This window comes from Emticicia fontis (assembly GCF_054779675.1).
Window position 1 is genome coordinate 173,014 of the sequence record NZ_BAAGXU010000051.1, and the last position, 57,671, is coordinate 230,684.

Annotated in this window: 53 protein-coding genes (2 of these 53 only partly in view); 20 read left to right on the forward strand and 33 right to left on the reverse strand. The window is 39.9% G+C overall.

Going from position 1 to position 57,671, the window contains the following annotated elements; translation table 11 throughout:
* Positions 1–1,570, forward strand: partial view of a sensor histidine kinase gene (locus ACYVFA_RS21745; protein ID WP_460473973.1) — the 3' portion only. It extends 266 nt beyond the left edge of the window; only the last 1,570 of its 1,836 coding nucleotides appear in the window; the start codon falls outside the window, past its left edge; its stop codon occupies positions 1,568–1,570.
* Positions 1,571–1,610: 40 nt separating this feature from the next.
* Positions 1,611–2,273 carry a transcriptional regulator gene (locus ACYVFA_RS21750; RefSeq protein ID WP_460473974.1) on the forward strand — a complete coding sequence of 221 codons (663 nt, stop codon included), beginning with the start codon at positions 1,611–1,613 and terminating at the stop codon, positions 2,271–2,273.
* A gap of 86 nt (positions 2,274–2,359) precedes the next feature.
* Here the strand turns inward: ACYVFA_RS21750 and ACYVFA_RS21755 are convergent, their stop codons facing one another.
* A complete protein-coding gene (locus ACYVFA_RS21755; RefSeq protein WP_460473975.1) occupies positions 2,360–3,676 on the reverse strand; it encodes a Gfo/Idh/MocA family oxidoreductase in 1,317 nt (438 codons plus the stop codon).
* Positions 3,677–3,850: 174 nt separating this feature from the next.
* On the opposite strand from ACYVFA_RS21755, the gene ACYVFA_RS21760 reads away from it, so the two are divergent.
* The 4 genes from ACYVFA_RS21760 to ACYVFA_RS21775 all read left to right on the forward strand — a co-directional run bounded on the left by ACYVFA_RS21760 (position 3,851) and on the right by ACYVFA_RS21775 (position 6,763).
* On the forward strand, positions 3,851–4,996 hold the full coding sequence (locus ACYVFA_RS21760) for a redoxin family protein (protein ID WP_460473976.1): 1,146 nt from the start codon (positions 3,851–3,853) through the stop codon (positions 4,994–4,996).
* Between the two features lie 71 nt (positions 4,997–5,067).
* Complete coding sequence (locus ACYVFA_RS21765) at positions 5,068–5,478, forward strand: response regulator transcription factor (RefSeq protein ID WP_460473977.1); 411 nt, start codon at positions 5,068–5,070, stop codon at positions 5,476–5,478.
* A gap of 113 nt (positions 5,479–5,591) precedes the next feature.
* Positions 5,592–6,119, forward strand: a complete 528-nt coding sequence (locus ACYVFA_RS21770) for a DUF4199 domain-containing protein (protein ID WP_460473978.1) — start codon at positions 5,592–5,594, stop codon at positions 6,117–6,119.
* Positions 6,120–6,193: 74 nt separating this feature from the next.
* Positions 6,194–6,763, forward strand: a complete 570-nt coding sequence (locus ACYVFA_RS21775) for a dihydrofolate reductase family protein (protein ID WP_460473979.1) — start codon at positions 6,194–6,196, stop codon at positions 6,761–6,763.
* A 74-nt stretch (positions 6,764–6,837) separates the two neighbouring features.
* On the opposite strand, the gene ACYVFA_RS21780 is transcribed toward ACYVFA_RS21775, so the two are convergent.
* From ACYVFA_RS21780 to ACYVFA_RS21805, 6 genes are all read right to left on the reverse strand, one after another.
* On the reverse strand, positions 6,838–7,815 hold the full coding sequence (locus tag ACYVFA_RS21780; protein ID WP_460473980.1) for a formylglycine-generating enzyme family protein: 978 nt from the start codon (positions 7,813–7,815) through the stop codon (positions 6,838–6,840).
* Between the two features lie 64 nt (positions 7,816–7,879).
* The gene (locus tag ACYVFA_RS21785; protein ID WP_460473981.1) at positions 7,880–10,339 is read right to left on the reverse strand and encodes a bifunctional UDP-N-acetylmuramoyl-tripeptide:D-alanyl-D-alanine ligase/alanine racemase; all 2,460 of its coding nucleotides are present in this window, start codon (positions 10,337–10,339) and stop codon (positions 7,880–7,882) included.
* A 39-nt stretch (positions 10,340–10,378) separates the two neighbouring features.
* Positions 10,379–10,816, reverse strand: coding sequence for a hypothetical protein (locus ACYVFA_RS21790; RefSeq protein ID WP_460473982.1), 438 nt, complete (start codon positions 10,814–10,816; stop codon positions 10,379–10,381).
* A 93-nt stretch (positions 10,817–10,909) separates the two neighbouring features.
* Positions 10,910–11,365, reverse strand: coding sequence for a pantetheine-phosphate adenylyltransferase (gene coaD, locus ACYVFA_RS21795; protein ID WP_460473983.1), 456 nt, complete (start codon positions 11,363–11,365; stop codon positions 10,910–10,912).
* 44 nt (positions 11,366–11,409) lie between these two features.
* Entirely contained in the window at positions 11,410–12,288 is an 879-nt protein-coding gene (locus ACYVFA_RS21800) for a DUF3822 family protein (protein ID WP_460473984.1), read from the reverse strand.
* A gap of 74 nt (positions 12,289–12,362) precedes the next feature.
* Positions 12,363–12,803, reverse strand: coding sequence for an NUDIX hydrolase (locus tag ACYVFA_RS21805; protein ID WP_460473985.1), 441 nt, complete (start codon positions 12,801–12,803; stop codon positions 12,363–12,365).
* An 18-nt stretch (positions 12,804–12,821) separates the two neighbouring features.
* Here ACYVFA_RS21805 and ACYVFA_RS21810 point away from each other — a divergent pair, with 18 nt between their 5' ends.
* Together ACYVFA_RS21810 and ligA are read left to right on the forward strand one after the other, a co-directional pair.
* A complete protein-coding gene (locus ACYVFA_RS21810; RefSeq protein WP_460473986.1) occupies positions 12,822–13,148 on the forward strand; it encodes a hypothetical protein in 327 nt (108 codons plus the stop codon).
* An 828-nt stretch (positions 13,149–13,976) separates the two neighbouring features.
* Positions 13,977–16,055 carry an NAD-dependent DNA ligase LigA gene (gene ligA / locus ACYVFA_RS21815; RefSeq protein ID WP_460473987.1) on the forward strand — a complete coding sequence of 693 codons (2,079 nt, stop codon included), beginning with the start codon at positions 13,977–13,979 and terminating at the stop codon, positions 16,053–16,055.
* Here the strand turns inward: ligA and ACYVFA_RS21820 are convergent.
* The 4 genes from ACYVFA_RS21820 to ACYVFA_RS21835 form a co-directional block, all read right to left on the reverse strand.
* Positions 16,052–16,966 (reverse strand): arginase family protein, encoded by a 915-nt coding sequence (locus ACYVFA_RS21820; protein WP_460473988.1) that lies wholly within the window; start codon positions 16,964–16,966, stop codon positions 16,052–16,054. The two genes, ligA and ACYVFA_RS21820, sit on opposite strands and share 4 nt — an antisense overlap.
* 28 nt (positions 16,967–16,994) lie before the next feature.
* Positions 16,995–17,948 (reverse strand): nitrilase family protein, encoded by a 954-nt coding sequence (locus tag ACYVFA_RS21825; protein WP_460473989.1) that lies wholly within the window; start codon positions 17,946–17,948, stop codon positions 16,995–16,997.
* Positions 17,949–17,953: 5 nt separating this feature from the next.
* The gene (locus tag ACYVFA_RS21830) at positions 17,954–18,823 is read right to left on the reverse strand and encodes a pirin family protein (protein ID WP_460473990.1); all 870 of its coding nucleotides are present in this window, start codon (positions 18,821–18,823) and stop codon (positions 17,954–17,956) included.
* A gap of 181 nt (positions 18,824–19,004) precedes the next feature.
* Positions 19,005–20,927, reverse strand: coding sequence for a M1 family metallopeptidase (locus ACYVFA_RS21835; protein WP_460473991.1), 1,923 nt, complete (start codon positions 20,925–20,927; stop codon positions 19,005–19,007).
* A 283-nt stretch (positions 20,928–21,210) separates the two neighbouring features.
* On the opposite strand from ACYVFA_RS21835, the gene ACYVFA_RS21840 reads away from it, so the two are divergent.
* The 4 genes from ACYVFA_RS21840 to ACYVFA_RS21855 all read left to right on the forward strand — a co-directional run bounded on the left by ACYVFA_RS21840 (position 21,211) and on the right by ACYVFA_RS21855 (position 24,011).
* Positions 21,211–21,846 carry a polysaccharide deacetylase family protein gene (locus tag ACYVFA_RS21840; protein ID WP_460473992.1) on the forward strand — a complete coding sequence of 212 codons (636 nt, stop codon included), beginning with the start codon at positions 21,211–21,213 and terminating at the stop codon, positions 21,844–21,846.
* 70 nt (positions 21,847–21,916) lie between these two features.
* Positions 21,917–22,456 carry a hypothetical protein gene (locus tag ACYVFA_RS21845; protein WP_460473993.1) on the forward strand — a complete coding sequence of 180 codons (540 nt, stop codon included), beginning with the start codon at positions 21,917–21,919 and terminating at the stop codon, positions 22,454–22,456.
* A gap of 4 nt (positions 22,457–22,460) precedes the next feature.
* On the forward strand, positions 22,461–23,471 hold the full coding sequence (locus tag ACYVFA_RS21850; protein WP_460473994.1) for a glycosyltransferase family protein: 1,011 nt from the start codon (positions 22,461–22,463) through the stop codon (positions 23,469–23,471).
* A gap of 129 nt (positions 23,472–23,600) precedes the next feature.
* Positions 23,601–24,011, forward strand: coding sequence for a globin domain-containing protein (locus tag ACYVFA_RS21855; protein WP_460473995.1), 411 nt, complete (start codon positions 23,601–23,603; stop codon positions 24,009–24,011).
* On the opposite strand, the gene corA is transcribed toward ACYVFA_RS21855, so the two are convergent.
* From corA to dusB, 7 genes are all read right to left on the reverse strand, one after another.
* Positions 24,008–25,090 carry a magnesium and cobalt transport protein CorA gene (corA, locus tag ACYVFA_RS21860; RefSeq protein ID WP_460473996.1) on the reverse strand — a complete coding sequence of 361 codons (1,083 nt, stop codon included), beginning with the start codon at positions 25,088–25,090 and terminating at the stop codon, positions 24,008–24,010. The two genes, ACYVFA_RS21855 and corA, sit on opposite strands and share 4 nt — an antisense overlap.
* 2 nt (positions 25,091–25,092) lie before the next feature.
* Complete coding sequence (locus ACYVFA_RS21865; RefSeq protein WP_460473997.1) at positions 25,093–26,514, reverse strand: ATP-dependent DNA helicase; 1,422 nt, start codon at positions 26,512–26,514, stop codon at positions 25,093–25,095.
* A gap of 140 nt (positions 26,515–26,654) precedes the next feature.
* Positions 26,655–27,215 carry a ribosome-recycling factor gene (gene frr, locus ACYVFA_RS21870; RefSeq protein ID WP_460473998.1) on the reverse strand — a complete coding sequence of 187 codons (561 nt, stop codon included), beginning with the start codon at positions 27,213–27,215 and terminating at the stop codon, positions 26,655–26,657.
* A 169-nt stretch (positions 27,216–27,384) separates the two neighbouring features.
* Positions 27,385–28,101 carry a uridine monophosphate kinase gene (gene pyrH / locus ACYVFA_RS21875; protein WP_460473999.1) on the reverse strand — a complete coding sequence of 239 codons (717 nt, stop codon included), beginning with the start codon at positions 28,099–28,101 and terminating at the stop codon, positions 27,385–27,387.
* Positions 28,102–28,188: 87 nt separating this feature from the next.
* The gene (locus ACYVFA_RS21880) at positions 28,189–28,689 is read right to left on the reverse strand and encodes an acyl-CoA carboxylase biotin carboxyl carrier protein subunit (protein WP_460474000.1); all 501 of its coding nucleotides are present in this window, start codon (positions 28,687–28,689) and stop codon (positions 28,189–28,191) included.
* A gap of 12 nt (positions 28,690–28,701) precedes the next feature.
* Positions 28,702–29,595: a DMT family transporter gene (locus ACYVFA_RS21885; RefSeq protein WP_460474001.1), complete on the reverse strand. Its 894-nt coding sequence runs from the start codon at positions 29,593–29,595 to the stop codon at positions 28,702–28,704.
* Positions 29,596–29,613: 18 nt separating this feature from the next.
* Entirely contained in the window at positions 29,614–30,642 is a 1,029-nt protein-coding gene (gene dusB / locus ACYVFA_RS21890; RefSeq protein ID WP_460474002.1) for a tRNA dihydrouridine synthase DusB, read from the reverse strand.
* 101 nt (positions 30,643–30,743) lie between these two features.
* On the opposite strand from dusB, the gene ACYVFA_RS21895 reads away from it, so the two are divergent.
* The 5 genes from ACYVFA_RS21895 (at position 30,744) to tsaB (ending at position 35,694) form a co-directional block, all read left to right on the forward strand.
* Entirely contained in the window at positions 30,744–31,691 is a 948-nt protein-coding gene (locus ACYVFA_RS21895) for a lysostaphin resistance A-like protein (protein WP_460474003.1), read from the forward strand.
* A 165-nt stretch (positions 31,692–31,856) separates the two neighbouring features.
* Positions 31,857–32,786: a hypothetical protein gene (locus ACYVFA_RS21900; protein WP_460474004.1), complete on the forward strand. Its 930-nt coding sequence runs from the start codon at positions 31,857–31,859 to the stop codon at positions 32,784–32,786.
* 293 nt (positions 32,787–33,079) lie between these two features.
* On the forward strand, positions 33,080–33,229 hold the full coding sequence (locus tag ACYVFA_RS21905; protein ID WP_460474005.1) for a hypothetical protein: 150 nt from the start codon (positions 33,080–33,082) through the stop codon (positions 33,227–33,229).
* A 436-nt stretch (positions 33,230–33,665) separates the two neighbouring features.
* Positions 33,666–34,913: an ABC transporter permease gene (locus ACYVFA_RS21910; RefSeq protein WP_460474006.1), complete on the forward strand. Its 1,248-nt coding sequence runs from the start codon at positions 33,666–33,668 to the stop codon at positions 34,911–34,913.
* A gap of 73 nt (positions 34,914–34,986) precedes the next feature.
* Positions 34,987–35,694, forward strand: coding sequence for a tRNA threonylcarbamoyladenosine biosynthesis protein TsaB (gene tsaB, locus ACYVFA_RS21915; RefSeq protein WP_460474007.1), 708 nt, complete (start codon positions 34,987–34,989; stop codon positions 35,692–35,694).
* Between the two features lie 180 nt (positions 35,695–35,874).
* On the opposite strand, the gene ACYVFA_RS21920 is transcribed toward tsaB, so the two are convergent.
* Both ACYVFA_RS21920 and ACYVFA_RS21925 read right to left on the reverse strand, forming a co-directional pair.
* Positions 35,875–37,527 carry a S41 family peptidase gene (locus ACYVFA_RS21920; RefSeq protein WP_460474008.1) on the reverse strand — a complete coding sequence of 551 codons (1,653 nt, stop codon included), beginning with the start codon at positions 37,525–37,527 and terminating at the stop codon, positions 35,875–35,877.
* Positions 37,528–37,638: 111 nt separating this feature from the next.
* Entirely contained in the window at positions 37,639–38,154 is a 516-nt protein-coding gene (locus ACYVFA_RS21925; protein WP_460474009.1) for a phosphoglycerate mutase family protein, read from the reverse strand.
* A gap of 226 nt (positions 38,155–38,380) precedes the next feature.
* On the opposite strand from ACYVFA_RS21925, the gene gyrB reads away from it, so the two are divergent.
* On the forward strand, positions 38,381–40,354 hold the full coding sequence (gene gyrB / locus ACYVFA_RS21930; protein ID WP_460474010.1) for a DNA topoisomerase (ATP-hydrolyzing) subunit B: 1,974 nt from the start codon (positions 38,381–38,383) through the stop codon (positions 40,352–40,354).
* Between the two features lie 262 nt (positions 40,355–40,616).
* On the forward strand, positions 40,617–41,120 hold the full coding sequence (locus ACYVFA_RS21935) for a Riean_0653 family protein (protein ID WP_460474011.1): 504 nt from the start codon (positions 40,617–40,619) through the stop codon (positions 41,118–41,120).
* 74 nt (positions 41,121–41,194) lie between these two features.
* Here ACYVFA_RS21935 and galK read toward each other — a convergent pair whose 3' ends face one another.
* The 13 genes from galK to ACYVFA_RS22000 form a co-directional block, all read right to left on the reverse strand.
* On the reverse strand, positions 41,195–42,349 hold the full coding sequence (galK, locus tag ACYVFA_RS21940) for a galactokinase (RefSeq protein ID WP_460474012.1): 1,155 nt from the start codon (positions 42,347–42,349) through the stop codon (positions 41,195–41,197).
* Entirely contained in the window at positions 42,350–44,674 is a 2,325-nt protein-coding gene (gene ppk1 / locus ACYVFA_RS21945) for a polyphosphate kinase (RefSeq protein ID WP_460474013.1), read from the reverse strand.
* A gap of 70 nt (positions 44,675–44,744) precedes the next feature.
* On the reverse strand, positions 44,745–45,176 hold the full coding sequence (locus tag ACYVFA_RS21950) for a LytR/AlgR family response regulator transcription factor (RefSeq protein ID WP_460474014.1): 432 nt from the start codon (positions 45,174–45,176) through the stop codon (positions 44,745–44,747).
* 93 nt (positions 45,177–45,269) lie between these two features.
* Positions 45,270–45,959: a hypothetical protein gene (locus ACYVFA_RS21955; RefSeq protein ID WP_460474015.1), complete on the reverse strand. Its 690-nt coding sequence runs from the start codon at positions 45,957–45,959 to the stop codon at positions 45,270–45,272.
* A 5-nt stretch (positions 45,960–45,964) separates the two neighbouring features.
* A complete protein-coding gene (locus tag ACYVFA_RS21960) occupies positions 45,965–46,405 on the reverse strand; it encodes a hypothetical protein (protein ID WP_460474016.1) in 441 nt (146 codons plus the stop codon).
* 97 nt (positions 46,406–46,502) lie between these two features.
* Entirely contained in the window at positions 46,503–47,138 is a 636-nt protein-coding gene (locus tag ACYVFA_RS21965) for a response regulator transcription factor (protein ID WP_460474017.1), read from the reverse strand.
* 121 nt (positions 47,139–47,259) lie between these two features.
* Positions 47,260–48,333 carry a sensor histidine kinase gene (locus ACYVFA_RS21970; RefSeq protein ID WP_460474018.1) on the reverse strand — a complete coding sequence of 358 codons (1,074 nt, stop codon included), beginning with the start codon at positions 48,331–48,333 and terminating at the stop codon, positions 47,260–47,262.
* A gap of 149 nt (positions 48,334–48,482) precedes the next feature.
* Positions 48,483–50,084, reverse strand: coding sequence for a 2-oxoglutarate dehydrogenase complex dihydrolipoyllysine-residue succinyltransferase (gene odhB / locus ACYVFA_RS21975; protein ID WP_460474019.1), 1,602 nt, complete (start codon positions 50,082–50,084; stop codon positions 48,483–48,485).
* 69 nt (positions 50,085–50,153) lie between these two features.
* Entirely contained in the window at positions 50,154–52,967 is a 2,814-nt protein-coding gene (locus tag ACYVFA_RS21980; protein WP_460474020.1) for a 2-oxoglutarate dehydrogenase family protein, read from the reverse strand.
* A gap of 322 nt (positions 52,968–53,289) precedes the next feature.
* A complete protein-coding gene (locus ACYVFA_RS21985; RefSeq protein ID WP_460474021.1) occupies positions 53,290–54,192 on the reverse strand; it encodes a PorP/SprF family type IX secretion system membrane protein in 903 nt (300 codons plus the stop codon).
* A 52-nt stretch (positions 54,193–54,244) separates the two neighbouring features.
* On the reverse strand, positions 54,245–55,165 hold the full coding sequence (gene rbsK / locus ACYVFA_RS21990) for a ribokinase (RefSeq protein WP_460474022.1): 921 nt from the start codon (positions 55,163–55,165) through the stop codon (positions 54,245–54,247).
* 31 nt (positions 55,166–55,196) lie between these two features.
* Positions 55,197–56,192 (reverse strand): GRP family sugar transporter, encoded by a 996-nt coding sequence (locus tag ACYVFA_RS21995; protein WP_460474023.1) that lies wholly within the window; start codon positions 56,190–56,192, stop codon positions 55,197–55,199.
* A 39-nt stretch (positions 56,193–56,231) separates the two neighbouring features.
* Positions 56,232–57,215 (reverse strand): nucleoside hydrolase, encoded by a 984-nt coding sequence (locus tag ACYVFA_RS22000; RefSeq protein WP_460474024.1) that lies wholly within the window; start codon positions 57,213–57,215, stop codon positions 56,232–56,234.
* Positions 57,216–57,372: 157 nt separating this feature from the next.
* Here ACYVFA_RS22000 and ACYVFA_RS22005 point away from each other — a divergent pair, with 157 nt between their 5' ends.
* Positions 57,373–57,671: the start of a hypothetical protein gene (locus ACYVFA_RS22005; RefSeq protein WP_460474025.1), read on the forward strand. The gene runs 2,563 nt beyond the window's last position; the window shows 299 of its 2,862 coding nt (coding positions 1–299); it begins with the start codon at positions 57,373–57,375; its stop codon lies beyond the right edge, outside the window.

Consider the following 57,671-nt stretch of genomic DNA (forward strand, 5'->3'; position numbering starts at 1 on the left):
TTCTTTCTACCGACAAGATTATACCCTCATAAAATCACTCGCATGGCAAACTCCATTCCCTGAAAGGCTTTATCCTCACCGAAATTTCATTCTTCCTATTTTATTAAAGCCTCATAGCGATACGCTGATTTACGCCCGATTGTATAAGAAAACAATGCTTATTAAAGGAGAGGCAAGCGTAAAGAATGAAGAAACATTTTTCTCAAACCGTATTTTTGATACTAGTTATTATAGCTTCTTTACAGGTATTGTAGCCATAGTTTTTATATTTTCGATGGCTATATTCTTCACAAACAAAGACTGGGTTTATCTCTATTATGCCCTATATATTTTGTTTGGACTAGGTTTTACACTTACAGGTGTAGGTTTCTTTCTTCCCATTTATCAGCAAGGCTTTGGTTTCGTTTCAGGATCAGAGCTTCGAAATTGGATGCTTTTTTTCTCTTTAGTATTTCTTTTACTATTCATCAGAAACTATGTAATGGGCGGGCATACATTAAACAGAAGAAATCTTATCATCTGGCGAATAGCACTTGGACTTTTGGCTGCTCTGATTTTCCAAAGGATAGCATTGATTTATTTTCAGCAGACCACAGGTGAATCACCTTATATCTTATTAGTGGTTATGATATGCTGTTTTTTATTGACCATTGTGCTTTCTTTTTACTTTGTGGTATATAGCTACTTCAATAGTATAAATGCTTCACTGGCCAAAAATTACCTGATAGGCATTACCCCTTTCTTTGTTTTTGGGGTTCTCTCCTACTCCCGAACCTTTGAATTTATAGAGCATAGCTGGCTCCTCGAGCAGGAAGTACAGGTGGCTTGTGTAGTGTTTGATATGGTTGTGTTAATGTTTGGTTTGGGACTTCGGTACAGACAATTACGGGAGGAAAAGGAAAAGCAGGCTCGTCTGGCACTTGAAAACAAACTCACCCTACAATACGAAAAAGAACGCATCAGTCGTGATCTTCATGATAGTGTGGGTTCTCAATTGACCATCGTTGCTACCAGCCTTGATGCTGCTACTTATCTGGCTCACAAACAGAAACTTGAACCTGAGAAACTGGAAAAAATCAATGAAAACGTGCGTGAAGCAGTACAGAATCTGCGTGATACTATCTGGGCAACACATCAGTCTACTATCAGCTTGGATAATTTTGATAAACGCCTACGCAATTATATACTAAAAGCCATTGAAGATAAACTGGAAGTATCTATTCATTTTTCTCTCTGCAATCCTGATATTATCATTAGTTCTATGCAGGCCATTAATCTTTTCAGGGTAATTCAGGAAGCTATTCAGAATATATTGAAACATTCACAGGCTACGCAAATCAATATCAACTGTGAGCAAAGTGAAGAGAAAATAAGCCTAAGTATTCAGGATAATGGAGTAGGTATGGAAGAAAACAGAACCCAAAGTACAGAATCTTATGGAATACAGAATATGCGGAATCGGACAAAGGAGATTAATGGTGAATTGATGATTGAGTCATTAACTGGCAAAGGCACTACAATCCATATTGAACTACCCATTTATAGGGCAAATGCCGTATTGAATGAGTGATAAATTAGGCAGATATTTGTAAAGAATATTATTCGCATATATGAGTGTAATCAGCGTAGGTCTTGTAGACGACAACCCCGTTTTATTGAGCAATATCAGTCAGAACCTTTCAGTTTTTGAAGAATTGCGTATTGAGTTTACCGCAGTAAATGGGTTGGATGCTTTAGAAAAACTCACCAACCACAGCCCAGATATTATCCTGATGGATATTGAAATGCCTCAGATGAATGGCATAGAAGCTACGCGAGAAATAAAGAGGAGGAATCCGTCACAAAAAATTATGATGTTAACGGTACTTGACCGCGAAGATAAAATCTTTGAAGCCATCAAAGCTGGAGCATCGGGCTATTTATTGAAAGATGAAAAACCTACCAGAATTCTGAAAAGCATAGAAGAATTAATGGATGGAGGCGCACCTATGTCGCCCATTATCGCTGCCAAAACGCTAGAAATACTTCGTAAAGAACCTATTGCGGAAGAAAAAATCACCCCTTACCTATCGCCGGAATCATTCAATTTAACAAAACGCGAAATAGAAATTCTGGAGAAAATAGCCAATGGGTTAAGCTACACCCAAATCGCCGACCAACTATTTATTTCTGCCAAAACCACCCGTAAGCATACTGAAAATATCTATCAGAAACTACACGTACATTCTAAGCTAGAGGCAGTGCAACTGGCTCAGAAGAATAAATGGATATAATCAGAATGGGCATAAAACAATAAATCGGTACCAGATTGCTCTGATACCGATTTACAGACTATGCTCAACTATTATAATCTATGAGATTAAACAGCTTTGGTTTTACCCGGCATCGGGATCTGGTACCAGCCATCTTTATCAGGTAAAGTTTTTGGCAATGTATCCCAGGTGTATTTGTCTGGCATTATGTTGATTTCAGAGTTCAAGGCATCTTCCCATTTCACACGTTTACCCGAATAACTTGCCATACGGCCCATAATAGATGTCAAGGTGCTATGTGCCCCTCTTTCAGCATCATTGATAGGTTTGTTGTTTACGATGCAATCAAACAATACATCATGCTCAACTTGGTAAGGGTTTTTATCACCTTCACCTTTGTGTCTCCAGATGCTATTACCTTTCAAATCGAATATTTTACCTTCGGTAGCACGGCCTTTCGTACCAACCAAGTGTTCTGATACGTCAGAAACTGTGCCCGGTTGGTGACGGCAATAGCTTGAAAGTACCATACCATCAGCATATTTGAATTCTACTGCATGGTGGTCATAGATTTCACCGAATTTTTTATCAGTTCTTACCTGACGTCCACCCATGGCAACTGCTTCTACCGGAGCACCGCCTTTAAACCAGTTGATAACGTCGATATTATGAATGTGTTGTTCGTTGATATGGTCGCCGCAAAGCCAGTTGAAATAGTACCAGTTACGCATTTGGTATTCCATTTCAGTTTGTCCTGCCTGACGTTCGTTTACCCAAACACCATCGTTATTCCAGTAACAACGAGCTGCAACGATATCACCGATTACACCTTCATCGATAACTTTTTTATAAGTTTCAAGATATGATTTTTGATAGTGGCGTTGTAAACCAACTACTACTTTCAAATTTTTCTTTTTAGATTCTTCAGCAGCAGCTAATACACGACGGATACCCGGAGCATCTGTAGCTACTGGTTTTTCCATAAATACGTGTTTTCCTTGACGAACTGCTTCTTCAAAATGGATTGGACGGAAGCCCGGAGGGGTTGTCAGGATTACAACGTCAGCTAGAGCGATTGCTTGTTTGTAGCCATCGAAACCAACGAATTTACGGTCTTCAGAAACATCAACACGGCCTTTTACACCTTTGCCATTTTCTTTTTCAGTAGTAAGATTTTTGTAACAAGAGTCAACTCTGTCGCGGAAAGCGTCAGCCATGGCTACTAATTTTACATTTTCTTTCACAGAAAGCGCTTGCATAGCAGCACCTGTGCCACGGCCACCACAACCAATCAAAGCAACTTTGATGGTATCGTCAACAGATGAATTAGCGGCAGATTGAAAAGGTAGGCTTGTTACCGATAGACCACCTGCTACGACCGCAGAAGCCTTTACAAAATCTCGGCGAGAAAAGTTTGAGTTCATGTATTTGTGAGGTTATACGAGTTGAAATATTTAAGAAAACAAATTTAGGGCATTTCTCGAAATTATAACCATTTTTTAATAGAAAAAGTGAATATCTCCCTCTCAATAATTTTGAAAACCACCTAAATTATCGGTAATTTTGGTTATCAATTCTACCTATCTACTATTACATCTATGAAAACATTTATTGCCATCTTACTGGTATTTACCAGTGCTGTGTCTTTTGCACAGACTAAATTTGTACCCAAACCACAGGTCGTTCCCAGCCAACCTACCCCTACTTTAGCCATAGGTTCAAAGGCGCCTGATTTTAAATTACCGTCTACTACCGGTAAGTACTATTCGTTAAAAGATTTCGCTTCTGCCAAAGTATTAGTCATTGTTTTTACCTGCACCCACTGCCCTACCGCACAAGCTTACGAAGACCGCATAAAAGCAATTGTGACAGATTATAAGAGTAAAGGTGTTTCGGTAGTGGCAATAATGCCGAACAGTCCACCGTCTGTCGTATTTGAAGAACTAGGCTATACTGATTTGAATGATGATTATGAGAATATGGTCATCAGAGCCAAAGATAAAGGCTTTAATTTCCCTTATTTATATGACGGCGATACCGAAAGCACTTCTATCAAATATGGTCCGGTTGCTACACCCCATGCCTTTGTATTCGATAGCCAGAGAATATTGAAATATAATGGCAGACTAGACAATATTGAAAAACCAGGACAAGCCAATGCCGAAGATTTAAGAGCAGCCATTGATGCAACTTTGGCAGGCAAAGAAGTAACTACTCCAACAACCAAGACTTTTGGCTGCTCGATAAAATGGGGTTGGCATACTGAATACAAAGATAAAGTTCTAAAGAATTGGGAATCGAAACCTGTGACTCTTGAAGAACTGAATACAGAAGGCGTGAAAAAACTGGTAAGTAATGATTCGGATAAATTGCGTCTGATAAATGTATGGGCTACCTGGTGTGGTCCTTGTATATTAGAATACCCTGATTTTCTGGAATTGCAACGCATGTATGGTGCCCGTGATTTTGAATTTGTATCATTATCAGCTGATAAAATGGACAAGAAAAATAAAGCGCTCAAATTTCTGCAAAGTAAACATTCAGGCGTAAAGAACTACATTTTCAGTGAGAGCGACATCTATAAACTCATAGAAGCCATAGACCCTAAATGGAATGGCGCATTGCCTTATACCCTATTAGTTGAACCGGGTGGGAAGATAGTTTATTCCCTACAAGGCAGTATAGAGAATCTAAAACTGAAAAAAACAATTGTTGAACACCCTAAAATCGGAAGATATTTTTGATGCCCAATTTCCTGATAAGACACAAACATGTAATTCTATACGGTATTTCTCTGGCTATTCTCATGTTTATAATGAGATGGCTTGAGTTACGTTTCATTGTTTTCAATCATGCTCTTGAAATGTATATTGGCGCCATTGCCTTGATTTTTACTGGCTTGGGTATATGGCTTGCGCTTAAATTAACCAGACCCAAAGTACAGATTCAGGTAGTAGAGCAGATAGTAGAAAAAGTTTATCCCGTTGAAAACAGTGATGCATTTAAATTGGACGAAGTAACGCTTAATGAATTAGGATTAAGCAAAAGAGAGTTGGAAGTATTAGAATTAATGGCCACAGGTTTGAGTAATCAGGAAATTGCAGCACAGTTATTTGTGTCGCTTAATACCATCAAAACGCATAGTTCAAAGGTTTTTGAGAAACTGGATGTGAAGCGTAGAACACAGGCAGTTGAAAAAGCCAAAAGACTGAGCCTGATACCATAAAGCGACTCACCCTTTCGTATGAAATTTGTTACTTTATTGTAAAATCACCCGAAAGTATGAGTAAAAATTGAGTAGAAGATTCCAGTTTTGTGCCATAAACTAATCAAAATCTCATGCAAAGAATCGTTCTTATTTGTGGGCTAATAGCCGGGGTTATTATCTCCACGTTCATGGTTTGTTCTATTGGCTATTGCTACTCTTCTGGCAATTTTGATGGCAGTATAGTAATTGGCTATGCCGCCATGCTTCTGGCATTTTCGCTCGTTTTTGTGGGTATTAAAACTTATCGCGACAAGTACAGTAACGGAAGTATTTCTTTCGGAAAGGCTTTCAAAGTCGGTCTCTTTATTACACTCATTGCCTCTACCATGTATGTGGTTGTCTGGATGGTTGATTACTATTTCTTTGTGCCTGATTTTATGGCGAAGTATTCTACCCATGTAATACAGGAAGCAAAAGACAGTGGCGCAAGTGCAGCGGAGATTCAGGAGAAAATCGACATGGTAGAAAAATCTGTTAAATTCTATAAAACTCCCATAGGTGTTATGTTAATGACCTATATGGAGATTTTACCTGTTGGATTAGTCGTAACATTGATAAGTGCTTTGATATTGAAGCGGAAGGATGTAGCGTTGGCGTAGATAATAGTGAATGAAGAATTAGTGATTAGTGTAGAGAGCAGAAATAAATCATATACAACAAAAATAGTAATTCTATGAGAAAAATCATTTCATTTATGCACATATCGCTTGACGGTTTTGTGGCAGGTCCGAACGGAGAACTCAACTGGGCTAAAGTTGATGAAGAATTGTTTGATCATGTTGGTAAGCGAATAAGCCAAAGCGATTCTGCCTTATATGGGCGAGTAACTTATGAAATGATGGAAGGCTACTGGCCAACCGCAGGAGACGAACCAGATGCGAGCAAGCACGATATTGACCATTCAAAATGGTATAACAAAGCGCACAAAATCGTTTTATCAAAAACACTGAACGAATCGGATTTGACTAATACAACCGTTATTAATGAGAACCTTGCAGACAAAATCAATGAAATAAAGCAACAACCCGGTGAAGACATTCTGGTTTTTGGTAGCCCAACAGCCACCCATGCATTGATTGAGCAAGGCTTAATTGACGGTTATTGGCTGTTTCTTAACCCAACTATTCTTGGACAAGGCATTCCGCTATTTGTGGATAATAACGACAAAACAAAACTGAAACTATTGAATACCACACAATTTGCTTCAGGAGTAATTGAATTGAATTATGTAGTGGAGAGATAAAAATGGTAGATGGCGGATTAGTGAATTGTTTTTATTATTCACTAATCCGCCATTTGCAAATTCACCATTATCTATCAAGGAATATCTTTCGGAGGGCGTGAGAAATACGCTTCAATTTCTTCTTTTGATGGTTCTTTCAATGGTCTTACTACTCTGAAACCTAAGAAAGGCGCATCTGTCAACCACCAGTCAGATTTTGGAATCTGTGGATCACGTTGTTTCAAGTCAGGAGTTGACGTACGACGAGCCGCACTACGTAATTTATCAGCATCATCATCCCAATGCCCTCCACGAATCACGTGCGGATAATGTTTTGATGGTTTTATATAAGGATTATTACCTGCCTCTGGTTTGCCATAAAAATCAGCAACATATAAATCAGAAGTCCATTCTGCTACGTTGCCATACATATCGTATAATCCCCAGGCATTTGGTTTTTTCTGCCCTGATTTTTTATACGCCCCATCCGAATTATCGTAAAACCATGCATAATCTTTCAATTGCGAGGCATCATTACCAAAATAGAATGTTGTATTAGAGCCTGCACGAGCGGCATATTCCCACTCTGCTTCTGTCGGCAAACGATAAAAATGACCAGTTTTAGCATATAACCATTTGCAGAATGCTCTTGCAGCAAATTGTGTTACATTACATACCGGAAAACCACTTTCTTTGCCTTGTCCGAACGACATCTCTACATAAGGCTGTGTCGGGCGAGCCACTACATCTACTCTGCCTTTTACTTCGGCTGTATTTTTATCATCACTTACTTCTAATTCTTTATTGAAAAATGTTTCGTACATCTCCCAGGAGGTCTCGAATTTAGCCATCCAGAAAGCATCAATTTTTACTTTGTGTTGTGGGCCTTCATCGTCTTTACGATTTTTTTCATCGGCTGCACTACCCATCGTAAACTCTCCTGCGGGAATGGGTACCATGTCAAGTCCGTGTCCTAATCCTGGAATATGTTCGGTATAAGGTTTTAAATCTTCGCTACGAAAGGCTGTGAAGAAAATGAAAGTTGCGGTTACTAATAAAGATACTTTTTTCACTTAGGTTTGAATGTTTGGTTTCACAAATATAGTTACGACTTCGACTGTTTCACAAAATATCCAATTATTCCTTATAAAACACACGTTTTACCCGTTCACTTACTCCTGTCAGGATTTCGTAAGGAATAGTGCCGATGGAGGCCGCCAGTTCATGAATCGGCAGATATTTACCGAAAATAATCACTTCATCTCCTTCTTCACATTTGGCTTCCGTTACATCTACCATTGTCATATCCATACATACATTGCCAATCACCGGGCACTTAACCCCATTCACCAATACAGAACCTACTCCTTTGCTAAAGCCTCTGTCGAAACCATCAGCATAACCAATAGCAATCGTAGCAATGCGCGAATCTTTCTCTAAAACTCCTTTGCGGCTATACCCGATGGTTTCGCCTTTTTTCAGGTGTTTTATCTGTGAAATAATCGTTTTTAGTGTTCCAACTGTTTGCAAAGACCTCTGTTCTGTTCCCGTTGCTTCAACTCCATAAAGCCCGATTCCCAGCCTTACCATATCAAACTTCGCTTCTGGAAAACGGATGATTCCGGCTGAATTGCAGATGTGGCGAAGAGGAGCTTCTCCTTTTGGCAAGGCCTGAATAATCTTATCAGACATTCGCTTGAAACGCTCTATCTGAGACTTCGAGAAATCGTTATGCTCGCTTTCATCTGCACCTACCAGATGGCTGAATATAGAAGCAATTTTGATGTTTGGATTCTGCTTTAATGCCTCTATCAGTTTCTCAATATCCTGCTCTTCAAAACCCAGACGGTGCATACCTGTATCTAACTTAATATGAATTTGGAAAGTAGAATCAGGAAAAGACTTGATGAAATCCTGAAAACGCTTGAATATCTGAAAGCTATAAATCTCAGGCTCTAAGTCATACTCAACCAGTTTGCTGAAAGTCTCAGGCTGAGAATTAAGCACCATAATTGGCAATTTAATACCGCTTTGACGAAGAACCACGCCTTCATCAGGATAGGCAACGCCCAGATAATTTACCCGATGGTATTCTAATAAACTGGCTACTTCTGCACTGCCACTGCCATAGGCATAGGCTTTTACCATCACCATGATTTTGGTATTGCTACCTATTTTGCCCCGATAAAAATTGAGATTGTGGGTTAAGGCATCCAGATTAATCTCAAATATTGTTCCGTGTACCTTCTGAATCAGCTTATCAACAATTTTCTCGAAAGCAAACTTTCTTGCCCCTTTTACCAATATCAGGCTATCATGCAATTGATTGATAGGATACTCTTCCAGAAAATCTTCGGTTGATTTAAAGAAGGTGGCATTCTCATCAAAAAACTTTGCATTTCTTGAAATATCTTCACCGATACCAATCAACTGGTCAATTTCCTTGCCTTTTACCAAATCAGCAATGCTTCTGTACAATTCAGTTTCTTTCAAACCAGACTGCAACAAATCACTGATTATTAATACTTTATATTTTTTAGCATGATGCTGACTCATAAAATTCAGAGCCATATTCAACCCAGCGTAATCATTATTATAAGTATCATCAATCAGGTAACAATCATTAATTCCCTGCTTCAATTCCAGACGCATCGCTATTGGTTTCAATGCCATCAGGGCTTCTGCCGTTATGCTTAAATCCTGTCCTTTGGGGTTCAATAAAAGTTTGGCAAAAACGCAATGTGTCGCATTTTCGATAGAGGCATCATCTGTAAACGGAATTCTGAATTCATATTCCTCAGCATCCCAATTAATGGCCAAAGTGGTATAGGTAGCAGCTTTGGTAAAAGTCACGTTTATTGGACTTTCCTGACTTTTAGACCAGCCAATCAATTCAATTTTCGGATTTACGGCTTTCAATAAAAGCTTGATTTCTTCGTCAATCTCCTCATAATCCTTGCAGTAAATCAAAGTCTTACTTTTGCGGAACAGACGCAATTTCTCGGTTACCTTTTGCTTGCGACTTCTGAAACCCTCATCATGTGCTGAACCTATATTAGTAAAAATACCAATTGTAGGGCTAATGATAGGTTCAAGATTTTCCATTTCACCCGATTTTGAAATCCCCGCTTCAAAAATACCCAGCGTATGGCTCTCATTCAGTTGCCATACTGATAAACCAACGCCTATTTGTGAGTTATAGCTACGGGGGCTTTTAATAATGGTATAATCTTTCGCCAATAAAGCACTCAACCATTCTTTTACAATGGTTTTCCCATTGCTTCCGGTAATACCAATGACAGGAATATTGAACCTCTTCCGGTGCTCAGCTGCCAGATTCTGTAAAGCTCTGATACCATTTTCTACCAACCAGAATTTCGCCTCCGGAAAACGCTCGTTCAGGTCTGGCTTAGCTGCTTTTTTCTCGACCACAAACTCCCGAACGCCTTTTTCATAGAGTTCTTCAATAAAATTATGCCCATCGTGGCGTTCGCCTTTAATGGCAAAAAAGATGCTTTGCTGCGGCTGAGAGACAAAACGACTATCGGTCAACAAAACCGTAGCCCTGGTAATAATAGGTTCAGAAAAGAAATTCACTGGTGTATGTTGTAGAAAATAGCTGATAGAAAAGCAATCTTATAAAGCAGGCACTAATTCTAAATTGATTGTACTCGATGCTGAAATAAACTTATTGTTTTCGGCCTGTAAAATGAGTTTATTATTCGATAATTCAAGGATTTTAAAGTCTCCGCCAAATCCCGTAATCTGAATATCCAATACTTTATCTTCGTTTTTCAGATACCATGTACCGGCATTCACAATCTGTCTTGAAGCACGGTCACGGCCGCGGGTCACATTATCTGCGCGAAACTCAAAATCAAAAGAAAAAATAGCCTGTGCCTGAGAACCGACCTCGTTTTGAGACAATGTTTTGCCATTAGGGTCAGTAAAACGGTCTAATTTCCAGAAATTAGCCGTAAGAATTTTGGCCGAAGCATTAACGGGCTCTTCTTTTTTGTCTTTACAGGCAAAAACAAAAGAGACCAGAGTAAGAACAAGAAGTATTTTTTTCATTGTGAGTGGGACGTATCATTACGCCTGATTTAAAAATGAATCTACAAAATTAGCATTTTCAGCTTAGAACTAAAAACGCATCTTGCCTGCATTTTATTCCAGATCGTAGGGCAAATAATCGTTTACTTTAGCGCCAAACTTATGCAACTCTCTGACAATAGTCGAACTGATAGGCGCTAATTCAGGAGACGTAATCAGGAAAACAGTCTCTAAATCTTCTATAAGATGCCTGTTTACCTGCGATATAGTGTTCTCGTACTCAAAGTCTGTCGTATTTCTTAAGCCCCTCAGCAAGAACTGAGCGCCATATTTCTGGGCTATGCTGGCGGTCAGACCATCATAAGATATAATGCTGATATTATCTGCCTCATGAAAAGCCTCTTTAATTTTCAGCGTCATCAGATCAAGCGGGAAATAGCGATTTTTCTGTGTATTGGTACCAATGCCGATAATCACTTCATCAAAAAGCTTTAAACCACGTTTAACAATATCTGCATGGCCTTTCGTGAAAGGGTCAAACGAACCAGGGAAAAAAGCTATCTTTTTCATGAAATGGGTATCGGGTTAATCAGATAAATACTCGTTTTGTTGTACTAATACAGATAATAAGAACAGAAAAGCGTATAATAGCGGTGTTCGGGAATTTGCTCAAAGTACTGACTGAATCTTATTTTAGTAGGATTCGAGGCAAATTCAATATTTTTCAATGTCTTGCTCAATAAAATATATCCCTCTGAGAAAGACGTAATTTCACCATAGAAAATAACAGGCATTTCTGTGTCAAGCCCTAGCTCGTTCATAATAAATAAGACATGGTATACCATATCTGGTGCTGTTCGGTATTGAAAACGGTTGCAGAAATGCAGTTTATCGTCCTGAAAATAAATCAAAGACACAAAATTTTCCTCAAAGTACAGGTGTAGCCCATGATTGGTTTTGTCTTTTACAATCCCCTCAATCAAGGTACTGATTACTGGAACAGGCGTTATCTTCTTGGCTGGGTACATCTCTCTTATCCAGTTTACCAGTTCCTTCTCTACACTAAATATATTTATAATACTAAAATGCGTATGCTTGAACTCAAATATCTGCTCCTGTTCGGTCAGGTTCTTGCCTGCTGCAAAATTAAGGTATTTTACCACTTCATCAGGCTGATAATATTCTTCAGGAATTAACGTGAAATGACTTGCATTCACTGTGAGCCGGATAGTTTTCCAATAATTGGCAGACAAAAACGGATGCCCCTGATAGATACTTTTTACCGTACTCAGCAGGTGATTATGTGTCAACAACGAAAATACGTGGTAATCTTCCAGCCACATAATTACGTTATGAATAGAATTATAAACGGCAAAACGAAAACGATCATGACCTACTTCAATCATCAAATGGCTATCCGCTATCTGACCAACATCAAAGCGATCATCTTTTATTTCAAAGCTTGGTGTAATATGTTTAACTGTGGCCTCCAAGTGTCTGGTTGGATTTGGTTGTTCCTGAACAATTGTCCTTTATCTGACAATTTTAATAAAATTCAAACGATTTCCTAAGAATTAATCGCTAAATATACATCTTCCGTGAAGAAATCCTTGTTTTTAACAGGAATCCATTTCACATCTTTTATTAATTGCACCTCCTGATTTAACTCCGGGTCTGTTCCCTTCATTAATTCTCCTGAAACAATCTGCACGCTGAAATACAATTCGATGGCATGTATGGGTACATGAATAAACTCATGCTTATATAAAAAACTTCCGACTTTTATATGAAACCCTGTTTCTTCCAGAAATTCTCTTGTCAGCGTTTCTACAATAGTTTCACCTACTTCCATTCCTCCACCAGGTGGCAGCCATACGTCTTTGTCATTAATCACCCCTTTATGGCAAGCCATCAGCACCTGCTCATCTTTTATACAAATACCACATACCCGTATCCGAACCCTGTTATGGTAGATTTTTTTTATTGTTTCCTGTGTGTCATTAATCATTGGGAATACTTAAAAATCGTGCAAAGATACGGATTGCCCTTTATGTCGGTGAAAGTGGGGCATGAAAATTATTGTCAACCCTTTTCACTGAATAAAAAAGTTCCTACCATAAGGGGCACTTTTTTCAATCCCGCTTTGGCGGCTAGTACTTTCAAAGACTCTCAGTTCAAAAAGGTATTCACCGTAGCGTCTACCTTTTCTGAGGCTGCTTTAGTGCCTGATATGTACTCAGTTAAGCTTCTTGCCTTTGTATGCTTTTCTTCCTTCATGATAACAGTTGGTATGCGGACGGCTAGTCGCGGACGGCCAATGGTGAATAATTCTTCAAGACTCGACTCTCCATAAATTTCCGGCTTTAGATTGTGTTTTCAAAGTGTTTCGGAGATTTTTGATAAAATCATACTGTTGAGGGAAGAAGTTTAAACAAGTTTGTTTGGTATACGCTTGTTTAATTTTGTTCTATGAGTACCAGCGCCTGCAACGGTCCTCCGTCTCCGTCTAAAATAACAACGGAAATGACATCATTCAAGTGCAGACGAAAGTCTGCACGAGCATAAAAATTATTCTTTATAGATAGCTATTAATATTTTCGACCAACGCTACAAGCCATCTTATTGATAAAATTAATGTTAAATAAGTTCATAGTAAGCCGGACTGAGTTCTTAGCACATCATAACATATCAAAACTACCCGCACAGCGTCCACTTTGCTATCTTAGACGGCAACAGCCATAAGTTTTATTCACCGTCACTTCCATTTCCTTAAATATTTCTTCTAAATTTGATTGATTAATCAAACCTTATTCAAAAATGCCAATAACGGGCTACACAGAATAATTTTTATGCTCGTGCAGATTTATTAAGTTTCAAAAAATAAGCGTTCTTAGACATTAGTCAGATTTTGTCATAGAATCTGCGCAAAAATAGCCTATCGCACGGCCTTCGACTCCGCTCAGGCACCGGGCTAGGGGCTAAAATCAAAGGTCTCTCAAATCGGTGCCTGAGCGGAGCGGACGTCGCACAATCGAAGGCCCGATTAGACAAAGATTCAGGAGCTCTTATTTGCTGAATCCTAATTAGTTTGCACTTGAAAAATGTCATTTGCCGCGCGGCGTCCGCTTTGTTATTTTAAAATACTATTAAACAAGTTCTCTACCAAATACCCACATACAACATGAACCCGGCTGATAGAATTATTGAACTGACCGAAAAACTGAACTATTACAATGAACGCTATTATATAGATAGTGTTTCGGAGATTTCAGATCAGGAGTTTGACTTGCTACTGAAAGAATTAGAAAGCCTTGAAACCGAACATCCGGATTTAAAACAACCTGACTCTCCTACTCACAGGGTAGGCGGAGGCATTACTAAAAACTTTGCTAATGTAGCCCACCGCTACCCGATGCTATCGTTGGCCAATACCTATAGCGAGCAGGAATTAATTGATTTTGATGAGCGTGTAAGGAAAGGACTCAACGGTGAGGCTTATGAATATGTATGTGAGCAGAAATTTGATGGAATCTCTTTATCCATGACATTCGAGAACGGGATTTTTGTGAGAGGAGTAACCAGAGGGGATGGTGTAAGAGGTGATGATATTACAACAAACGTAAAGACCCTAAGAAGCCTGCCTTTACGTGTAAAAAGTAAGGAAAATATCTCACTACCACCTGTTTTTGAGGTACGTGGTGAAGGTTTCTTACCTTTTGCCTCATTTGAAAAAATGAATAAAGAGGCCGAAGAAGCAGGAGAAGAAAGCTATGCCAATCCACGAAATGCGGCTTCGGGTACATTCAAATTACAGGATTCTAAAGAAGTAGCACGCAGGGGGCTGGATGCTTATGTCTATCAGTTTCTGGCTGACCAAGAGATTTTTGCGACACATGAAGAAAGTCTTGTGGCCTTGAAAAAACTGGGTTTCAATGTATCGCAAACCTGGAAAAAATGCGCCGATATAGCCGAGATAATGGCTTATATTAAGGAATGGGAAGAGAAACGCTATTCTTTGCCACTGGCTACCGATGGTATTGTAATCAAACTCAATTCTTTTGCCCAAAGAGAAGAACTAGGCTATACAGCCAAGAGCCCGCGCTGGGCGATTGCCTATAAATACAAGGCAGAATCAAAACCTGCTATTCTGCGTGGGGTTACCTATCAGGTAGGTCGCACGGGTGCCATTACTCCGGTGGCTGAACTGGATAATGAAAAACTCAACCATAAGGGTATTCATTTATCAGGCACTACTGTAAAACGCGCATCATTACACAATGCCAACGAAATCGAGCGATTAGATTTAAGAATCGGCGATACGGTTTTTGTAGAAAAAGGTGGAGAGATTATTCCAAAAGTGACAGCCGTTGACCTTTCGAGAAGGGGGATGTTTGATACACAAAAAATTGAATATCCTACCAAATGCCCGGAATGCGGTGCAGAATTATACAGAAAAGAAGGAGAAGCCAACCATTATTGCCCTAATGAAAAAGGTTGCCCGCCACAAATCAGGGGAAGAATAGAGCATTTTATCCACCGCAAGGCCATGAATATTGATAGTCTGGGCGAAGGTAAGATTGAGTTGCTTTATGAAAAAGGTCTGGTAATTGATGCCTCTGATTTATATAAACTGACTTACGAACAATTGTTCGGCCTTGAAAAGGTAATTGAAGATAAAGAAACAGGCAAAGTCAAGAAGATAGGTTTCAAAGAAAAAACGGTGCAGAATATTCTGGATGGAATTGAGAAATCGAAAGAAATGCCGTTTAAGCAAGTGCTTTTTGCCATTGGTATCCGCTATGTAGGTGCAACAGTCGCTGAAAAGCTAGCAAGTTTCTTCAAGAATATTGATGCTATTAAAAATGCTTCCTACGAAGAGCTTAGAACTGCCCCTGAAATAGGAGATAAAATAGCCCTGAGTGTACAGGAATATTTCCAGAATGAAGATAACCAACAGTTTATTGAACGATTGAGAGCAGCCGGCTTACAACTAACCGCCCAGAACGAAGTTAAAGAAATAGAAGGCGATGCGCTCACAGGCAAGACATTCCTATATACCGGAACATTCGAAAACTTTGAACGTGAGGCATTGGAAACAAAAATTGAAGCCAACGGTGGAAAGGTAGTAAGTGGTGTATCAGGCAAACTGGATTACCTCATTGTAGGTGACAAACCGGGTTCTTCTAAAATAGAAAAAGCAAAAAAACTAAATGTAAAAATGATTTCAGAAACAGAATTTGTGGCTATGCTGGAAGCTTAAACCTGTTGAAATACTTCTACTAATTCATCAACTAGTCGCTTGCCGACACTTTTATCAGCATCCAGGTCAGGGTCGTAAATGGTTAACTGAAAACCTACTACGAGCCCTGATTTGATAAAGGTCTTTAATAAGGTTCTCAGTTCGTCATAAGACAACCCATCTTCTTGCGGAGAATCAACAGCTGGCATCACTTCGCTGTCTAATACATCGGCATCCACATGAAGCCAAATGCCTTCTACTTGGTTTATTTTTAGTTTCTCTATAAATTCAGTAGCCGTTTTGATAATCCCTTTCTCACGCAAATCTGGTAAATCGGCATTAAAAATAGCCGAATGATAGAAATTACCATTAAAGGTTTTATCATAACAACGATTGGCAAACTGAGCCGTATTAGCTTCTGCTACATAAGGCTGCTGATTATCAATATTCGTAATGGCCTCATCTCCAACACCTGTTACAATCGCCAGATCCATCCCAGCAGCACCACCGGTTGACGAACTGATTCTGGCAATGGCATAATCGGTATGTCCATCGATATGTACCAATCCATAATTGCCTGCTTGTTTGAGTGCCAGCATACTACCAATCAGAATACTGCAATCACCCCCAATCACAATCGGGAATTGGTTTTTAGTTATGATTTCTTTGATTACCTCTGCATACTGTTTACTATATGCAATCAATTCAGGCAGATTTCTGATACCTGTTTTTGTATCCACCACACCTGTATAAGCCGGCGGATTAATGGTGTAGGCCTGAGAAATATACAGCCGTTCTTTAAAAGAAAAATGCTCAAAAACAGCAGGGGCTTTTCTTGCGCCTGGCCCATCTTTATCAGCATAAGGCATAGGTTTAAGCCCTAAATTAGTCGGGGCTGAAACATACACTACCTCTTTATCATGAATGTGCATCGTTGGCGCTTCGGAATGAGTTATAACATTATTTATCCATATCTAACCAGACTACCTTTTGTTCTGAGGTATGTTCCTGCCCGATAATATCTCTGTATAAATCTGGTCGGCGGGCTTTCTTATAGCGATAACCACCTGCCTGAGTCAGTTTTTCAGGAGTGAGCGTTGCTGTTACGAAATCGTCTCCTAGTGTTCTGCATTCGGCTATCACATCACCAAAAGGGTCAACAATCATGGCGCAACCGTTTTTCAACTGGTCGGCATCCATTCCAATCGGGTTTGTGAAAATAGCATAAATGGCATTGTCATAGGCTCTGGCAGGCAACCATTTCATGAGCCATCCCCTACCCTTCATCCCCTCAAATTCCAGACGCAAGGAGGTTGGGTCTGCCTCCCGGTTTTCCCAGAGTTCAGGGTCAACAAAGCCTGCACCCGGACGGGTTGATGGCGTGCACATCGTGACGTGCGGCATAAAAATAATATCAGCCCCCAAAAGCGTAGTAGCCCTTACGTTTTCAATCACATTATTATCATAACAAATCAGGATACCGCATTTCCAACCATGAATTTCGAATACGCAATATTCATTGCCCGGTGTCAGATGTTTATTAATGAAAGGGTGCAGTTTGCGGTATTTAGCCACCAATCCATTCTTATCTACACAAACGTAAGCTTTGAATAAATTATCGTCTTTATCTTTCTCGAAAAGCCCTGCCAATACCACAATATCGTGCTTTTTAGCAATAGCAATCAGTTCCTGAATACTTTCACCGTCAGGAATTAACTCGGCTATATCCAGCATTTGCTCTTTTGTAAAAGGCATGGCAAAGGTATAGCCCGTAAGCGCACATTCATGAAAAGCAATCACTTGCGAGCCTTCCTGAGCGGCTTTTCCGGCCAGTTTGTCCATCACAGATAAGTTGTAGGCTTTATCTCCGCTCTTGTTTTCAAATTGTGCGGTTGATACTTTTAGATTATTCATTAAAATTAGCTTGGTAATGGTACAAATTCTGTTTCTCCCGGAATCTTCGGAAAAGTTTGTTCCTGCCATTTAATCTTGGCTTCTTCTATCTTCTCTTTATTGCTTGACACAAAATTCCAGTAAATAAACCGCTCTTCCGGAAATGGCTCTCCGCCAAATATATAGATAGTCGTATTTTCTTTCAAGGTAAACTCACAAAGCTCATCTTGTTTAGCCACTAAAATCCGCTTAGGCTCATAGCTGATTCCCTCGTTTTCAATGCTTCCTTCCAGAATATAAATCGCTACTTCGCCAAATAATTCATGCCCTATTTTAATGGTTCTTTCCTCTGTGCCTTTGATTTCTAGCAAAAACAATTGGCTATACACAGGCACCGGAGACTTATACCCAAAAGCAGTTCCGGCAATGAGTTTATAAGATACCCCATCGTTCTCCCAGGTAGGTATATCCTCTTCTGAAGCATGGTAAAAAGAAGGCGCACTATCTTCCAGTTCTTTGGGCATAGCTACCCAGATTTGCAGGCCATGCATCATTTTATCAGATGTCCGCAGATAATCAGGCGTACGTTCAGAGTGTACAATACCCTTGCCAGCCGTCATCCAGTTCACCTGTCCGGGTTTGATTTCCATTTCTACACCCAGGCTATCGCGGTGCATCACACTTCCCTCAAATAGATAAGTCAGCGTCGAAAGTCCGATATGTGGGTGCGGCGGAATATCCATATTCTGGTGGTCGCTCAGACATACAGGCCCCATATGGTCAAGAAAAACAAAAGGCCCCACCGCACGCTTGCGCGTAAAAGGCAATAAGCGACCTACCATAAAATTTCCAATATCACGAGGGCGCTCTTCTATAATTAAGCTGATGTTTGACATAGTCTATTGAGTGAATGAGTGAGTTAGTGATTGAGTGATTAGTTAATAGCGAATTAGTGAATGGTTAATTAGCGAATAATTTTGACTAATTATTGATTGATTTACTTATTCATTCATTAATTCGCCATTCACGATTTGCACTTAATCACTCAATCACACATTCACCAAATCACTCAATTCTTTACGCCAGCCCTGCCATCCATTGCATCATATTTTGTATCCAGAACATGATTTTCATGGTGTATTTTCTGAATACGAGCATAGATGGGTCTACAGCTTTGCTATTATTATTAAAATTTAAATCTAATAAGAGTTTGTTTTGTGGATCTACTTTTACTGTACTGATGGCTTTATCGAATGTATAAGTCTTTGCTTTATCGGCTTCTCCATTCCAGGGGATTAATTCTTGTTTACCATCAGCAAATTGCACTAAAATTTCAGTAGGCAATATCATATCACCCAGACGCTCTACGGTGAACTGTCCTGATATTTTACCGTCTTTTTCTACATTCTCAACAGATTTCAAAGCATAATCCAGCACAGGCGCAGGAGACTTATAGAGAACCTGATCAAAATACCAGTTCATATCCGTTCCGAAACGATTGCCTGTGCGTCTAGGTATTATCTCATTTGCTACGTCAATAAAATCCCGTACACATGGGTGCTTGAAACGCCAGCGGATAAAATAGGTTTGCATCACCTCGTCCATTGTGCTTCGGCCTATCATATTTTCAAGTGTCTTCAACCAAGTAGCCGTTTTGGTATAGGTCATGACACTATAAGTACCCTTTGGATATTGCCAGGCATTCCTGAAAACCTGGGTAATTTTTGGGTCTTTCATGGTTACATAGCTGATTCTGGAGGTCTCCATATCATTTATCGTGAAACCGATAAAATTCATCTGAGAACCCGGCTCATAGTTTTCATCCATGATTCTGCCCTCGTAATATTGGTTAAAACCCTCATCTAAAAACGACTCCTCAAACTCATTCGAAGCCAGCATTCCCTGAAAATACTGATGCCCAAACTCATGTACCGTTACGAGTTCTGCAAATCTCATCCCTTTAGGTAAACCCCAACTCGTACCACAAGTAATAAAAGTCGGATATTCCATTCCGCCTGAGCCTGCGCCATTCATCGGTGGGTCAATCAGACTTAAAACTGTATGGGGGTATTTACCCAGATTTTTTTCGAAATAGGTCAAAGCTGTGATAGCAGCCTGAAAGTATCGCTCGGTAGAACCTGAATGTTCCGGCTGCATTACGGCTTTTATCTTCACGTGTTTCCATTGGCGCTCGCTGATAACGAATCGAGGCGATGCTGTCCAGGCAAAATCATGTACATCTTCTGCCATATAGGTAATAGTTTTCGTACCATTATCGTGTGGGGCTTCATTCTGAAAAATACCTGTGGCAGCCAACTGGAAATCTTTCGGTACAGTCATGCTGACTTTGTAGTTTCCAAAATCGGCATAAAACTCTGTATTGGCATGAAACTGATGGCAGTTCCATTGTCCGGTTTTGGCATAGCGCATCCCCGCAGGCTCATACACTCCAATTTTCGGAAACCATTGTCCTACCAGAAAATAATTATCGGCAAAACCTGTACGGGCGAATATCTTAGGCAATTTGGCTTTGAAATTTATATCAAGCGTAATGCTTTCGTTTGGAGCCAAAGATTTGCTGAGTGGTACTCTGATAACCGTCTTGTCTTTCTCATTCAGGTCGTCAGTCTGAATAAATTCAATCTTGTTCGTCAGGCTTTCTCCATTTCTCAGCTGCATAGACTCGATCGCTATCGAACCCAGATTCATTGCCTTCGAGGCATCAATCACATCACCACGCAATTGTCCGCCCGATTCCTTCATAAAGGTAGAATTCTTATCTTTGAAGGCATTCAGATACAAATGGAACTGCAATTCCGAAATATGATCCGTCGAAGTATTTTTCCAGACTAACGTTTCTTTGCCTTTCAGCGTTTTTTTATCAGCATCCAATGCTACATCAATCGTATAGTTGGCAATGCGGTTACTGAAAGGTTTGTTTTGTGCTGAAGCAGACACAACCAGAAAAAACAAGAGGTATATACGCAGGAAATGATTCATACAATCGTTTATTTGAGGGCTAAAACTCCTTAGGAAGCTGGCTATTTTATTGTTTGCAATTTAGAGAAAATCGTCATTATTTAGAGAACTTATTTTAAATTAAAATAGCGGAGATAAATTCATCGAATTTGGTAGAGACGTAATGCATTACGTCTCCATTGGTCTATCCAATCCAACAAATATATTTATATAGAAAGGCTCAAAACAATAGATATTTTTTTAGGCTGACAGGCACTTGGAGACTAAAAACAATTTACCTTTCAGTAAAAACAAAAAACCACCAATGATCCTCCACAAAACAAACTTCCTGATGCGGGCTTTATATCCTGATTTTGTCTGGCGAAAAGATAAGCAGGAGAAAAATATCTATCTGACCTTTGACGATGGCCCGATTCCTGAAATAACTGAGTTTGTTTTAGAAACCTTAGCTCAATTCAAGGCCAAAGCCACTTTTTTCTGCATTGGCGACAATATCAGAAAACACCCCCATATCTTCAAAAAAGTGATTGCAGATGGGCATACAATCGGTAATCATACCTACAATCATCTGAGAGGCTGGGCTACTGAAGACGCAGTTTATCTGGCAAATGTAAAACAATGTGACGCCGAAATTAGTAATCAGATAAGGTGGGACGGAAAAAGCAAAAAGCTTTTCAGACCACCGCATGGCCGGGTTAAGCGTAGCCAGACCAGGGTTTTGTTGCCCGATTATGACATTATTATGTGGGATGTACTGACAGCCGATTACGATGCCAGCCTCTCACCCGACACTGTTTTAGCAAAGGCATTGAAATATACAGAGAATGGTTCGATTGTACTTTTTCATGACAGTATCAAGGCTAATAAAAACATGAGTTTTGCTTTGCCGAGGTTTCTTGAATACTTTTCTGAGAGAGAATTTCGTTTTCAAACAATTTAAATGTTTTTTGTCCTCCATTTGGATAAACATTTATCAAAAAATCCAATTAAAACCATAAACAGCTTTTAACATGAAAATTACAAAAGGGGTTTTAATACCATTGTTGTCTATTTTAACAATGGTTACGGCCTACAGCCAGACTAAATTCACAGAACAGAAAGCGGGTCATATCTACCATGTCATGGTGCCTGATTATATGACAAAAGCCGTAACATTAAACGATGTAGCTACGATGCAATACATCAACTCTGCCAAAAATGCCTATCTGGTAATCATCGACGACTCGAAAGAAGAACTGGAAATGAAAGGAATCAAATTTGCTTCACTGAAAGATTTCCACGACGATAATATCAAACACCTCAAAGGAGAAGAAAACGACCCTGTTGAGTCAAAGCCAACCGAATTTGAAGCCAATGGCAATAAATTTTATCAGACCGAATTGAGTGTTAATTTCAAAGAAGCTGATAATTTAGAGGTGAAAATCACCTATCTGATCACATACGTTGAAACCAAAAACTATTATTATCAGATTTTGTGTTGGTCTTTAACCCCGGAATACAAAAATTTAGTAGCCGATTTTAAAAAGATAGCCGCCAGTATCAAGGATTAATCTGATGCACGTACCCATGGTAAGTATCCTGATTGCTGCCCGCAATGAGGAAAACAATATACTTGATTTATTACACTCGCTCATCTGCCTGAGTTACCCTAAAGAAAAAACACAGATTTTAATCGGCAACGATGGTTCGACTGATAAAACTGTGGAATTGATAGAGGGATTCATTACGCATTTGAGCGAGCGTGAAAAAAGTATGTTTCAGCTCATTACCATTGAAAAAACCATTGCCGGGTTGCGGGGAAAAGCAAATGTATTAGCGCAATTAGCCCCCCATACCAATGGAGAATACTATTTCTTTACCGATGCCGATGTAGAAGTACCCACGCATTGGATTGAAAAAATGCTTGAGATACAGAACGAAAAGCCCTCAGATAAAAAAAACGGTGTAGTGGTCGGCATTACGCTGGTAAAAAACACCCATTGGTTTGAGGCTTGTCAGGCTTTAGAATGGTTATTTGCCCTGAAACTGATGAAAACGCTGAACAATTACCAGATTCCCTCAACCGGAATGGGGAATAATATGATGGTTACGAAAGAAGCCTATTGGGCAGTAGGCGGCTACGAAAATATCGGATTCTCAATAGTAGAAGATTATGCCTTATATAAGGCCGTGATTGATAAAGGCTATGGCTTCAAACAGGGTTTCGATGCCGCAATTATGACAGTTACTAAGCCTCCGCCCAATTATTTCGAACAACGAAAAAGATGGGTGGCCGGAGGGTTTTCTACGGGTTCTGTTCTCATCTATCCTGCTTTAATACAAGGTTTTGCACTCCCGATTTTATTAGCTATCAGTTTTTTCTTCTGGAGAATTCCTTTGCTCATTATTGGGCTTAGTTTATTGATTAATGCACTTGTTGGCTACCGAATCTGTGCCCGATTGGGGCAACTACGTCTGTTTAGATATATTCCGGCATATACCCTTTATATGTATGCCTTCTGGTTTTTGCAATTGGTGAGTTATTTTTTGCCTACCAAACTCGTTTGGAAAGGAAGAGATTATTAGCGGCTCGTTGAGTTTCTCTTACTGTTTAATGTCGTTTAACTACCATTCAATCCTGATTTCGGCTGACTCACTGAGTTTGATTAGGATTAGAATTTGAAAAAACAGAACTTTGGTAAAAAACTGCGGTGTATGACAAGCGAGCAAGTAAAGATTATCAGAAATACATGGAGAAGTTTACAAGGGGTTGATGCCACCTTGCTGGGAGACGTATTTTATAGCCGATTGTTTCTGAAAGAGCCCTCGTTGCGTAAAATGTTTAATGTTCCAAAAGAAGTACAGGCAAAAAAATTGATTGATATGCTCGACCTGATTGTGAGCCGATTAGACCGGCTGAATGAGGTAAGTGAAGATATCAGACAATTAGCCAAAAGGCACGTAGGCTATGGCGTAAAGCCTAAACATTATGAAGATGTAGGCAAAGCTTTGCTATGGTCAATCAGTAAAGGTTTAGGCAAAGACTGGAATCCGAAAGTTGAAGCTGCCTGGGCAGCCTGCTACGCTACCTTGACAGATGCCATGATAGATGTAGGAAATGATTAGATATATTTCTTCCACCTGAAATATATCCAGAGAATAATAGTTATTATCGCCATGATACCCAGCGTATAAAAATAGCCATAATGGTGATGCAGTTCCGGCATATTGTCGAAGTTCATACCATAGATACCAGCAATAAACGTAAGAGGCATAAATATAGCCGTGAAAACGGTCAACGTTTTCATTACCGAGTTCATCTTATTGCTGAGGCTCGTGAGGTAGATATTCTGGATATTTTCAATCATTTCGCGATAGGTCTCAATAGTATCCAATATCTGGAGAATATGGTCGTAGACGTCGCGGAGATAGATATTGGTTGATGACAGAATGAGTGGAGAATCTTCCCGGATAAGCGTGCCAAACATATCTCTTAATGGAATAGTTACCTTGCGTATCGTCATTAATTCTCTTTTGAACCGATACAGAAGTGACTGGTCATCGGCTTCGGGTTTATCAACAATTTTTATTTCCAGCTCCTCTAGTTTCTCTCCGAATTTCTCCAGCACAACGAAATAATTATCGACAATCAAATCACAGAAAGAATAATAGAGATAATCGGCCTTGCCCTTGCGGGTCTTCCCTATCGAAGCATTCAACCGTGCAAAAATCGGTGCAAAAACATCAGACTTATGCACTTCCTGAAAAGTTAAGACATAATTTTCGCCCAGAATCAAGGCCACGTGTTCAGATTCAAACTGGTTTAGTTCGGGGTTGAACTGTAACATTTTCAACACTGTAAACAGATGTTTATCACCAAAGTGTTCCAGTTTAGGTTTTTGTTCTGTATTTAAAATATCCTCCTGAACCAGCGGATGCAGATGGTAATGATTGCCAACAGCAGCTATTACCGGCACTTCATGTATCCCTTCAACATCCAGCCAGAGCACCTCGTTTTCTTTGAGGGCTGGCTTACAATTGCTTAAGTCCTTAATTGTTTTTTCACGGTAAAACTGCTCGTTAAACTCCACCAATTTAATAAGCGTACTTTCAGCTACTTCTTTCCCTACATACGCCAATGTTCCTGGCGAAGTAAATGCCTTTTTCTCCTTATAATTGCCGTGTTTTCTACGATTTTTCCCCATGACTATTCAAAGAAATCTTTATTGAAATTAACTAAAAAAACCTGCTTTACTCCACGCGTGATGGCCGTGTAAAGCCAGCGGATAAAATCATTATCTATCTGTGCATCAGGCAGATAGCCCTGATCAACAAAAACTGCATCCCACTGCCCCCCCTGCGATTTATGGCACGTAAGCGCATAGGCAAACTTCACCTGCAAGGCATTCAGATAAGGGTCTGCTTTCAGCATTTCCTGCCGCTCGCGCTTCGATTTTACCCAGAAATAATCCTTCATTACGCTTTCATACAAAGCCTTGTTTTCTTCCGGTGTGAGAGTCGGAGCATTGGAATATAAGGTATTCAGAATCAGTTTTGAATCAAACTCCGGTTCATCAGGATAATCGACTAATTTCAGGGTTGCATTCACAAACCTGAACCCATGTAATTCTTCCTCTTTGCGTAGTTTTACAACTTCTACGAAATCACCGTTGGCAATAAAACCTGCTTTCGAATCTTCTCCCAGAATCGTATAATTATTCCGGACTACCATCAGCATATCGCCATTTTCAATCTCACTTTCCGAATAATTGATGGTGTTTCTGATATACCGGTTATATTGCACTGCCGTCTTGTTTGAGCGGGTGATAATGGTGGTATTTTCCCGGCCGTATTTCTCATAAGCATATCTCAAACCATCCTCCAGCCTATCTCCACCCATTCTATAGAAATCCTTAAAACCCCCGGTTCGTAACCTGATAGCCGGATTTTCAATATCAATCTGCTTTCTCAGCTCAGTAGCATTGCTCAATATACCAGATTCCTGTTCCTGACGCATAACCTCTGTCAGACAATGCTCAGTCAGGTCTGTATGATACCGATTTTTCAGATGTTCTGCATTTAAGGCAGGGCTTACTGCCATTTTTACGGGTGGTAACTGGGCTTCATCGCCAATCAGCAGGAGTTTATTGGTATCCTGTTCAAATACATAATCTAATAAATCGTGCAAAAGGCTATTGGTACCAAAATCTCTTTCGTCCGAAATCATCGAGGCTTCATCCACAATATATACCGTACCCTCGCTATTGTTTTTCATACGTTCAAAAACCAGTGTACCCGTATAAGTGTTTTCAACCTGCCGATAGATTTTTTTATGGATAGTAAAAGCACTCTTTTTTGCATAGCCAGACATCACCTTGGCGGCTCGCCCGGTGGGTGCCATCAGCACAGCTTTATAGCCAAACTCTCTCAGAACCTTGATTAATGTATTGATAAAAGTGGTTTTCCCGGTACCTGCATAGCCTTTGAGCAAGAAAACATCTCTGAATTTTTCTTCATCCAGAATAAACTCGTTCATCAGTTCAAACAACTTGGCTTGTCCGGGTGTGGGAGTAAAAGGGAATTTTTTTAATAATCTTTCAGAGGGCTTAATTTCCGGATCGAGATTCATGGACAAAGACACGTTATTTTATACAAAAATAAATAGATGATTGGTGTATTTGTATTTTTGGGTAAATTAAATCTCAAAAAGCCAACAAAAAAGCCTACCAACAGGCAGGCTTCTCATGTATAACAAAACTCTTAATCAGTTTACACGCTCATGATGTCTTTTTCCTTCTCAGCCATCAATTGCTCTGCTTTCTGGATATAGCTATCAGTCAGTTTCTGTACTCGCTCCTCTGCCTTTTTCACTTCATCTTCCGAGCCGCCATCTTTCTGAATTTTCTTCAATTCTTCGTTGGCTTCCTGACGTACCTTACGGATATTCACACGAGCCACTTCAATTTCACCTTTCACCCTTTTCACTAAATCACGGCGACGTTCTTCTGTCAATGGTGGCACATTCAAACGGATAACCTCACCATCGTTTGCAGGAGAAAGTCCTACGTTAGAATTGATAATGGCACGCTCTATATCATTGATTAATTTTCTCTCAAAAGGTTTGATGGAAATGGTGCGGGCATCTGGTGTACTTACTGACGATACCTGATTCAACGGCGTAGGTACACCATAATATTCAACCATAATACCATCAAGCATGGTAGTACTTGCTCTTCCGGCTCTGATTTTTGAAAGTTCAATTTGTGTATGCTTCAGGGCACGATCCATCGTGTCTTTCGACATATCAATTACAAGATCTATTTCTTCCATATTATTTTTAAATTGAGTGATTTAGTGAATTAGTGATTGAGTGATTTTTCACTTCTACTCTAATACTATTAACCACTTACGTTACAAAATTACTTAATAAAAAATATGCTTAATCTATAGATGATTTAGTTTCTAATTTAATCACTCATTCACTAATTCACTCAATGACTCATTCGCTCACCAACGTCCCGATATCCTCGCCTGTTACCACCTTCATCAGGTTTCCAGCCTGGTTCATGTCGAATACCACGATTGGCATTTTGTTTTCTTTACAAAGGGCAAAAGCCGTTAAGTCCATTATTTTCAGATTTTTATTGATGGCTTCGTCGTAGCTGATTTGCTTATAACGCGTAGCAGTTGGGTCTTTGCGTGGGTCTGCAGTATAAACACCGTCAACGCTTGTGCCTTTTAATAATAAATCTACGCCCAATTCATTGGCTCTTAAAGCACCACCTGAATCAGTAGAAAAATAAGGATTTCCGGTTCCGGCACCAAGAATCACGACTCTGCCTTTTTCAAGGTGACGAATCGCACGGCGACGAATAAATGGTTCGGCCACCTGCTCTACTTTGATAGCCGATAGCAGTCGGGTAGTCAATCCGATAGACTCCAGGGCACTCTGAATAGCCATTCCGTTGATTACAGTCGCCATCATGCCCATATAATCACCTTGTTCGCGCTCAATACCTGAGTTGGCACTTGCACCACGAAAAATGTTTCCACCGCCAATCACGATAGCTACTTCGCAACCCGCATCTACTACAGCTTTCACTTCCTGTGCATATTGCGTAAGGATGTCAGTATTAATAATCTGGCTTTTATCGCCGCCATTTAAGGCTTCTCCACTAAGTTTTAAGAGGATTCGTTTGTATTTCAGTTGGCTCATAGTTTATGATTTAGGCGTAAAATTAAATATTTGTCTCAATCAATCAAAAAAATACCCTCTTTGTTGAAAGAGGGTAGCTAATAAGAACTATTCAAATTCCATAATAATATGATTCTTCTCAACGGTCTCGCCCGTTTTTACCTTAATGCTTTTCACCTTGCCATCGCCTGTGGCTTTTATGGCATTTTCCATCTTCATGGCTACCAATATCAGCAAAATATCACCTTTTTTTACTTCATCGCCTACCTTTACTTTCATTTCATAAATCAGGCCGGGCATCGGTGCTTTCAGGTCGTTCAATTTAGCAGATTTAGTGCTGTTCATGCCCATTTTTTCCAGAAGCAAATCGGTTCTGTCTTTCAGATTCACGGTATGAATTTTATCACCAATTTTCAATCTGAAGATTTTCTCGGCATAATTTGCCTCCACTACCTCAACATTATACGATCGATTATCTTTCAGAATATGAAAGTCTTTATCCGAAATCTTTTTCAAATCCCACACAAAAGGCTGATTATTGATTAATACTCCACCTTTCTCTTCCGAGATTTCTACCGTCTCTTTATCGTTGACAATGGCTTTTAGCATACAGTCAGAAGCTTATTTTTTATTAATCAGATATACACCTACTAAGATAATACTCATTCCGAAATAATGGTACAACGAAATCGGCTCGCCGTCGAGAAAGCCCATTATGGTAGCAACTACCGGAATGAGATAAGTAACGGATGAGGCAAAAACCGGGGATGCAATTTGCAAAATATAATTAAAAATAATAGCAGCAATACCCGAATTTATTGCACCCAACAAAATAACCAGCATCAATGGGGTAATCACATCCTGATTCAAGCGCGATACAAAATCTGTTGAAAATAGCGTAATTCCCGCTAAAACAGCCACACCGCACAGTGTCCAGGCACTCAAAAGTACCGGATTAATGGTTTTCAGGTATTTACCAGTGATATTTACATTGAAGCCATACATCAAGGCAGAAAGGATTACCAGTAAGGCATAAGGATTATTGAACGACAAGCCATCTTTACTGGCCGAAAGAATCAGCACAATACTGCCCACAAAGCCTAAAATGAGACCAATCGCCTGCCAGCGTTTAATTATCTGCTGAAAGAAAAGCGCACCCACAATCAATACAAAAAGCGGCGTAGAAGAATTGAGCGCCCCTACTAATGAGCTATTGACCCTTGTACCTGCCAGCGCAAATAAAAAGGCCGGCAAAAAATAACCCAGCAAGCCAGAGGCCAGAAAGTACTTAGTCTTTTCTTTAGGATACTCTTTCCAGCGGCTGATGAGCCAGGGCAGGAAAACCAAACCCGCCGACATGATTCTAAGCGCACCGATTTGCACAGGCGTAAAGGCAATCAGGGCTTTTTTCATGATTAAAAACGACGAACCCCACATGGTAGCCAACAGGCAGAGCAATAGCCAGGCAATAATCGTTTTATTCTGGGTAGTAGTAGTAGTTGATGTTGTATTCACTGATGAAGTGGAAATATATTAATCTACACCGGCGTATTCTACTTTAATCACTTGTTTCTCTAATACAAATCCTTCAAAAATTACCGGAATTTCGTTGAGAATACCCATGATTTCGTTGATATCCAGCGATTGCACCAATCGCATACGATGCTCTTTGAAATTCGGTAAGCCTTTGAAATAATTGCTGTAATGGCGGCGCATTTCCAGTATACCCAAACGCTCGCCTTTCCATTTGATAGAGAAAGTGAGGTGTTTACGTGCAGCTTCTACTCTTTGCTCAATACTTGGGGCTGAGAGTTTTTCGCCAGTGGCAAAATAATGTTTGATTTCGTTGAATATCCACGGATAACCGATAGCCGCACGGCCAATCATGATACCATCTACGCCGAAACGATTACGATATTCCAAAGCTTTTTCAGGCGAATCAATATCACCATTCCCGAAAATCGGGATTTTTATCCTTGGATTATTCTTAATCTTGGCAATCAATGTCCAATCGGCCTCACCTTTATACATTTGCGCACGGGTACGGCCATGCACAGTTAAGGCCTGGATGCCTACATCTTGCAGACGCTCGGCTACTTCTTCTACATTCTTGGTTTCATCATTCCAGCCCAGACGGGTTTTTACAGTTACAGGCAGGTGTGTTGCATTCACCACTGCTGCTGTCATTTCTACCATTTTCGGAATATCCTGCAATAAGGCCGCTCCAGCGCCTCTGCAAGCCACATTTTTTACGGGGCAACCATAATTAATGTCAATCAAATCAGGTTGTGCATTGGTGGCAATTCTGGCACATTCGCCCATGGTTTCTACATCACTGCCAAAGAGCTGAATGCCAATGGGACGTTCGTACTCAAAAATATCCAGTTTTTGTACACTCTTGGCGGCATGGCGAATCAAGCCTTCTGACGAGATAAACTCTGTATACATTAAATCCGCGCCGTTTTCTTTGCAGACTAATCTGAACGGTGGATCACTGACATCCTCCATCGGTGCCAGCAAAAGCGGAAATTCTCCTAACGATATATTACCTATTTTAACCAAAATCTAAAATTGAATTAGTGAATTCACAAATAAGTGAATAATTTTACTGCAAATTTACCGAATTTTAAGCAGAAATTGCTATATCAAATTAAACAGTAAATATGAAAAATAATTCCCCGATGTATTTCACAAGCAAGGAAAATCCTGCTGCCTCTTCTATATTGATTATTCTGGGTCTTTTTCTGATTAATTTCTTATTCTTAGGAAGTCTGATTCAGATTATAGTCATGCTAGCCTCGGGGGGAACTTTGCAAGGGATGCTCGAAAGTGGCGGAGATTTCACTAATATGCCCAACGGATGGTTAGCCATGATTGTGGGGCAGGGCTTAGGCTCATTTGTGGGATTTATCGGAACAGCCTGGTTATACTGGCGGATTATTGAAAAAAAGCAGTGGAGCGATTTAAACTTCAAGGCAATACCAAAGATTCAGATATTTTTTATGATTATCCTGATTCAGGTAGTTTTTATGGGTTTCAATGGCTGGTTGCAGGAAATTAACGAGCATATCGTTTTACCGGAATCCATGAAAGGATTGGAAACATGGCTAAAAAGCATGGAAGACCAACTGGCTAAAGCTACCAAGTTTTTTACAACCTATACTTCTTTCTGGCAGTTTCTTCTGGCATTTTTAGTGATAGCAGTGATTGCAGGTATTGGAGAAGAGCTGGTTTTCAGAGGCTTATTGATGCGTAAACTGCTTATTGGAACTAATAATATACATCTGGCTATCTGGATATCAGGGTTTATATTTGCAGCTATTCACTTTCAGTTTTATGGCATTCTGCCCCGCATGATGCTGGGTGTTTTGTTTGGCTATTTATATTATTGGACAGGCAATATATGGGTACCTATCACTGCACATATTTTTAATAATGGTCTGGCCGTTGTTATCATGTATCTGTATAATCTGGGCATAGTAAAGACCGACATAGAAAGTATAGACCACGTGCCCATGCCTATTGTTCTTTTTTCGCTCGTAGCAACTATTGGTTTGATGTTTTTGTTCAGAAATTACATGGAATCAAAATCTGTTGAATCGCAATCATAACGTTATGGAAAACCAAAGTAAATTTAAATTATGGTTTAAGAGATTAGGCTGGGCGGGCTTCTTTTTTTTCTTGATCAAGGGCTTACTGTGGTTGATTATCCCCTATCTGATAGCCAAAGGTTTTTTGAGTAAATAAACGTTTTCTGCTAATCTTTACAATCATCGATGAATAGTTATTTTGCCTATGGCCTGAGCATAGCAACTGAAATTCTTTTCCCTGAATTATTTGTTATTTCTCCCATTGTTATTCCTGACGTAAATGTTCGTCGAGGGAAAATTCCGGTACAGATTTTAGAAAAAGTAAAGCAAGAACAGCATAATATTTTCATAACTCCTACCGAATATTTATTGCATATCGAAAATATTGCCTCTTACTATGCCACCAATGGCAATGAGGTGATTATTGAGCCGGAACCCAATGCCGACGAAAAAAGTATCAGACTCTTTTTTCTTTCCAATGCAATGGCAGCTATTTTGTATCAGAGAGGGAGTATTCCGATGCACGCTTCGGCGATCTATGATACTGATGGAATTATCCTGTTTATGGGAGATTCGGGTGCAGGCAAATCCACAACTGTTGCTACTTTACAGGCTAAGGGTTATCGTATTTTTTCAGACGATATATGTGTGCCCATACAGGAAGGCGACACACTCAAAGCATTTGCGGCTTACCCCATCATGAAACTCTGGAAAGATACTTTCGATAAGGTAGATGTCGGTTTTATTAAAGAAGAAAACAGAATTCGACCTGAAATAGAAAAATACGGCAAGTCTTTTTATGATTCTTTTGATATACAGGCTCTGCCCATCAAGCATATCTTCATTTTAGAGAAAGATGCTTCTTTAGATTCAGAACTTACCTCTATGCAGTCTATTCAAGGTGTTGAAGCATTTAAACACCTCCAATATTACGCCTATCGCTTGCCGTATATTGAGGCAATGGGCTTGAAAAAAACTTATTTCGAATTATTAAGTACACTATGTAATAAAATTCCGGTTAGTTTAATCAGCCGCCCTGACGATAATAGCACCTTCAATGATTTAACCGGCTTCGTTGAATTAGTTTTAGATAAAATCAGTATAAGTAATTCTTAGCCAGGAATACGTATGCCCAAAACCGACTGAAATAGAACCGGACTATACAGCCTACAAATTAAATTTCCTAAGCACTATTGTTTCTTCCATCAGAAAACTGTAAGATTATACCTTGAAATAGATATACGCATATTTACCGATTTACAAACTGTTGATTTAATGCTTTCCCTAATGTCTGATCCTTCAAAATTCGTGAACTGACTGGAATAAAGGCGTTCTCAGCTGAATCAAATCATCATCTTTTTCATTGATTAATATTTAAAATCATTCATTAACCTATCCATTTTACCATCGTGAAAACCATTTATTCTGCTCAAAAACCAAACCAGTCTAAAAAGTCTTGGGTAACTCCCTCAATGGAGATTATCGAAATTAAATCAAAAGCTAAGGCTAAATTTTTACCGGGCATTAACCTCCTTGACCCTCATGGAACGGCTTCATGAGTTTTTTTTTAACTTGTTTTCTATCTTATCTTTTACAAATCATGCGCACTGTACAAAAAACTAACCACCCTAAAAAGGTGTGGGTTGCACCATCTATGGAAGCAATCGAAATCAAGTCAAAAAAGAATACAAGAATTTTGCCTAAAGTTAATTTACTCGACCCGCACGCTAGCTGATAACATCATCTAAAATACTGCATGGTTATCTGTCTGAAATTTATTTCTGGCAAATAACCATGCAAAAAAACAGCGTTGCATTTTTTTGAAGTATATTTTCGTAGCTGCTGTAAAAGAAAACCACTCCATATATCCTCGTTTTTTGCCGCTAGTTGAGTAAATGCTACTAATCAGCCCTTTTTATTTTTTTTATCCTCAGAAGAATTTTATTTTCGTTTGTCGAAATCCGCTCCTATACGCAATCATTCAATCACAGATTCATGATAAAATTTTTCTTTTTAGCATTTGAGAGTTTCCGGTTTGCCGGACAGGCACTTCGGGAGAATATGCTTCGTACGATATTGTCTCTTTTGGGTGTAACCGTAGGTATATTTTCGATTATTGGTGTGTATACAATGGTAGACTCCCTTGAATCGAACATTAAAAATAGCCTTAACTCTATCGGTACAAACGTAATTTATGTACAAAAATGGCCGTGGTTGTTTTCCAATGGCGATTATCCATGGTGGAAATATTTCATGCGTCCGGAGCCGAAATACAACGAATTTAAATACCTCAGAGAAAATCTTGAACATGCGCAAGCAGGAGCCATGATGGATTTTGCAGGCGATATAACCTGCCGTAAAGGAAGCAATAGCATCAATGCGCTGGTGCAGGGTATTACCTATGAATTCAATGAAATCACAGAAGTACCGATTGTAAACGGTCGTTATTTTGCCAATCAGGAGATTGAATCCGGCAAAAATGTGGCCGTACTAGGCGCCGAGATAGCAGATGCACTGTTTCCGGGTAAAGACCCAATCGGACAAACATTTAAACTAAAAGGGCAGAATATTACGGTGATTGGGGTGCAGGAAAGAAAGGGTAAACAAATAGCTGATTTCGGTGGAGAACCCGACCAGAAGGTAATTATCCCGTTTCTGGCTCATAAAAGAATCTTTTCTTCCGGTGAATTAACGGGCGATATTGTTTTTAAAGGATACGAAGCCGACGAAGGGCTTTTCGAACTGGAGGGTGAAATCACTGGTTTATTACGCACCAAAAGAGGTTTAAAACCATCGCAGGAAGATAATTTCGCATTGAATCGTCCGGAAGCTGCGGCAGCCATGTTGAGCCAGTTATTTGGTACCTTGCGTGTCAGTGGCTTTTTTATCGGAATATTCTCCTTGCTGATTGGGGGCTTTGGCATCGCCAATATCATGTTCGTATCAGTGAAAGAGCGCACAAATATCATCGGGATTCAGAAATCATTGGGTGCCAAAAACTACTTTATTCTGTTCCAGTTTTTATTTGAGTCTGTCTTCCTGTGTATTTTCGGAGGTTTGTTCGGTATCTTACTCGTATACCTGATGAGCTTCTTACCATTAGGCTCTTTAGATATTGTCCTGAGCTATGGTAATATCATTTTTGGGCTTACAATTGCCAGTATTATCGGGGTTATTTCGGGTATCATTCCTGCATGGCAGGCGGCCCGTTTAGACCCGGTAATTGCCATCAGAAGTAAATAAATTTCATTTTTTCGATACTTTCTTACACGATTGAGTAATTTTGCGCTTTCAAAAAAAATTGCTCAATCGTGTAATGGCTATTATTCTCAGTATCGAAACTTCTACCAAAGGTTGCTCAACCGCTATCCATCAGGATACTCAATTATTGGCTTTGAGCGAGTTATTCCATGAAAAATCCTCTTCCGGAATGCTCACTACCTTAATTCAGCACGTCGTAAAAGTTTCCGGTCTAGATTTCCAGCAGATTGATGCCATTGCCGTAGCCAAAGGCCCCGGCTCTTATACAGGTTTGCGCATTGGCGTTTCTACTGCCAAAGGGCTATGTTTTACACTTGATAAACCTTTATTGGCTGTAAATACTCTCCAGGCCTTAGCCTGGCAGGTACATAGTATAGCGCAGTCGGCTTATATAAACCAAGCCCCTCTCCTATGCCCCATGCTTGATGCCCGACGCATGGAAGTATATTGTGCTTTATATCGGACAGATAATCTAGAGCAAGCTTCTCCTACCGAAGCTAAAATCATCGATGAAAACTCATTTGCAGAAATACTGGAAAACCAGAAAATCATTTTCTTTGGCGATGGCGCAGCCAAATGCCGGGAAGTTTTAGGCAGATACCCAAACGCCATATTTCTAAGCCAAACAATCAATCCATCAGCCAAAGGCATTGGTGTGCTGGCTTATGAAGCATTTCAAAACAATCAGTTTGAAAATGTAGCAGATTTTGAGCCTTATTACCTGAAGGAGTTTATGACGACAACGCCAAAGAAACAGAACTAGCATGGCACGGATCCAGTGTGGCACGTCTATACTCGTCCGCAAAAGGGCGTGTCACGCTTAGGCACTGAAAAATCTATCTACTAAATTTAAAAAGTTCATTAACTACCAAAGTAAGTGTGCCACGGTCACACTCGTCTAAGTATAACCGTGGCACGCAGGATAGTTTCTATTTTTTCTCTTTTATTTTCCTCCTTTCAGAATAGTCTGATACTTAGGCATATCTTTAAACAATTTCAAAGCCTCTTGTACTTCTTTATCACGCTCAAATGAAACGAATTTCATCGCTTTCTGATAATAGTAACGACTTAAAATCTCTGCTTCCAATTGCTCCTTTATGTCGGCTTTGTTTTTTATCAAATCCTGTTGTTTGCTTTGGTTGATTTTCTCTCTTAAAGATTTCAGGTTTTCTTGTACTGCATCCAGACTATTTTCTTTTTTGGCTGATGCCTCCAGATTATCCAGACTTTTCTCCATTGAGGTTGAGTAAGTAAAGCTTCTCGCTTTCAGCCAGTTTGTAAAATCCTGATAATCAGCATCTTTTAATGAGAACTTCTCTTGTGGCTTTTCATTCACATGCTCAAAATAATATTTAGTGGCATAATCGAAAATCACATTTTTAGCTATCAGATTAGCTGTAACAGAAGCCATTGGAGGCACTTCTGTTTTAATATCCGGGTCAATACCACCACCATCATAAACCGTACGGCCATTCTTGGTTTTGAAAGCTGTTTTCAAGGAATCCGGCACTTTACCTACACTTCCATCCGCGTTTCTATGGCTATAATCCAAAGCCTGAATACAACGGCCACTCGGAATATAGTATTTAGCCGTAGTGATTTTCATTTTGGTATTATAAGTCAAATCGCGGGTTGTTTGTACCAATCCTTTACCAAACGAACGTTGGCCGATGATAACGGCACGGTCATAATCCTGCAAAGTACCACTCACAATTTCAGATGCTGAAGCGCTCATGCTGTTTACCAATACCACAATCGGAATCTCAGTATCCATCGGGTTTTCCATCGACATAAATTTCTTGTTCCAATCAGCCACTTTACCTCTGGTTTCAACAATCAACTGGTCTTTTGGCAAGAACACATTACAGATTTCAACCGACATATTCAACAAACCACCAGGATTACCTCTCAGGTCGAAAATCAACTTTTTCATACCCGCAGCCTTCAATTCACTGAATGCCGATTTCACCTCTTTGGCAGCAGTAGCTGTAAAATCATTCAACTGAATATACCCTACTTCGTCATTAATCATTCCTGAATGAGGTACGTTTAATGTTTTTACAATATCACGCCCCACCGTTAATTCTATCGGAGAATTCTGTCCATAGCGTTTAATCAACATTTTTACGGTCGTTCCGGTCTGTCCTTTCATCAGGCGCCCCATATCTACCCCCTTGCGCGAAACCACATCTACACCATCCACTTTCAATACCTCGTCACCAATCTTCATTCCGGCTTTATCAGCAGGCGAGCCTTCATAAATCATCACTACCAGATGTTTATTATCCTGATGCAAAACCGTGGCGCCAATACCGTTATATTTTCCGGTAGCCATGGTCATATAGTCTTCAATATCATCTTCCGGGAAGAAATTGGTATAAGGGTCTAGTTGTTTCAACATCGACTCAATACTCAATCTCATGGCCTTGTTCGGATTGATTTCGTCTACATAATACGCGTTCAGTTCTTTAAACATCGTAGCGAAAATATCAAGATTCTTTGCTATTTCAAAGTAGCGATCATCATACTTAAACGCCACAAACGGAATAGTCACGATAATCAAAATAATGATGGAAAATTGACGGATACGTTTCATTTCTTTTCTATTTATTATAAAATTCTTATCTCATACAGGCTCAAAAAACGAACTATTACAAATTAACGCAAAAACTTCTCCAAAAGGTATCTCATTGTGATAAAAGGTAAATCATTGCGTGGGTTTCCCATACGTTTTTGCCTCAAAACCCAGTTTCTTTTTAGGTAGCGTTTGCCTTTTTACAATGTATAAATTATCAAAATCGCTTTCCTGCAAATCTTTGGTAAGGGTGTCTTTCTCATATAATCCGTTTACGATATGGCGCACAGTATTGCTATGTCCTACTATCAAAATATTTTTTCCTTCGAGTTTCTTCAAATCCTCAATAAAAGGCTTCTGATTTCTTGGGTCATAGTTCTGAATACTCAAAGCCATGGCATCAGCCAGAGGCTTGCCTGTATGGGTGGTTCTCAGATATTTGGTGGTATAAACAGCCGAGATTTTCTTATCGGCCAATAGTTTCTTTAGTGTTTCGGCTCGCTCCTTTCCGGCAGCACTCAGCTCAGGATCGGCAGACGTAGTATCCATCTTTTCTCCATGACGTACAATGTAATAGGTGGATGAAACAGAACGGCTGCAAGCGCATAAAAGCAAGGCAAAAAGCACTAGGTAAAGGTAGTTTTTCATAAAATAATCCGGCGTTTCAATTGGTGAAAAATGGGGGTGTATTTACGATAAAAAATATAGGTAAAATAGTTGATTTTTGCTGATAATCATTAGCTTTTAAATTTCGATTTGTAGATAAAAAATCGTAACTTTACAACTAAATTATGTTAATTATTAATGAATATCAAGAGTCCTTTTCAAAAGACAGGTAATTCATTGACAGTCAATGGTTTATAAAAAACAAATTATGACAGAAAATCAAGAAATCAAAGAGCCACAAAACTCAAAAGCGGATTACGGAGCGGATAACATTCAGGTACTCGAAGGATTAGAGGCAGTACGAAAACGCCCAGCCATGTATATCGGTGATATTGGCGTAAAAGGTCTTCACCATTTAATCTGGGAAGTTGTAGATAATTCGATAGATGAAGCATTAGCAGGGCATTGCGATACAATACAGGTAACAATCAACGAAGATAACTCAGTAACAGTAAAAGATAACGGCCGTGGGATTCCGACTGGAATCAATACAAAAGAACAAAAATCTGCCCTAGAGATTGTAATGACTGTATTGCACGCCGGTGGTAAATTTGATAAAGATACTTACAAAGTTTCAGGAGGTTTGCATGGTGTGGGGGTATCCTGTGTAAACGCCCTCTCTACGCATCTTCATGTAACAGTACACCGTGACGGCAAAATATTTGAACAGGAATATAGCATCGGAAAACCTTTGTATACTGTCCGTGAAATCGGTAATGCTGATGATACTGGTACAACCGTTATGTTTAAACCAGACGGCAGCATTTTTACAACTACAGAATATAAATACGAAACTGTTGCCAATCGTCTGCGTGAACTTTCTTTCTTGAATAAAGGAATCACCATTATTCTGACAGACTTAAGAGACATAGACGAGCAAGGAAATGCGAAAAGTGATACCTTCTTCTCGGAAGGTGGTCTTGCCGAATTCGTATCTTATATCGATTCGGGTCGTGAAAGATTGATTCCTGAGCCGATGTTTATGGAAGGAAATAAAGACGGTATTCCGGTTGATGTAGCAATGTTGTATAATACCAGCTATAGCGAAAACGTATCTTCTTTTGTCAACAACATCAATACTCACGAAGGTGGTACACACGTATCAGGCTTCCGTATGGCTTTGACGCGTACCTTGAAAAGCTATGCTGAGAAAACAGGTATTCTGGCTAAAGAAAAAATCGAAATCAGTGGTGACGACTTCCGCGAGGGGCTGACAGCCGTTATTTCGGTAAAAGTACAGGAACCACAGTTTGAAGGACAAACCAAAACCAAACTAGGGAATAGCGAGGTGACCTCAGCCGTAAGTTCATGTGTGGCTGAAATGCTTGAAAATTACCTGGAAGAACACCCGAAAGAAGCCCGTATTATTGTAGACAAAGTAGTATTGGCAGCCAAAGCCCGTATTGCGGCACGTAAAGCCCGCGAAATGGTGCAACGTAAAAACGTTTTGATTGGCACCGGCTTACCGGGTAAACTGGCTGACTGTTCAGAGTCTGACCCATCGATTTGTGAAGTATATCTGGTTGAGGGAGATAGTGCAGGTGGTAGTGCCAAACAAGGTAGAAACCGTGCATTCCAGGCGATTCTTCCGCTAAGAGGTAAAATTCTGAATGTGGAGAAAGCACAGGAATACCGCATTTATGAAAACGAAGAGATAAAAAATATCTTTACGGCATTGGGTGTGCAGATTGGTAAAGATGGTGACGAAAGAGCTTTGAATACAGATAAGCTACGTTATCACAAAATCATTATCATGACTGATGCCGATATTGATGGTAGCCACATTCGTACTTTGATTCTGACATTCTTCTACCGATACATGAAAGAATTGATTGAGAATGGTTATATCTATATTGCGCAACCACCATTGTATTTGATAAAGAAAGGCAAAGAAGAAGAATATTGCTGGACAGAAGAACAACGTGCGATTGCAGTAAAACGTTTAGCCGGTGGAGGTCGTGAAGATAGCGTCGGAATTCAACGTTATAAAGGTTTAGGAGAGATGAACCCTGAGCAGCTATGGGAAACTACCATGCGCCCTGATAAACGCACGCTAAAGCAGGTTTCTATCGAATCAGCAGCAGAAGCAGACCACTTATTCTCAATGCTGATGGGTGACGAAGTAGCCCCTCGTCGCGATTTCATCGAAAGAAACGCCAAGTATGCGAGAGTTGATATTTAGTGATTTAGTGATTTAGTGATTTAGTGATTTAGTGATTTAGTGATTAAATTAACTTTTGATTATTAGAAGTGCAAATATCTAGATTCTAATCACACATTCACTCAATAAATAAAAGCAGTTATCGGAGACCCTGATAACTGCTTTTTTATTAACCGCTTCTCAATCCACTTACTCCAGTCTTTCATTATTCCCTGCCAGTATTACATTCTGCCTTTCTGTGCCTCTCAGCCTGCTATACCTTTGCATCATCAACACAAACAAAATGAAAAACAATACCATGAAAAAACAGTTTTTATTACTCGCAATCGTTTTTGTATCGCTTTTATCAGCTTGCAGCAAAAAAAGTGATGATGTTACCCCAGACGGGCAGTCACCAGATGGCCCACAAGGTGCTGCCAAAGGTTTTTATTGTAAAATAGACGGCAAAGATTTCGCGCCTGATTTTGCCTATGCTACTTCTGTCATCGCCGGTAGCTATGGGGTTTATGGCTTGTATAGCACAAGTGATAACCTTATCTATTTACAAATTCCTGATAATTTGGGCAAAGGAACACATAAAATTGATGATAAAACTATCAAAGCGCACATGAATCTCGGTAAAACCAGTGATCTGGAATACAGCACGATTCACGGGGGCACAGGTACACTCATTGTTACCGAGAAAGATGCGAAAGGCTTGAAAGGTACTTTCTCATTTACTATTAAAAACAGCAAAGGTGCGCAATTGACAATCAGCGCAGGAGAGTTTAATGTATTATTCAGATAACAATATCGTCCGTATATAACAAGAAATGGCAGGATAATCCTGCCATTTCTTGTTATATATATGCTATGGGGAATTTATATCTCCTCCACCCCATTCGTAATAGCCATTTGGTAAGATACTAATGGCTGTCCGAATTGTGCTTCATAAGCCTTGCCTATTTCAGTCAGAAAATCGGCTACCGCTTCTTTTTTTACCAGATTGATTGTACAGCCACCAAAGCCTCCACCCATCATTCTTGAGCCGGCTACAGCCTCGTTATCAATCGTCTGCTCTACCAGAAAATCCAGTTCTATGCAACTTACTTCATAGAGTTTACTTAATCCCTCATGCGTTTCATACATCTTTTCTCCGAAAGCGATGAAATCATCGTTCAGCAGGTCTTTGCAAGCCAACTCTACCCGATTGATTTCTTCTACCACGTATCGGCAACGATTATATACGATTTCAGGCAATTTATCTGCCTGACTGCGCAGCATCGGTATCGTTACATCTCTCAGGCTATCCACTTGCGGATAAGCATTTTGTAAAATGCTGATGCCCTCTTCGCATTCTGCTCTGCGCTTATTGTATTCAGTATCTCCCAAATTATGTTTTACACCCGAATTGCATAAAACAATGCTATATTCTGAGGTATTGAACGGATAATACTCATAACTCAAATCACGACAATCAAGCTTAATTACTGCTTTGTCTTTTCCGTGAATAGAAGCAAACATATCCATGATGCCGCACTTCACGCCCGCAAAATTATGTTCAGCCTGTTGAGCCGTTAATGCCAGATCAATACTTGAAAGCTCAAAACCATAAAGTTGATTTAAGGCAAAACCAATACCGCTTTCCACTGCGGCCGATGAAGACAAACCTGCACCCAAAGGCACATCTCCTCCAAAAACCACATTAAAACCTTGTGTCAGTTTATCATTTCCTTTAGTCATTTCAGCCACCATGCCAATCAGGAAATTAGCCCAGCCTTTGTCTGATTTCGTAAGATTATCTAACGAAAACTCGTAGGCATCAGCCAAATCATAGGCAAAAAGCTTAATGGTTCTATCGTCCCTTTTTGAAACGGCAAAATAGATAGCCTTATCAATGGCAGCGGGTAGTACAAAACCATCGTTATAATCGGTGTGTTCACCAATCAGGTTTATGCGCCCGGGAGCACGAACAATGATTTCCGGTGTCTGATGATATAATTCTGAGAACTTCTGTTGAATACTTTCTGAATACATTTATTTTGTTTCTTCTTCTATTGGTGTTGCTGTTTCTTCGGTTGGTGCTTCTTCTGCTACTGGTTCTTCCTTCACCTCTTCTGGGAACAAATTTACATCTTCCACTTCATTTCCCTCTATCTCAAAAAACATTTTATGAATATCGATAGGCTGATCATCAGGGCTTAAAGAGCAGAGTACTTTGGAATACGAACCATCTTCCTGCAATTCATAAGAATTTACATTATCACGCAGGTTATAGTCCAGAATATGAATAGCATGTTTTCTGACATCTTTATCTACCAACTCAAATAATGACTCAATGCGTTTATCAAAACTACGCACCATAATATCGGCACTACCGCCATATACTTTTGGCTCATTATTATTATGGAAATAAAAGATACGGGCGTGCTCCAGAAATAAACCAACAATCGAACGCACGGTTATATTCTCACTCAAATTCTGACGACCCGGACGCAGACAGCAAATACCTCTGATAATCAATTTGATTTTTACGCCAGCCTGAGAAGCCTTATATAATTCATCAATGATATAGCGGTCTTCCATTGAATTCAGCTTAATACAAATTCCGCTTGGTAAGCCATTCTGTGCATTTTCAGCTTCTTTTCTGATTAACTCTATCAATCGTTTTCTCATATCTCTCGGTGAGGTAATGAGATATTGATAATTAGCAGGTTGAGAATGGCCCGTGATAACATTAAAGAACTCCGAAATATCTTTTGTATAGGTCGGGTTAGTTGTCAATAAGCCAATATCGGTATACAATCTGGCTGTGTCTTCATTATAGTTACCACTGGCTAAGTGTGCATATTGAATTACTTTGTTGCCTTCTTTACGCACAATCAACATCAGTTTGGTATGAGTTTTATACCAGCCAATACCATAAATCACAAAACAACCGGCACGTTGCAGGCGCTCAGCTTCTCTGATATTGTTTTCTTCATCAAAACGAGCCTTAATCTCAAACAATACAGATACGTGCTTGCCATTTTCAGCAGCTTTCAACAAAGCCTGCGTAACACGAGAACGTTTGGCCAAACGATAGATGGTCAGTTTAATAGCCAATACGTCAGGGTCTTCGGCTGCTTGTTCTAATAATTGCAGTACTGGTTCGAAATTGTTGTACGGATGATGCAACAACAAATCTTTCTCACGCACTACTTCGAAAATATCGGTATTTTTCTCTTTCAATCTAGGAGGTTGTACCGGCGGATGAACAGGCTCCAGCTCTTCCTGAAACTCAGGATGGCGGATAATCTGCCACAAGCAGGTATAATCAATCAGGCACTCATCTACAAAAATATTGTACTTGTCAATCTCCCAGCGTTTTTGCAGAATCGTTACCATCCACTCATTGGCATTGGGTTCAATCTCCATATAGACAACTCTACCCAATCGACGGCTCTTGATTTTCTGTTTGATTTCATCTACAAAATCAGACTCAATATCATCAGATTCCTCTAAGGTAAAATCACCATTTCTGACAATTCTGAAAAGGTTAGCTGCCTGAATCTCTACATTGCGATAGAGTTTCTTTATTTCGTGTCTGACAATTTCTTCAATAGGTAAAAACAACACTTCATCATCTCTCTCAATAGTAAAGAATCGTGGCAGGTTGCCCGGAATCTGCACAAAAGAAATTTTCTTGGTTTCGCTGTCTTCTGAGAAAAGCGTTGAACGGCTTGAATCCGTTACCACACCAAAGATAAGCGTCTTCGCAATCAATACCGGAAAGGCATGCGTGTGGTCGTAGAGCATCGGGGTAAGCATCGGATAAATCGTATAATCAAAATAATTTATCGCTTCTGCTAACTCACTCTGGGTAAGGTCGCCAATCTTAACAACCTGAAATTTATAGTCTTTGAATAGTGGAGTCAGTTCTTGATTGAATACACGGTCTTGTTCCTGACAGAACTGTCTGACAGCCGATAACAAAGCCTTGCGGAAAGGCACTTCGCGCAAGCCTGAATAATCAACACGCTCTTTGTTATAATCCAGATAATTATATAAACTACCTAAGCGGACGGTAAAGAATTCATCAAGGTTTGAAGAGGTGATGGCAAGAAACTTTAAGCGCTCAAAAAGGTTGAGGTTCTTTTCGCAGGCCTGATCTAAGACACGCTCATTGAATTTAAGCCAGCTTAAATCACGACTGATGTAGTTTGACTGTTCGATGCTATCGACATAGCGGCTTATCTTTGATTCAGGGACTGTACTGCTTTTTTCTTCACTTTTAGAAGGACTAACCAGACCATTTAAAAACGAAAAAAGGCTACCTTTCGAGCCTTTTTCCTGAGATATATCTTTCTTGTTTTCTTCCATTGCTCGATAACAAAATGTGTCTTGCGAAGTACGGCATTTATGGGAAGATATTCAAGGAATTAACAATAATTTAATAGATTAGTACCATTTTCTCGGCGTCTGAGGCAGTAGATAAACCAGAGTAAGTGTTCACTTTATTCAAGAGAATTTCTTTTACGCTACTAGCTCTACGCCTTGAAATCGGGAGGCTTGTACCATCAGTCAGTCTCACTTCTTTATAGGCTTTTTTCCAGCGCAAACCCTCCAGATATTGTATATTAAGGATATAAGATTTATTTATCCTTAAAAAATCATTATGTTCTTTTAAAACTGCATCAAAAAACTTCAGATGAAAAGCAGTGATAAATTTACTGGTTTTCGTATGAAAAATGGTGTAGTTAACATCAGCTTCAAGATAAATAATATCCTGTGGCCGGATAGCTTTGCGAGTGCCATTTATCATGATAAATAGGTTTTGAGCCACATGATCTGTTTTGGGTAAATAGGGTCTGAATTGTTTCATAATTAATGGTTTTATGAAACAAATTTCAGCATATACGTATAAACAAAAAATCCCCAATTATGGGGATACGACCGATTAAAAATCAAAAATTGCTTAATCAGAATGAACCAATACCCTTTCAACAGACTTATCTCGCTTGATAATGAATATGCCTTTTATATAGAAAAATAAGAAGAAGCTTTTGAGGAAATTCCTGGTAATGAGCACTGCATATAAAATGGTATCATTCTTATATGGCACGGCAAGTCCGAATAGATAATCAAAAATAATAATGCTCATATAAATTAAAAAAATACTAAAAACCAGCCAGCTTTCGGCTAAACTAAATAATCTTCTGTTTACATTTCTTTGAGACAATACAAAAAGACTTAGCCCCGCAAGAATAGTGAGATACAGGTTTTTTATTAAAGACCCATAAGTATTATAGTTTGCATAGCCTACTCCAGAGAATGCATAAAAAAATGTAATCAACAAGAATACAATAGAAGCGACATACACAAAGTAATGTATCCATTTGAATTGAATGATACCCTTCAGAAAAAAGCTTAAGATGATAAACTCGAGGGTACTGTACATATAATTCAGAAAATGATTATTACTCATGGTGAGCGCTGTAATAGCAAAAACAATCTCGAAGATGGTCACAGAAATAGCGTATACTAAAAAGAAAGACTTGTATTGTGTCCAATACCATCTTCTTTTTAATATCATCCAGCAGATGAATAGCCAGACTATATCCTGCGACCACCCTGAGATCCGATATAATACTAATGTAACATCCATAGTTCTCATCCACCAGTTGATGGAGGTGGTATTGTTTGATTTCCACCTTCACCAGGTAAACAATCGTTGCCAAATGGAGTCTCTGGCGGAATAGTTAAAAATCCAATTGTGTCAGCACCATCCTCACCCGGACCTGTTAAAAACTCTCCGGTTTTTTTATCAGCACTAAGCTTAAATGGTAAGACTTCTACTGTAAATTCATCTTCACCCCCTTTTGATCTAAGCCGTCCCTCTAGTGGGCGTCCTCCTTCAGATGCGCTTTTCTTTCCAATTATAAAACTTACACAATCAATATGTGGATGATTCTGTTTTAAAAAGTCAATTAAAACCGATAGTTGATCTAAGGTCAGATAAATACCTTCCTGTCTGGGTTTTACCTTATCACCATCTGTATCATCAATATAGGTATGCTTTTTAGCTCTTGCTAAAGCCCGTGAGTCTCTCATAGAATTTGATTTGTTTTATGGTTGTTATTATTTTATTTGTTTCGATGTTAGTGGTTTTTGTATTGATATAGAAGCCACCTTTTAGTTTCTATAATCATCAAACCAGCCGAAGCTCTATCGCTTTTACCACTGCTTCCGGAGCCGAATTGACGTGTAGTTTTTCGTAAATATTCTTAATATGGCTGTGTACTGTACTAAAACCTATGTTACAGACATCCGCTATCATTTTATAGCTCAATCCTTTTACCATATGCTGTAACACTTCTTTCTCGCGTGGTGTGAGTGACACGTAGGTCTGTTCTTTCATTACAAACTGACTTTGAAACATAGCCAATACCTTAGCAGCAATAGTAGGGCTTAGGTGTGACCCTCCGTTATATACGTCTATAATGGCGTTTACATAGTATTCGGGCTTAGGTGTTTTAATAATATACCCATTTGCTCCTGCGCAAATAGCGGCAAACACTTTGTCATCATTCTCGAAAACAGTCTGAATTAATACCTTTACTTCATTATTTTCTTTCTTGATAGCCCTCATGGCTTCAATACCCGAAAGATGCGGCATCTGAATATCCATCAGCACTACATCCGGTTTATACTTGCGTACCAGTTTCACAGCATCAGTTGCGTCCGAGTAGGCGCCAGAAAGCCACAATCCATCTGTACCTGCCAGGTACAGGGAAAGGCTTTCCCTGAGGTTTTTGTTGTCTTCAAAAAGTAGTATCCTTATCATTATCTCTCCAATTTAACCTCTGTCGCCGTTAAATAATTGTTTTTATGGCTATTTTTATTTTACGGTAAAATTAGCCGGTATTTTACTATGAATAAATCCCCAATTTTGGGGAGTTTTGAGATTAAAATAATATTTCTATTAATATTTCAGTCCCTTTCTGCTGATACGAATTAACAAACACCTTCAGGTCGTCCTGCTGACTTCGGAGTTTAAAATTTTTGAGCCCATTTCCTTCAAAAGTCTGATTAAAATCGAAGCCCTTGCCATTATCTTTGATACTTATTTTTATCAGACCCTGATGCTGGAAGATTTTACAGGAAGCCTCTGTAGCACTTGAATGTTTGGAAATATTATTGACTGCTTCTTTGAAAACCAGATAGATATTACGTCTTTGCTCCATCGAAAATAAATCTTTTTTGAGGTCAACCAAAGGCTCAAAATTAAACGGGATTCCCTTAGCAGATAAGATTTCGACGCCAAACGAATGCATTTTTTCGAATAATTTCTCGGTTGAATCATTGTCAGGATTAATGGCCCAGACAGTATCTCGCATGAGTAGAACTGTTTCTTCTGAGTTATCAGTAATTTTATCCAGTATTGGCAACAATTCTGGTTTTTCAGTGACTACCTTTTTGCGAAGCAATTCTACAAAAATAGCAATTGAGTTAAGGTTAGAGCCTACCTCATCATGTAAATCAGAAGCAATCTGATTACGGACGTGCTGGAGTTTAAGTTTCTGCCTGACATCATAAATAAAAAACAAATAGAATCCTACACCAACAACCAATAGAATATAGACTGCAATAGAAGGCCAGAACCACCATTTCTGCCAGAATGCCTCCATCTTTTTGATTCTGACATCTAAATTGGCCAATTCTCGTGTATCCGCTTTTGCCTGTATTTGTAATAGATAATCACCACCCGAAAAATCATAAAAATGAATAGAAGGATAATTGCTCCACAACCAATCCTTGTTCAATTCGGCAATCCGATAACAATATTTAATGGCATTACCCTCAACGGGATTTAATTCGATAATAAGGCTTTTGTCATTATCTGATAGAAAAATAGTTGAATCCTTTGTATACGGGAAAACCTGCCCATTTATCAAAACCTGTTTGATAGAAAGCTGAGCATAAGAAGAAATGCTTAACAGCAGTATCAGCGATACTGAATATGAATGCTTTTTTAGCAAGATAGGGTAGGTAATTAGGCCCTCTAAATATCTAAAAAAAGATACTCACTCCCAATAGATACCCCGATTTTCTTTTATTCGGTACTAAATACGAATAGCCACCAGACTAAACTCTGATGGCTATTCGTATTGAATTCAAATATAATGGCTTATACGCCCAATAATATTCTGGCAGGGTCTTCCAGTAATTGTTTTACTCTTACCAGGAAGCTCACCGAATCTTTACCGTCAATCGTGCGGTGATCGTAGCTCAGAGCTACGTACATGATTGGACGGATAACGATTTCACCATTCACTACCACTGGTCTTTCTACGATATTGTGCATACCCAGAATAGCCGATTGTGGCGCATTGATGATTGGTGTTGAGAGCATAGAACCGAAAATACCACCATTGGTAATGGTGAAAGTTCCTCCGGTCATTTCCTCAATCGTCAGTTTATTATCTCTTGCTTTACCTGCCAGACGAACCACTTCTGATTCAATGCCTGCAAAGCTTAATTTCTCAGCATTTCTGATAACCGGTACTACCAAGCCACGTGGCGCAGAAACGGCGATAGCTATATCGGCATAATCGTTATATACGATTTCCTCACCATCAATATAGGCATTTACCACAGGGAAATCTTTCAAAGCAATGGCACAAGCTTTGGTAAAGAAAGACATAAAACCTAAACCAACACCATGTGTTTCTTTGAATTTATCTTTATACTTCGCTCTCAGATCCATGATTGGCTTCATGTCTACCTCATTGAAAGTCGTTAGCATCGCAGTTTCCTGTTTCACTGCTACCAGACGTCTCGCAATGGTTTTGCGAAGGCTGGTCATTTTCTCTCTGCGGGTGATTCTACCTTCTACACCTGAAGCAACTGGCGCACTTGCAGGAGCTTTAGGCTCAGCTGCAGGAGTTGGCGGTGTGCTAGGTACAGTAGGTTGTGCCGGGGTTGGCGTAGCTTTCAGCGCATCTTCTTTCATGATACGGCCACCTACACCTGTACCTTGTACAGTTGCCGGGTCAATACCTTTTTCAGCCAATACTTTAGCTGCTACCGGAGATGGATGACCCGCTGCATAGTTATTACCCGATGCCTGAGCGGCTGGTTTTTCTTCTTGTGCTGCTGGTTGAGTGGCTGCCGGAGCAGTGCTTGCACCACCCACAGCTATTTTAGCTACTACCCCACCAATCGGTACTACCTGTCCGGCTTGTGCTACAATCGTAATCACACCGTTTTCTGGTGATGGTAATTCAAAAGTGGCTTTGTCTGATTCAAGTTCGCAAATCACCTCATCCATTTTCACGCTGTCGCCATCTTTTTTGCTCCAGGAAGCAATCGTTACTTCTGAAATAGACTCTCCTACTGCTGGCACAACCACATCAATGGTTTTGCCTTCTGCTGGTGCAGCTGGTGCTGGTGTACTTGCTGCAGGCGCCGGAGTTGGCTCAGCCGCTGGTACTTTTGGTTCTTCTTTCGGCGCTTGTGCTGGTTCAGCTGCAGGCGTTGATGCCTGTTTATCGTTGGTTGATTCAATTTTACAAATCAAAGCGCCAATAGGTAGCGTGGTACCTTCGGCTGCTACGATTCTTAAAATACCGTCGGCTTCTGCGGGCAGTTCGAAGGTGGCTTTGTCAGACTCTAATTCGCAAATTACTTCGTCCATTTTTACCTGGTCACCATCTTTTTTTATCCAGGACGCGATCGTTACCTCGCTTACTGATTCGCCCACCGAAGGGACTTTCATTTCTATTGCCATAACTTGTTTTTATTGCTAAGTTACTAGATATCGATATATTGATTAATTCTCTTTTGGTTTATTGAAGGCTTATTTTTCAAAAGCTCTCTCTACAATATCAGCCTGCTCTTTTGCATGGATTTTGGTATAACCAGTTGCAGGAGACGCACTTGATTTACGGGCAACCACATTGCCTACACCGATTTGCGGGAATTCTCTCAACACAAACGACCAGTAACCCATGTTTTCAGGCTCTTCCTGTACCCAAATTACCTGTGGCTTTTTGTATTTGGCCAGGTGTGCTTCTATTTGTTTAGCCGGGAATGGGTGCAATTGTTCTACGCGAATAATGGCAACATCTGTACGGTTTTCTTTTTGTTGTTTATCCAACAAATCGTAGTATACTTTTCCGCTACACAATAGCACACGTTTCACCTTCTTAGGGTCGGCGTAGTTATCACCAATCGTTTCCTGGAAGCGTGTTCCTTCGGCAAAATCTTCTATTTTCGATACCGCCAGTGGGTGTCTCAACATCGATTTTGGCGACATATGAATACAAGGCTTACGGAACGGCAATGCCAGCTGACGACGCAACATATGGAAGATATTGGCAGGTGTGGTACACACACAAACATACATATTGTATTCGGCCGCTAATTGCAGGAATCGTTCAGGGCGGGCATTTGAGTGCTCAGGTCCTTGTCCTTCATAACCATGTGGTAATAACAATACAAGTCCATTCATGCTATTCCATTTTGACTCAGACGCTGCAATGAACTGGTCAATCATGATTTGTGCGCCATTCGAGAAATCACCAAATTGTGCTTCCCAGATTACCAGTGCATTCGGGTTAGCCATTGAGTAACCATACTCAAAGCCCATAACACCGTATTCAGCCAATAATGAGTTGTATATCTCGAATTTACCTTGTTTTTCGTCGATATGTGCCAGGTTAGTGTATAACTGGTTGGTATCAGCATCATGCAACACAGCATGGCGGTGTGTAAATGTACCACGTTGCACGTCTTGCCCTGTGATACGAACCACCTTGCCAGAATCCAGGATTGCACCATAAGCCATCAATTCTCCTACCGACCAGTTGAATGGTTTCTCCTGAGCAAAAATGGCACGTCTTTCTTCCAATACCTTTTCAATCTGTTTCAAAGGTTTGAAACCCTGAGGTACATTCGCTAAAGCCTTACCAATTTTCTCAATTTCTTCAAGAGGAATACCTGTAACCGGTGATTGCTCGAAATCTTCTGGTACTGAGCGACGTAGTTTCTCCCAGTCTTCTTCCAGTTTCGGCTTCTGATACGGCAATTGTTTTTGTTTTACTTTTGCCAGTAGGTCCTGCAATTCACCTTCAAATTCTTTCTTCAATTCTTCCGAGAATTTTGCATCTGCCTCTCCACGTTCCATCAATTCCTGCAAATATATCTCGCGTGTATTCGGGTGAGTATCAATCACCTTATACATTGTTGGTTGTGTCATACGTGGCTCATCTGATTCGTTATGACCATATTTACGGTAACAAATCATATTCACGAATACATCACGGTTGAACTCCTGACGGAATTCGGTTGCCAATTTCATCGCATATACCACTGCCTCTGGGTCATCACCATTCACATGGAAGATAGGGGCATCAATGATTTTAGCAATATCAGTACAATAGATTGACGAACGGGCATCTTCAAAATCGGTAGTAAAACCAACCTGATTGTTAATCACAAAATGAAGCGTACCACCGGTATAATAACCCGGAAGATTCGACATCTGAGTTACCTCATATACAATACCTTGTCCGGCAATCGCTGCATCGCCATGAATAACGATTGGCAGAATTTTGTCGTAAATATCATCACGGTCGTTTGGCTTCACAGCTGCTTTTTCGTAGTGTGCATCAGCACGTGCACGTGCATAACCTACTACCACCGGATTAACCGCCTCTAAGTGTGAAGGGTTAGCCATTAGTTTCAAGCTCACTCTTTTGCCTTCCGGTGTTTCTACCTGGCTCGAATAACCCATGTGATATTTTACGTCACCATCGCTATAGGCATCCAATTGCACGTTTTCTTCAAACTCATTGAAAACCTGCTCGTATGGTTTCTGTAGAATGTTTGTCAGGATATTCAGACGACCACGGTGTGCCATACCGATTACTACCTCTTCTACACCTAATTCAGCACCACGGTTGATAGCAATATCCAGAGCCGGAATAGTTGATTCACCACCTTCTAAAGAAAAGCGTTTTTTACCTAAGAATTTGGTATGAAGGAAGTTTTCGAAATTAACCGCCTCATTCAGTTTCTCAAAAATGCGTAATTTTTGTTCACGGCTAGGATCGAAAAACAAGTATTCCTGTTCGATTTTCTTACGCAACCAGCTTTTCGCATGGCGGTCTCTGATGTATAGATATTCGAAACCTATTTTGCCCAGATATACTTTTGTTAAAGCATCTACAATTTTGCGTAGAGTAGCGGCTTCGCCGAAAAGTTCAACCCCTGCTTCAAAAACAGTATCTAAATCTGCCTCCGAAAGATTGAAATCTTTCAGGTCAAGCATTGATTTACGGTCTTTTCTTGGGCCAATCGGATTTATTTTTGAAAGTAAGTGTCCACGAGAGCGATACCCTCTTATTAAGTGAACCACCTCCATTTCCTTGCGTGTATGTTCAGCACTGGCAGGTGCAGTTTTGGAAGGAGTAGCCGTAGGTGCTACGCCCGTTGCCGTGCCATTTGTACCGTTTGTGTGTCCGTTGCTGTTATATGTCTGGCTAAACTCAAACCCTCTGAAGAAATTCTGCCAGCTTTCATCAACTGACGAAGGGTCTTGTTTGTATTGTTGGTAAATAGCGTCCAATGCGGCTACGTCTGCATTGGCGATGTACGAGAATTGATCCATTGAAAATTTAAAGAATTATTGATGCTCGTTCCTGAGAACGATACTATTTGTCGTAAAACCTTTATAAACTATGCTATTATGGGAAATCCGACCAATATTTAAAGTCGTGCAAACCCCCATTTGCCTAAACGCTGCAAAGTTACGGTAAGGTATTCAATAAAATAACAAATTTTTCACTAAAATGATTATCTATTGATTGAAAGAAAAAAGAATAATCTCAATTAGGTCAAAATATATTTTCTATTGCTCTTTTTTCTCGCCTTTCATTTGCCAAGCCAGCCCTCATTCAAACAAAAATCCCTCTGAAAAGAGGGATTCGGAATTAATAGTATTTCAGACGGTTATCACCACTATCGTCACGTAAGAAATCGTATCGGAAGTATAACTGTAATATCCCGCTTCTGATGGCTCCGGTACTGCTGCCCGTACCAGTCGGATATACCAAAGGTTTGGCATCATAAGACGCTCCAAGACGAAAACTATTAGTAAACTGAAATTCAGCCATCGGAATAACCTTATTCTGCCTCGCTCCAACTGGGTCTAATTCTGAGCGATAAAGCAAGCCTAAACCAACGCTCTTCTTAATCCATACTTTCGCACTTAAAAAGAAGTTTGCCTTGGTATTTTTGTTAGCCTCAAGCATAGCACTCAGATTCAACATGGTATTTTCTACCTCACCCACCGAAATTCCCACCATAGTATACAATGGTTTTTTCGTATTGAATGGTTGCTCTTTACTTGTAATAAGAGAAGGCTTCGAAATACTGAAAAAGAATTTTTCCGAGGTGAGCAAGCCTCCTAAACCTGCATACGGGAATAGCTGTTTGTTACCTAAACTTGTAATAACAGGCTGGTAAATAAAACCTCCATCCACTCCAAGCGCCATTGTAAAAGCATCGCCGAATTTTTGTCTGTAAGCATAGGAAATTTTTGCTCCGGCATTATTAAAGCCATCTATATTACTATTATAAGCCTGTAAGCCTAAACCACCTCTCCCTTCATTAGTTGGGCCATCCATTGAAAAAAGCTGATAAATCTGTTGAGGTCGAATCGAGCCAACAAAACGATTTCCGAGCATTGCATTCAAACTGAATGTTTCTCTGGCACCAGTCATGGCAGGATTTAAAGCAAGATAATTAAACTGAAACTGGTCTTCCAAAACAGTTTGTGCCTTTACAAGTGTAGTTATGGGCAATAGTAGTAGCAAAAGGTATTTTCTCATCATTAGCGTTCTCCTTATCGTTTCTATTTGAATGCAACAAAAATAAAACCAATTATTAGAAATAGAAGTTAGATGCCGATGAAATTTCGCTTAAAAATGGAGCCGATGCCTGAGCACCCATTTTGGTTACAGAAATTGATGCCGCTTTACATGCCAATTCAATGGCAGATTTCCAGTCTTTTTTATGAGCTAAGGCTACTGCAAGCGTACCATTAAAAATATCACCCGCAGCCGTAGTATCCACTGCCTCCACCTCTGGCGCATCTATATAAAAGGAGTGATACTCGTTCTGAAAATAGGCTCCTCTGGCGCCTAAGGTGATAATTACATTTCTTACGCCTTTATCTAATAATATATCTGCCGCTGCTTTGATAGACTCATCATCCTTTACTTCTATGCCTGTCAATATCTCTGCTTCGGTTTCATTAGGAGTGATCAGGTAGAGATTCGCATAGATTTCATCGGGTAATGCCTGTGCCGGAGCAGGGTTCAGAATTACCTTACTTTCAGTTTTCAGTCCTTGTGTAGCTGCAAAAACTACACTGGCAATCGGAATCTCCAGTTGCATCAATAGCACTTCGGCATTTTCTATTTCGGCGGCCGCTTTCAGAATATCGCTTTCCGAAAGTGTATCGTTTGAGCCGGGTGCTACTACAATCTTGTTCTCTCCGGCTTCATTTACAATAATGAGGGCTGTACCAGATGCCTTATCTTGGTCGGTGCTGATGTATGACGTATTGATTCTTTCTTTCTGGAAGCCCTCAATGGCTTGCTTGCCAAAAACATCGTTTCCTACTTTGGCAACCAGCACTACATCGCCACCCATACGAGCTGCAGCTACGGCCTGATTAGCGCCTTTACCTCCGGCAAACATAAAGAATGTACCTCCCAAAATAGTTTCTCCCGGATTCGGGAAACGATTGGTTTTCACCACCATATCGGTGTTTGAACTACCTATGACTACGATTTTTGACATAAGAATTTGCAGTTTTGTGGATTTAAGTATTTTATCTTGCAGCGATTATCAAAGCTAAGCCAATAATATAGAGCAGCAACATGGCATTTAAAATGGTAGACGTGCCTTTGGGTGCATTTTTAAATTCTTTCCAGATATAAATACCCCAGATAGCCGCCACGACCGTTGCTCCCTGCCCCAAGCCATAAGAAATGGCCGTTCCGGCCTTGTCAGAAGCAATAATGCTGAAAGCCATGCCCACACACCAGATAGCTCCGCCTAAAATTCCGGTCAGGTGGTTTTTCAGACTCCCTCTGAAATAATCGCCATAACTGACTGGTGTACCAACAAACGGACGGAACATCAGGAATGTATTAAACACGAAATTGCTCAAAAAGATGCCAATCGAGAAAAAGAACACAGCCGTATAAGGGCTTAGTTTGCCTGCTTCCGGCACCAGAAAGTTAGGAAACATAGCCTGTGCCACATATTTATAGAAATAGCCCATCAATACCCCGGCTACTACCGAAAGCGCCAATCCCTTAGAAGAAACACCCTGAGATTGTGAAGCCATGCGGCGATACGCATAAGCATTTAACAAAATGGCAGCAGCCACCAGAGCAACGCCAAGAAAAATCATATAAGAATTCCCAACAGGATTATCCAGATAGTTCACAATTACACCGATTACCAGAGCCAAACCAATCCCCACCGGAAAAGCAACCGCCATACCCGCAATAGAAATAGCCGCACCCAGAAGAATATTGGCAATATTAAAAACCACGCCACCTATTAATGCTGAACCGATATTAGACGAATCAGCCTGTTTAATGTCCTCTACGAAGCTTCTCCCCTCATCTCCCGCACTACCTAACGTAAAAGCAAATAGCGTTGCAAGCAGCATAATACCTATCACATAATCCCAATAGAAAAGTTCGAATCGCCAGGTTGAGGCTGCCAGTTTTTGAGTATTAGCCCACGAGCCCCAGCATAACATCGTAATGATGCAGAAGATAACCGCAAGCGGATAGGTTTCGATGATGAACATAGCATTATAAGGTTAGAGGTATATAGAGGTTGAATACAATTATTTCTTCTTAGGCTGATGCATCATGAAATCTTCAATGATGGTGGCTACTTCTGCCGCTGGCATCTTCTCTGTCAGATAAGTGATTCTCTCACCCGGTATCAGCACATTAGAGCCATCGTCTTTGATTTCGAAACTCAGTTTTCTGGTTGCGAAATAGGGTTCTATTCCTTTCACTGCTACCAGTACGGCCGTTTGGTCCCAGCTGTTTCGGCCAATCGTATTCTTATCTTTGGTCAATGCTACCTGAAAAGCATCTTTCACAGGGCTGTTTTGAATGCCCTCGTTATTAATTAAACGAATGCCTGTTCTTATCTTCTCCCCTATTTCGAAACCACTCAAAAGCATAGGAGTATTCCATTCAGCAAAAACCTTTTGCGAGGCTTTGGTATCAATATGCACATTAAACTCATGTCCACGATTCTCCTTATTTAATCCTGCCGCCATCGAAACCAATAGTTTTACTTTTTTCTTAATCAGATCTTTGCCTGAGAGTTTTGAATATTCATCAGGTTGAGAATCCAATAAATCAGCCAGATTGGTAAAGAATCCTACGGTTATTATTGTTACAGATTGGTCAGGCTGTTTAGCTAAAACCTGTCTGTATAGTTTCGTCGCTTCAATAGCCTCAGCATTCGATTTGAGTTTGTGCGGGTATTTATCAACAATGAATTCAGCCCATTTTTGTTGGCAAAGCATATTCGGTTTTTCATGCTTGGTAATACCAATAGGGATATTCGGGCGACCGAAATAGGTATTCAATAAGCTGATAGTAGGCCCGGTAGTTTCAAAGGCATTACATGAGATAGTAGCCAGAATCTTGGCTTCTCCGGCATCGGCAAAAGCATGGAGCAGGGCCATGGCACCAACATCATCATAATCAGGAGCAATATCAGTATCGAAAATAAGATTGACCGCTTGTTTTTTCTGGGCAGAGACAGAAAGAGTTATCACACAAAGTATAATGGCAAGAAACTTTGGCATTTGAATAGATGGTTATGAGCTGAATTATTTTGTCAAAAATAGGAAATAAATGTTAATTATTTGTATTTATACAGGAAGAAATACTTCACCTATTACTCAACAACTTGCGTCTCATTCTATTTTTAATTTATTTTGATGCCTAAACCATTGCTTGACTATGAAACCCTATTTATTATTCACACTGCTTTGCTTTTCTACATTTTTTGCCAGTGCTCAAATAAGTCTTTTTAAAGATATAAACACATCTGAGGAGGGTTCTTATCCTTCCAATTTTATAGAATTGAATGGCACTACCTTTTTTACGATAAAAACTAACATCTCTAATACATACCGATTATGGAAAACTGATGGCACCGAAACAGGTACAGTTCAGGTATCAGCCCAAGAAGTTATCGGTTCTGCCTCAACAGTCAGTAAATTTCTTTTTCTAACTACAGATACCCATCTCTATTATAG

Excerpts from the sequence above, each read along its gene's own strand:
- ACYVFA_RS21920 (WP_460474008.1), bottom strand. The coding sequence starts at position 37,527 with ATGAAACGTATCCGTCAATTTTCCATCATTATTTTGATTATCGTGACT.
- ACYVFA_RS21935 (WP_460474011.1), top strand. The coding sequence starts at position 40,617 with ATGAAAAACAATACCATGAAAAAACAGTTTTTATTACTCGCAATCGTT.
- ACYVFA_RS21995 (WP_460474023.1), bottom strand. The coding sequence starts at position 56,192 with ATGTTCATCATCGAAACCTATCCGCTTGCGGTTATCTTCTGCATCATT.
- ACYVFA_RS21775 (WP_460473979.1), top strand. The coding sequence starts at position 6,194 with ATGAGAAAAATCATTTCATTTATGCACATATCGCTTGACGGTTTTGTG.
- frr (WP_460473998.1), bottom strand. The coding sequence starts at position 27,215 with ATGGAAGAAATAGATCTTGTAATTGATATGTCGAAAGACACGATGGAT.
- ACYVFA_RS21760 (WP_460473976.1), top strand. The coding sequence starts at position 3,851 with ATGAAAACATTTATTGCCATCTTACTGGTATTTACCAGTGCTGTGTCT.
- ACYVFA_RS21950 (WP_460474014.1), bottom strand. The coding sequence starts at position 45,176 with ATGAAACAATTCAGACCCTATTTACCCAAAACAGATCATGTGGCTCAA.
- ACYVFA_RS21955 (WP_460474015.1), bottom strand. The coding sequence starts at position 45,959 with ATGGATGTTACATTAGTATTATATCGGATCTCAGGGTGGTCGCAGGAT.
- ACYVFA_RS21900 (WP_460474004.1), top strand. The coding sequence starts at position 31,857 with ATGAATAGTTATTTTGCCTATGGCCTGAGCATAGCAACTGAAATTCTT.
- ACYVFA_RS21865 (WP_460473997.1), bottom strand. The coding sequence starts at position 26,514 with ATGAATCTCGATCCGGAAATTAAGCCCTCTGAAAGATTATTAAAAAAA.
- ACYVFA_RS21790 (WP_460473982.1), bottom strand. The coding sequence starts at position 10,816 with ATGAAAAAAATACTTCTTGTTCTTACTCTGGTCTCTTTTGTTTTTGCC.
- ACYVFA_RS21855 (WP_460473995.1), top strand. The coding sequence starts at position 23,601 with ATGACAAGCGAGCAAGTAAAGATTATCAGAAATACATGGAGAAGTTTA.
- ACYVFA_RS21805 (WP_460473985.1), bottom strand. The coding sequence starts at position 12,803 with ATGATTAATGACACACAGGAAACAATAAAAAAAATCTACCATAACAGG.
- ACYVFA_RS21755 (WP_460473975.1), bottom strand. The coding sequence starts at position 3,676 with ATGAACTCAAACTTTTCTCGCCGAGATTTTGTAAAGGCTTCTGCGGTC.
- odhB (WP_460474019.1), bottom strand. The coding sequence starts at position 50,084 with ATGGCAATAGAAATGAAAGTCCCTTCGGTGGGCGAATCAGTAAGCGAG.
- ACYVFA_RS22000 (WP_460474024.1), bottom strand. The coding sequence starts at position 57,215 with ATGCCAAAGTTTCTTGCCATTATACTTTGTGTGATAACTCTTTCTGTC.
- galK (WP_460474012.1), bottom strand. The coding sequence starts at position 42,349 with ATGTATTCAGAAAGTATTCAACAGAAGTTCTCAGAATTATATCATCAG.
- ACYVFA_RS21770 (WP_460473978.1), top strand. The coding sequence starts at position 5,592 with ATGCAAAGAATCGTTCTTATTTGTGGGCTAATAGCCGGGGTTATTATC.
- ACYVFA_RS21895 (WP_460474003.1), top strand. The coding sequence starts at position 30,744 with ATGAAAAATAATTCCCCGATGTATTTCACAAGCAAGGAAAATCCTGCT.
- ACYVFA_RS21835 (WP_460473991.1), bottom strand. The coding sequence starts at position 20,927 with ATGAATCATTTCCTGCGTATATACCTCTTGTTTTTTCTGGTTGTGTCT.
- coaD (WP_460473983.1), bottom strand. The coding sequence starts at position 11,365 with ATGAAAAAGATAGCTTTTTTCCCTGGTTCGTTTGACCCTTTCACGAAA.
- pyrH (WP_460473999.1), bottom strand. The coding sequence starts at position 28,101 with ATGAGCCAACTGAAATACAAACGAATCCTCTTAAAACTTAGTGGAGAA.
- gyrB (WP_460474010.1), top strand. The coding sequence starts at position 38,381 with ATGACAGAAAATCAAGAAATCAAAGAGCCACAAAACTCAAAAGCGGAT.
- ACYVFA_RS21840 (WP_460473992.1), top strand. The coding sequence starts at position 21,211 with ATGATCCTCCACAAAACAAACTTCCTGATGCGGGCTTTATATCCTGAT.
- ACYVFA_RS21965 (WP_460474017.1), bottom strand. The coding sequence starts at position 47,138 with ATGATAAGGATACTACTTTTTGAAGACAACAAAAACCTCAGGGAAAGC.
- tsaB (WP_460474007.1), top strand. The coding sequence starts at position 34,987 with ATGGCTATTATTCTCAGTATCGAAACTTCTACCAAAGGTTGCTCAACC.
- ACYVFA_RS21845 (WP_460473993.1), top strand. The coding sequence starts at position 21,917 with ATGAAAATTACAAAAGGGGTTTTAATACCATTGTTGTCTATTTTAACA.
- ACYVFA_RS21925 (WP_460474009.1), bottom strand. The coding sequence starts at position 38,154 with ATGAAAAACTACCTTTACCTAGTGCTTTTTGCCTTGCTTTTATGCGCT.
- rbsK (WP_460474022.1), bottom strand. The coding sequence starts at position 55,165 with ATGTCAAAAATCGTAGTCATAGGTAGTTCAAACACCGATATGGTGGTG.
- ACYVFA_RS21750 (WP_460473974.1), top strand. The coding sequence starts at position 1,611 with ATGAGTGTAATCAGCGTAGGTCTTGTAGACGACAACCCCGTTTTATTG.
- ACYVFA_RS21880 (WP_460474000.1), bottom strand. The coding sequence starts at position 28,689 with ATGCTAAAAGCCATTGTCAACGATAAAGAGACGGTAGAAATCTCGGAA.
- ACYVFA_RS21830 (WP_460473990.1), bottom strand. The coding sequence starts at position 18,823 with ATGTCAAACATCAGCTTAATTATAGAAGAGCGCCCTCGTGATATTGGA.
- corA (WP_460473996.1), bottom strand. The coding sequence starts at position 25,090 with ATGGGGAAAAATCGTAGAAAACACGGCAATTATAAGGAGAAAAAGGCA.
- ppk1 (WP_460474013.1), bottom strand. The coding sequence starts at position 44,674 with ATGGAAGAAAACAAGAAAGATATATCTCAGGAAAAAGGCTCGAAAGGT.
- ACYVFA_RS21980 (WP_460474020.1), bottom strand. The coding sequence starts at position 52,967 with ATGGATCAATTCTCGTACATCGCCAATGCAGACGTAGCCGCATTGGAC.
- ACYVFA_RS21960 (WP_460474016.1), bottom strand. The coding sequence starts at position 46,405 with ATGAGAGACTCACGGGCTTTAGCAAGAGCTAAAAAGCATACCTATATT.
- ligA (WP_460473987.1), top strand. The coding sequence starts at position 13,977 with ATGAACCCGGCTGATAGAATTATTGAACTGACCGAAAAACTGAACTAT.
- ACYVFA_RS21850 (WP_460473994.1), top strand. The coding sequence starts at position 22,461 with ATGCACGTACCCATGGTAAGTATCCTGATTGCTGCCCGCAATGAGGAA.
- ACYVFA_RS21825 (WP_460473989.1), bottom strand. The coding sequence starts at position 17,948 with ATGAATAATCTAAAAGTATCAACCGCACAATTTGAAAACAAGAGCGGA.
- ACYVFA_RS21910 (WP_460474006.1), top strand. The coding sequence starts at position 33,666 with ATGATAAAATTTTTCTTTTTAGCATTTGAGAGTTTCCGGTTTGCCGGA.
- ACYVFA_RS21820 (WP_460473988.1), bottom strand. The coding sequence starts at position 16,966 with ATGCACATTCATGATAAAGAGGTAGTGTATGTTTCAGCCCCGACTAAT.
- ACYVFA_RS21985 (WP_460474021.1), bottom strand. The coding sequence starts at position 54,192 with ATGATGAGAAAATACCTTTTGCTACTACTATTGCCCATAACTACACTT.
- ACYVFA_RS21765 (WP_460473977.1), top strand. The coding sequence starts at position 5,068 with ATGAGATGGCTTGAGTTACGTTTCATTGTTTTCAATCATGCTCTTGAA.